The sequence below is a fragment of the Virgisporangium ochraceum genome (genome assembly GCF_016863655.1).
Lineage (GTDB): Bacteria > Actinomycetota > Actinomycetes > Mycobacteriales > Micromonosporaceae > Virgisporangium > Virgisporangium ochraceum.
The window spans coordinates 1-57,432 of record NZ_BOPH01000112.1 but is presented as its reverse complement, the minus strand read 5'-3'; the positions used below and the strand labels follow the sequence as shown (position 1 = coordinate 57,432).

52 protein-coding genes, 1 tRNA gene and 2 pseudogenes (1 of these 55 only partly in view) are annotated in these 57,432 nt (G+C 71.1%); 26 read left to right on the top strand and 29 right to left on the bottom strand.

What is annotated here, in order from left to right; all coding sequences use genetic code 11:
- Positions 1-141: the 5' portion of a hypothetical protein gene (locus tag Voc01_RS40705; protein WP_203933051.1), read on the bottom strand. The gene continues 3 nt to the left of window position 1, outside the view; 141 of the gene's 144 nt are visible here — the first part of the coding sequence; the start codon lies at positions 139-141; the stop codon falls past the left edge of the window.
- A complete protein-coding gene (locus Voc01_RS40700; protein WP_203933050.1) occupies positions 138-281 on the bottom strand; it encodes a helix-turn-helix domain-containing protein in 144 nt (47 codons plus the stop codon). The genes Voc01_RS40705 and Voc01_RS40700 overlap by 4 nt, the downstream gene beginning before the upstream one ends.
- 107 nt (positions 282-388) lie before the next feature.
- On the opposite strand from Voc01_RS40700, the gene Voc01_RS40695 reads away from it, so the two are divergent.
- Entirely contained in the window at positions 389-691 is a 303-nt protein-coding gene (locus Voc01_RS40695) for an antibiotic biosynthesis monooxygenase (RefSeq protein WP_203933049.1), read from the top strand.
- A gap of 4 nt (positions 692-695) precedes the next feature.
- Here Voc01_RS40695 and mshC read toward each other — a convergent pair whose 3' ends face one another.
- The 4 genes from mshC to Voc01_RS40675 all read right to left on the bottom strand — a co-directional run bounded on the left by mshC (position 696) and on the right by Voc01_RS40675 (position 4,183).
- Complete coding sequence (gene mshC, locus Voc01_RS40690; RefSeq protein WP_203933048.1) at positions 696-1,919, bottom strand: cysteine--1-D-myo-inosityl 2-amino-2-deoxy-alpha-D-glucopyranoside ligase; 1,224 nt, start codon at positions 1,917-1,919, stop codon at positions 696-698.
- A gap of 142 nt (positions 1,920-2,061) precedes the next feature.
- Positions 2,062-2,853 (bottom strand): SCO1664 family protein, encoded by a 792-nt coding sequence (locus tag Voc01_RS40685; protein WP_203933047.1) that lies wholly within the window; start codon positions 2,851-2,853, stop codon positions 2,062-2,064.
- Positions 2,854-2,856: 3 nt separating this feature from the next.
- Positions 2,857-3,417, bottom strand: a complete 561-nt coding sequence (locus Voc01_RS40680) for a DUF3090 family protein (RefSeq protein WP_203933046.1) — start codon at positions 3,415-3,417, stop codon at positions 2,857-2,859.
- A gap of 58 nt (positions 3,418-3,475) precedes the next feature.
- Positions 3,476-4,183, bottom strand: coding sequence for an MSMEG_4193 family putative phosphomutase (locus Voc01_RS40675; protein ID WP_203933045.1), 708 nt, complete (start codon positions 4,181-4,183; stop codon positions 3,476-3,478).
- Between the two features lie 68 nt (positions 4,184-4,251).
- Here Voc01_RS40675 and Voc01_RS40670 point away from each other — a divergent pair, with 68 nt between their 5' ends.
- Positions 4,252-5,088: an undecaprenyl-diphosphate phosphatase gene (locus tag Voc01_RS40670; RefSeq protein ID WP_203933044.1), complete on the top strand. Its 837-nt coding sequence runs from the start codon at positions 4,252-4,254 to the stop codon at positions 5,086-5,088.
- Here the strand turns inward: Voc01_RS40670 and Voc01_RS40665 are convergent, their stop codons facing one another.
- Positions 5,089-6,138, bottom strand: a complete 1,050-nt coding sequence (locus tag Voc01_RS40665; RefSeq protein ID WP_203933043.1) for an LLM class F420-dependent oxidoreductase — start codon at positions 6,136-6,138, stop codon at positions 5,089-5,091.
- A 91-nt stretch (positions 6,139-6,229) separates the two neighbouring features.
- Between Voc01_RS40665 and Voc01_RS40660 the strand changes: the two genes are divergently transcribed.
- The 3 genes from Voc01_RS40660 to Voc01_RS40650 all read left to right on the top strand — a co-directional run bounded on the left by Voc01_RS40660 (position 6,230) and on the right by Voc01_RS40650 (position 7,755).
- Complete coding sequence (locus Voc01_RS40660; protein WP_203933042.1) at positions 6,230-7,198, top strand: aldo/keto reductase; 969 nt, start codon at positions 6,230-6,232, stop codon at positions 7,196-7,198.
- A gap of 44 nt (positions 7,199-7,242) precedes the next feature.
- Positions 7,243-7,443 (top strand): DUF5703 family protein, encoded by a 201-nt coding sequence (locus tag Voc01_RS40655; protein WP_203933041.1) that lies wholly within the window; start codon positions 7,243-7,245, stop codon positions 7,441-7,443.
- A 66-nt stretch (positions 7,444-7,509) separates the two neighbouring features.
- Positions 7,510-7,755 carry a hypothetical protein gene (locus tag Voc01_RS40650; protein WP_203933040.1) on the top strand — a complete coding sequence of 82 codons (246 nt, stop codon included), beginning with the start codon at positions 7,510-7,512 and terminating at the stop codon, positions 7,753-7,755.
- Here Voc01_RS40650 and Voc01_RS40645 read toward each other — a convergent pair.
- The 3 genes from Voc01_RS40645 to Voc01_RS40635 form a co-directional block, all read right to left on the bottom strand.
- On the bottom strand, positions 7,752-8,912 hold the full coding sequence (locus Voc01_RS40645) for an exo-alpha-sialidase (RefSeq protein WP_203933102.1): 1,161 nt from the start codon (positions 8,910-8,912) through the stop codon (positions 7,752-7,754). The two genes, Voc01_RS40650 and Voc01_RS40645, sit on opposite strands and share 4 nt — an antisense overlap.
- Positions 8,913-9,079: 167 nt before the next feature.
- Positions 9,080-9,814 carry a hypothetical protein gene (locus tag Voc01_RS40640; RefSeq protein ID WP_239160852.1) on the bottom strand — a complete coding sequence of 245 codons (735 nt, stop codon included), beginning with the start codon at positions 9,812-9,814 and terminating at the stop codon, positions 9,080-9,082.
- Positions 9,815-9,847: 33 nt separating this feature from the next.
- A complete protein-coding gene (locus Voc01_RS40635) occupies positions 9,848-11,149 on the bottom strand; it encodes a M20/M25/M40 family metallo-hydrolase (RefSeq protein WP_203933039.1) in 1,302 nt (433 codons plus the stop codon).
- Positions 11,150-11,460: 311 nt separating this feature from the next.
- Here Voc01_RS40635 and Voc01_RS40630 point away from each other — a divergent pair, with 311 nt between their 5' ends.
- Positions 11,461-11,604, top strand: a complete 144-nt coding sequence (locus tag Voc01_RS40630) for a GPGG-motif small membrane protein (protein WP_203933038.1) — start codon at positions 11,461-11,463, stop codon at positions 11,602-11,604.
- 188 nt (positions 11,605-11,792) lie between these two features.
- Positions 11,793-11,876, top strand: a tRNA-Leu gene (locus Voc01_RS40625).
- A gap of 36 nt (positions 11,877-11,912) precedes the next feature.
- Here the strand turns inward: Voc01_RS40625 and Voc01_RS53605 are convergent.
- The 3 genes and pseudogenes from Voc01_RS53605 to Voc01_RS40615 all read right to left on the bottom strand — a co-directional run bounded on the left by Voc01_RS53605 (position 11,913) and on the right by Voc01_RS40615 (position 14,797).
- Complete coding sequence (locus Voc01_RS53605) at positions 11,913-12,500, bottom strand: recombinase zinc ribbon domain-containing protein (RefSeq protein WP_239160851.1); 588 nt, start codon at positions 12,498-12,500, stop codon at positions 11,913-11,915.
- Positions 12,501-12,544: 44 nt separating this feature from the next.
- Positions 12,545-13,258, bottom strand: a pseudogene (locus Voc01_RS53600) (recombinase family protein); the annotation flags it as partial.
- A 1,026-nt stretch (positions 13,259-14,284) separates the two neighbouring features.
- Entirely contained in the window at positions 14,285-14,797 is a 513-nt protein-coding gene (locus Voc01_RS40615; RefSeq protein WP_203933037.1) for a hypothetical protein, read from the bottom strand.
- A gap of 196 nt (positions 14,798-14,993) precedes the next feature.
- On the opposite strand from Voc01_RS40615, the gene Voc01_RS40610 reads away from it, so the two are divergent.
- The 3 genes from Voc01_RS40610 to Voc01_RS40600 all read left to right on the top strand — a co-directional run bounded on the left by Voc01_RS40610 (position 14,994) and on the right by Voc01_RS40600 (position 17,188).
- On the top strand, positions 14,994-16,010 hold the full coding sequence (locus Voc01_RS40610; protein WP_203933036.1) for a hypothetical protein: 1,017 nt from the start codon (positions 14,994-14,996) through the stop codon (positions 16,008-16,010).
- Between the two features lie 156 nt (positions 16,011-16,166).
- Positions 16,167-16,496 (top strand): hypothetical protein, encoded by a 330-nt coding sequence (locus Voc01_RS40605; protein WP_203933035.1) that lies wholly within the window; start codon positions 16,167-16,169, stop codon positions 16,494-16,496.
- A complete protein-coding gene (locus tag Voc01_RS40600) occupies positions 16,493-17,188 on the top strand; it encodes a hypothetical protein (protein WP_203933034.1) in 696 nt (231 codons plus the stop codon). The genes Voc01_RS40605 and Voc01_RS40600 overlap by 4 nt, the downstream gene beginning before the upstream one ends.
- Positions 17,189-17,849: 661 nt before the next feature.
- On the opposite strand, the gene Voc01_RS53595 is transcribed toward Voc01_RS40600, so the two are convergent.
- The 10 genes from Voc01_RS53595 to Voc01_RS40550 form a co-directional block, all read right to left on the bottom strand.
- Positions 17,850-18,950 carry an integrase core domain-containing protein gene (locus tag Voc01_RS53595; protein ID WP_239160850.1) on the bottom strand — a complete coding sequence of 367 codons (1,101 nt, stop codon included), beginning with the start codon at positions 18,948-18,950 and terminating at the stop codon, positions 17,850-17,852.
- A gap of 207 nt (positions 18,951-19,157) precedes the next feature.
- Positions 19,158-20,033, bottom strand: a complete 876-nt coding sequence (locus Voc01_RS40590) for an amidohydrolase family protein (protein ID WP_239160849.1) — start codon at positions 20,031-20,033, stop codon at positions 19,158-19,160.
- Positions 20,030-21,328, bottom strand: a complete 1,299-nt coding sequence (locus tag Voc01_RS40585) for an enolase C-terminal domain-like protein (RefSeq protein ID WP_203933032.1) — start codon at positions 21,326-21,328, stop codon at positions 20,030-20,032. Before Voc01_RS40585 ends, Voc01_RS40590 begins: the two co-directional genes overlap by 4 nt.
- A 76-nt stretch (positions 21,329-21,404) precedes the next feature.
- The gene (locus tag Voc01_RS40580; RefSeq protein ID WP_203933031.1) at positions 21,405-22,448 is read right to left on the bottom strand and encodes an ABC transporter permease; all 1,044 of its coding nucleotides are present in this window, start codon (positions 22,446-22,448) and stop codon (positions 21,405-21,407) included.
- On the bottom strand, positions 22,441-23,982 hold the full coding sequence (locus Voc01_RS40575) for a sugar ABC transporter ATP-binding protein (protein ID WP_203933030.1): 1,542 nt from the start codon (positions 23,980-23,982) through the stop codon (positions 22,441-22,443). Before Voc01_RS40575 ends, Voc01_RS40580 begins: the two co-directional genes overlap by 8 nt.
- Positions 23,979-25,043: a sugar ABC transporter substrate-binding protein gene (locus Voc01_RS40570; RefSeq protein WP_203933029.1), complete on the bottom strand. Its 1,065-nt coding sequence runs from the start codon at positions 25,041-25,043 to the stop codon at positions 23,979-23,981. The genes Voc01_RS40575 and Voc01_RS40570 overlap by 4 nt, the downstream gene beginning before the upstream one ends.
- Positions 25,044-25,340: 297 nt before the next feature.
- Positions 25,341-27,098: an RICIN domain-containing protein gene (locus Voc01_RS40565; RefSeq protein WP_203933028.1), complete on the bottom strand. Its 1,758-nt coding sequence runs from the start codon at positions 27,096-27,098 to the stop codon at positions 25,341-25,343.
- Between the two features lie 36 nt (positions 27,099-27,134).
- The gene (locus Voc01_RS40560; protein ID WP_239160848.1) at positions 27,135-28,448 is read right to left on the bottom strand and encodes an extracellular catalytic domain type 1 short-chain-length polyhydroxyalkanoate depolymerase; all 1,314 of its coding nucleotides are present in this window, start codon (positions 28,446-28,448) and stop codon (positions 27,135-27,137) included.
- A 521-nt stretch (positions 28,449-28,969) separates the two neighbouring features.
- Entirely contained in the window at positions 28,970-29,407 is a 438-nt protein-coding gene (locus Voc01_RS40555) for a DoxX family protein (protein WP_203933026.1), read from the bottom strand.
- 72 nt (positions 29,408-29,479) lie between these two features.
- Complete coding sequence (locus Voc01_RS40550; protein WP_239160847.1) at positions 29,480-30,136, bottom strand: response regulator transcription factor; 657 nt, start codon at positions 30,134-30,136, stop codon at positions 29,480-29,482.
- Positions 30,137-30,460: 324 nt separating this feature from the next.
- On the opposite strand from Voc01_RS40550, the gene Voc01_RS40545 reads away from it, so the two are divergent.
- From Voc01_RS40545 to Voc01_RS40500, 10 genes are all read left to right on the top strand, one after another.
- A complete protein-coding gene (locus Voc01_RS40545) occupies positions 30,461-31,297 on the top strand; it encodes a glycosyltransferase family 2 protein (protein ID WP_239160846.1) in 837 nt (278 codons plus the stop codon).
- Between the two features lie 41 nt (positions 31,298-31,338).
- Positions 31,339-34,455 carry a beta strand repeat-containing protein gene (locus tag Voc01_RS40540; RefSeq protein WP_203933025.1) on the top strand — a complete coding sequence of 1,039 codons (3,117 nt, stop codon included), beginning with the start codon at positions 31,339-31,341 and terminating at the stop codon, positions 34,453-34,455.
- A 162-nt stretch (positions 34,456-34,617) separates the two neighbouring features.
- The gene (locus Voc01_RS40535; protein WP_203933024.1) at positions 34,618-35,610 is read left to right on the top strand and encodes a glycosyltransferase family 2 protein; all 993 of its coding nucleotides are present in this window, start codon (positions 34,618-34,620) and stop codon (positions 35,608-35,610) included.
- Positions 35,607-36,674, top strand: a complete 1,068-nt coding sequence (locus Voc01_RS40530; protein WP_203933023.1) for a glycosyltransferase family 4 protein — start codon at positions 35,607-35,609, stop codon at positions 36,672-36,674. The genes Voc01_RS40535 and Voc01_RS40530 overlap by 4 nt, the downstream gene beginning before the upstream one ends.
- Positions 36,671-37,879 carry a glycosyltransferase family 4 protein gene (locus tag Voc01_RS40525; protein WP_203933022.1) on the top strand — a complete coding sequence of 403 codons (1,209 nt, stop codon included), beginning with the start codon at positions 36,671-36,673 and terminating at the stop codon, positions 37,877-37,879. The genes Voc01_RS40530 and Voc01_RS40525 overlap by 4 nt, the downstream gene beginning before the upstream one ends.
- Complete coding sequence (locus tag Voc01_RS40520) at positions 37,876-39,666, top strand: hypothetical protein (protein ID WP_203933021.1); 1,791 nt, start codon at positions 37,876-37,878, stop codon at positions 39,664-39,666. Before Voc01_RS40525 ends, Voc01_RS40520 begins: the two co-directional genes overlap by 4 nt.
- A complete protein-coding gene (locus Voc01_RS40515; protein ID WP_203933020.1) occupies positions 39,663-40,622 on the top strand; it encodes a hypothetical protein in 960 nt (319 codons plus the stop codon). The genes Voc01_RS40520 and Voc01_RS40515 overlap by 4 nt, the downstream gene beginning before the upstream one ends.
- A gap of 4 nt (positions 40,623-40,626) precedes the next feature.
- Positions 40,627-41,784 (top strand): alkaline phosphatase family protein, encoded by a 1,158-nt coding sequence (locus tag Voc01_RS40510; protein WP_203933019.1) that lies wholly within the window; start codon positions 40,627-40,629, stop codon positions 41,782-41,784.
- Complete coding sequence (locus tag Voc01_RS40505) at positions 41,781-43,046, top strand: polysaccharide biosynthesis protein (protein WP_203933018.1); 1,266 nt, start codon at positions 41,781-41,783, stop codon at positions 43,044-43,046. The genes Voc01_RS40510 and Voc01_RS40505 overlap by 4 nt, the downstream gene beginning before the upstream one ends.
- Before the next feature lie 30 nt (positions 43,047-43,076).
- The gene (locus Voc01_RS40500) at positions 43,077-43,820 is read left to right on the top strand and encodes a DUF8471 domain-containing protein (RefSeq protein WP_203933017.1); all 744 of its coding nucleotides are present in this window, start codon (positions 43,077-43,079) and stop codon (positions 43,818-43,820) included.
- Between the two features lie 1,108 nt (positions 43,821-44,928).
- On the opposite strand, the gene Voc01_RS40495 is transcribed toward Voc01_RS40500, so the two are convergent.
- Positions 44,929-45,738, bottom strand: coding sequence for an alpha/beta fold hydrolase (locus Voc01_RS40495; protein ID WP_239160845.1), 810 nt, complete (start codon positions 45,736-45,738; stop codon positions 44,929-44,931).
- A gap of 70 nt (positions 45,739-45,808) precedes the next feature.
- On the opposite strand from Voc01_RS40495, the gene Voc01_RS40490 reads away from it, so the two are divergent.
- Positions 45,809-46,846, top strand: a complete 1,038-nt coding sequence (locus Voc01_RS40490) for a sigma-70 family RNA polymerase sigma factor (RefSeq protein ID WP_203933016.1) — start codon at positions 45,809-45,811, stop codon at positions 46,844-46,846.
- 16 nt (positions 46,847-46,862) lie between these two features.
- Here the strand turns inward: Voc01_RS40490 and Voc01_RS40485 are convergent, their stop codons facing one another.
- Positions 46,863-47,138: a hypothetical protein gene (locus Voc01_RS40485; protein WP_203933015.1), complete on the bottom strand. Its 276-nt coding sequence runs from the start codon at positions 47,136-47,138 to the stop codon at positions 46,863-46,865.
- Positions 47,139-47,220: 82 nt separating this feature from the next.
- Entirely contained in the window at positions 47,221-47,619 is a 399-nt protein-coding gene (locus Voc01_RS40480) for a VOC family protein (RefSeq protein ID WP_203933014.1), read from the bottom strand.
- An 87-nt stretch (positions 47,620-47,706) separates the two neighbouring features.
- On the opposite strand from Voc01_RS40480, the gene Voc01_RS54850 reads away from it, so the two are divergent.
- Positions 47,707-48,564 (top strand): MarR family winged helix-turn-helix transcriptional regulator, encoded by an 858-nt coding sequence (locus tag Voc01_RS54850; RefSeq protein ID WP_203933013.1) that lies wholly within the window; start codon positions 47,707-47,709, stop codon positions 48,562-48,564.
- A 271-nt stretch (positions 48,565-48,835) separates the two neighbouring features.
- On the opposite strand, the gene Voc01_RS40470 is transcribed toward Voc01_RS54850, so the two are convergent.
- Positions 48,836-50,473, bottom strand: a complete 1,638-nt coding sequence (locus Voc01_RS40470; RefSeq protein WP_203933012.1) for an ABC-F family ATP-binding cassette domain-containing protein — start codon at positions 50,471-50,473, stop codon at positions 48,836-48,838.
- Between the two features lie 383 nt (positions 50,474-50,856).
- Between Voc01_RS40470 and Voc01_RS40465 the strand changes: the two genes are divergently transcribed.
- Positions 50,857-51,318, top strand: coding sequence for a hypothetical protein (locus Voc01_RS40465; protein ID WP_203933011.1), 462 nt, complete (start codon positions 50,857-50,859; stop codon positions 51,316-51,318).
- A gap of 45 nt (positions 51,319-51,363) precedes the next feature.
- Here Voc01_RS40465 and Voc01_RS40460 read toward each other — a convergent pair whose 3' ends face one another.
- Together Voc01_RS40460 and groL are read right to left on the bottom strand one after the other, a co-directional pair.
- Entirely contained in the window at positions 51,364-52,770 is a 1,407-nt protein-coding gene (locus Voc01_RS40460) for a hypothetical protein (protein WP_203933010.1), read from the bottom strand.
- A gap of 254 nt (positions 52,771-53,024) precedes the next feature.
- A complete protein-coding gene (gene groL, locus Voc01_RS40455; protein WP_203933009.1) occupies positions 53,025-54,596 on the bottom strand; it encodes a chaperonin GroEL in 1,572 nt (523 codons plus the stop codon).
- A 397-nt stretch (positions 54,597-54,993) separates the two neighbouring features.
- Here groL and Voc01_RS40450 point away from each other — a divergent pair, with 397 nt between their 5' ends.
- The 3 genes and pseudogenes from Voc01_RS40450 to Voc01_RS40440 all read left to right on the top strand — a co-directional run.
- Positions 54,994-55,998: a glycosyltransferase family 4 protein gene (locus tag Voc01_RS40450; RefSeq protein ID WP_203933008.1), complete on the top strand. Its 1,005-nt coding sequence runs from the start codon at positions 54,994-54,996 to the stop codon at positions 55,996-55,998.
- 102 nt (positions 55,999-56,100) lie between these two features.
- Positions 56,101-57,213 (top strand): glycosyltransferase, encoded by a 1,113-nt coding sequence (locus Voc01_RS40445; RefSeq protein WP_203933007.1) that lies wholly within the window; start codon positions 56,101-56,103, stop codon positions 57,211-57,213.
- Positions 57,210-57,432, top strand: a pseudogene (locus tag Voc01_RS40440) (glycosyltransferase); the annotation flags it as partial. The gene Voc01_RS40445 and the pseudogene Voc01_RS40440, both read left to right, overlap by 4 nt.

The window sequence follows — 57,432 nt, the reverse complement described above, 5'->3', positions numbered from 1 at the left end:
GGCTCCGACGGACCCGGCCGCCCTGGCCGCCCCGACGAGTGCGGACACCAGAGCGCCGAGCGCCGGATCCGTGCGGCCGCCGGAGCGGCGGTGGGCGACCAGGATGTCCCGGCTGCCCACGTCGAGGCCGGTGCACGTCACGGCGTGCGGGTCGGTGAGGGCGAGCCTCGGGACGATCGCGGCACCGCGGCCGGCGCGGACACGTGCAGCGCGCGGGCGGCACCGGCGAGGCTGCCCGACAGCGCGACCATGCGGAGCACGTGCAGCCGGGGGGCGTCCATCAGCGCTCCATCAGTAAACGCAGCTTTCGGCGACCGTCACGAACGTGAACTGTACTTAACGTCGGCCGGCGGCGAGGCTGGAGCCCGTCTCGACGAAAGGGGACCGAATGATCGCGCGAAGCTGGCGCGCCACCGCCACCACCGCGGGCGCCGAACGGTACGACCTGCACTTCCGGACCGCCGTACTCCCCGAACTGCGGGCCGTGCCCGGGTTCCTGACCGCCTACCTGATGCGCCGCGCGAGGGGCGCCACGGTCGACCTCCACGTGCTGACGCTGTGGGAGTCGATGGCCGCCGTCACCGCGTTCGCCGGCGGCCCGCCCGACACCGCCGTCGTCGAGGACGCGGCGCGGGCGGCCCTCCTGACCTTCGACGAGCGGGTCCGCCACTACGACACCGTCGCGGCCTGAGGCCCTAGAGGCGCACTCCCAGCAGCGCGTCGACCGCTGCCACGACCTCGCCGACCGGGGCGTCTCCGGTGCCGGACAGCGTCGCCTCCGCCCACCCGTCGACCACGGCGAGGGCGCCCGGCGTGTCGAGGTCGTCGGACAGTCGCTCCCGCAGCGCGGCCACCACGGGACCGGGGTCGGGGCCGGCGCCGCGGGCGGCGGCCTCGCGCCAGCGGGCCAGCCGCTGCTGACCGGTCTTGAGCACGTCGTCGGTCCACTGGCGGTCGGTGCGGTAGTGCTCGGCGACCAGCGCCAGCCGCAGCGCCATCGGGTCGACGCCGTCGGCGCGCAGCCGGGAGACGAACACCAGGTTGCCGCGGCTCTTGGACATCTTCTCGCCGGCCAGCCCGATCATGCCGGCGTGCGCGTAGTGCTCGGCGAACGGCGCGGTGCCGGTGAGCACCTCGGCGTGCGCGGCGGAGCACTCGTGGTGCGGGAAGATCAGGTCGTTGCCGCCGCCCTGCACGCCGATCCGGTCGCCGAGCAGCCGCAGCGCGATCACCGCGCACTCGACGTGCCAGCCGGGCCGGCCCGGGCCGAGCGGCCCACCCTCCCACGCCGGTTCGCCGTCGCGGGCACCGCGCCAGAGCAGCGGGTCCAGCGGGTCGCGCTTGCCCGCGCGTCCCGGATCACCCCCGCGCTCGGCGGCGAGCGCCAGCATGGTCTCCCGGTCGTAGTGGGACTCGCTGCCGAAGCCCGCCGCGGCCGAGATCGGGAAGTACACGTCGCCGGTGCCGTCGTCGAGGCGGTAGGCGGCGCCCTTCTCCATCAGGTCGACCACCGCGGCGGCGATCCGCGGGATCGACTCCACCGCGCCGACGTAGTACGCCGGCGGGATGATCCGCAGCGCCTCCATGTCCTCGCGGAACAGCGCCGTCTCACGCATCGCGAGGACCACCCAGTCCTCGCCGTCGCGCTCGGCGCGCTCGAGCAGCGGGTCGTCGATGTCGGTGACGTTCTGGACGTACCGCACGTCGTGGCCGTTGTCGCGCCAGACCCGGTTGACCAGATCGAACGTGATCATCGTCGCGGCGTGGCCGAGGTGGGTGGCGTCGTACGGGGTGATGCCGCACACGTACATCGTGGGCGTGCCGGTCGCCGCCACCGCGGCGCGCGCGGTGTCGTACAGCCGCAAGGGGACGCCCCGACCGGGCAGTTCGGGTACGTCGTGCGAGGTCCAGGGGTCCATGCCCGCAACCTTAACCGCCGATCATCGCGTGAAGCGCATGTCCATCCAGTGGGCCCAGCCACCGTCGGTGCGCCGCTCCCAGCGGGCCGACATCGTCGCGCCGGCCGGGTCGAGGTCGACCGCCTGGAACGGCTCGCGGCCCTCAGATAGGCGGCCACGGCAGCGCCGGCCAGTCCTCCGGCGGCGTCGGGAACACCTTCGTGCGCAGCAGCGTGTCGACGCGCCGGCACAGCGCCCGCAGCTCGCGGATCGTCAGGTGCTCGGCGAGCGTCTCGCCGAGGTCGGCGTCGAGCGCGGAGCGCAGCTTGCGCAGCACGTCGAGCGCGTCGTCGGGCACCGGCGACTCCGACCAGCCCCACAGCACCGTGCGCAGCTTGTTCTCCACGTGGAAGCTGACCCCGTGGTCGACCCCGTGGACCTCGCCGTCGACGGTGGACAGGATGTGGCTGCCCTTGCGGTCGGCGTTGTTGATCACGGCGTCGAAGACGGCCATGCGGGCCAGCTGCGGCTCGTCGGCGTGGGCGAGCACGAACGGGCGCCCGTCCTCGTCGCGGGCGGCGGCGACCCGGTGCCAGCCGGTCGGGATGCGCCGGCCGGGCACGAAGTCGACCAGCGGCTCCTCCCGCTGGCGGTCCTCGTCGATCCACAGCTGGCACATGCCGGGACCCAGCGGCCCGTCGCGCAGCACCGTCGGCGGCACGATCCCCCAGCCGGTGAGCTCCGACACCAGGAAGGCGGCGTACTCCCGGCCGGCGAGCGTGCCGTCGGGGAAGTCCCACAGCGGGCGTTCGCCGCGCACCGGCTTGTAGACGCACCGGGCGGTCACGTCGTCGAGGGTGATCTCGGCGCGCAGGGTCGTGTTGGACGCGTCGACGAGCCGGCCCTCGATCTCCAGGCTGCCCCGCGTGAGCAGATCGGTGTGCTCAGAAGCCACGAGCTACCGGTGGTACCCGTTGTGCCGGGGGCACAGGTGCCCCTTCGGGTCGAGCGGCTGGCCGCAGAGCGGGCACGGTGGGCGTCCCGACGCCAGGACCCGCTTGGCGCGCTCGATGAACGCCCGGGTCTCCTGCGGGGTCAGCCGCACCCGCAGGCGGTCGCGGTCGTCGTCGGCGTCGTCCTCGTCGTCGTCGGTCTCTTCCTCGGCCTCGATCTCGCCCTCGCCGGCCGCGATCGCCTCGATGACGACGGTGGCCGTGTCGACGTCGAAGGCCAGCCCGAGGGTGCCGACCCGGAACTCCTCGTCGAGCGGGGTGTCGAGGGGCTCGTTGTCGGCGGCCAGCTCCATCGTGGGCAGGTCGATGCCGAACCGCCGGTTGGCCTCGGCGAGCAGCTCGTCGAGCTTCTCGGCGAGCAGCTGCACCTGGACCTTCTCCAGGGCGACGCTGACCAGCCGACCGCCGCCGCGGGCCTGCAGGAAGAACGCGCGCTCACCGGGCGGCCCGACGGTACCGGCCACGAACCGCTCCGGCGGTTCGAACGCGTACACCTGGTGGGCCATACCCACGACGATATCCGTATCGGTACGCCCACGCCGACTGGGTCGCGTCACAGCCGTGTCAGATCTTTCCTCCGGTGTCACCGCCACCAACCGCGGCGTCGCTGTCGCTGGTCGCGGCCGTGCGGCGCTTGCGGGTCTTCTTCGGGGGGATCAGGGACGTGAGGTCGGCGCCCGAGTCGTTGAGCCGCACCACGAACGGGCGGGTGGCGGTGTACCGGATCGCGGTGATGGACGCCGGGTCGGCCATGAGGCGCTGGAACTGGTCGAGATGCAGCCCCAGCGCGTCGGCGACGATGGCCTTGATCACATCTCCGTGGCTGCACGCCACCCACAGCGCGTCGGGGCCGCGTTCGGCGTTGACGGTGGCGTCCCACTCGCGTACGGCGGCCACGGCGCGGGCGGCCATCGCGGCCATCGACTCGCCACCGGGGAACGTGACCGCGCTCGGATGCGCCTGCACCACCTTCCACAACGGGTCCTTCGCGAGCTTGGCCAGCTCCTTCCCGGTCCAATCGCCGTAGCCACACTCCGTGAAGCGCTCGTCGACCGCGGGGGTGACCGCGGGAAGCGCCTCGGCGAGGGTCTGGCGGCACCGGATCAGCGGGCTGGAGACGACCGCGGCGAGCGGGATGCCGGCGAGCCGCTCGCCGGCTCTGCGGGCCTGTGCACGGCCGACGTCGTCCAGCTCGGTGGGTTGGTGGCCGGCGAGGATGCCGGCTGCGTTGCTGGTCGTGCGGCCGTGGCGGAGAAGGAGGACGGTTGCCACGGCCGCAAGATTACTAGTGGTTGCTCTCGCCTATGCTCTCCAGCGGCCATGAACAGCAGGGGGCGTGTGTGAACATCTTCGAAGCGGTACTGCTCGGTGCGGTCGAGGGCGTCACCGAGTTCCTGCCGATCTCCAGCACCGGTCACCTGACCATCCTGGAGAAGCTGCTCGGCTACCGCATCGACGACCCCGACATCACCGCGTTCACGGTCATCATCCAGTCCGGCGCGGTGGCCGCGACGATCCTGTTCCTGCGCAAGGACATCGCGCGGATCGTGCCGGCGTTCTTCAAGGGCCTGTTCGACGCCGAGGTCCGCAAAGGGCTGGACTTCCGGTTCGCGGTGGCGGTGCTGCTCGGGTCGCTGCCGATCGTCGTCGCGGCGCTGCTGTTCAAGGACCAGGTCGAGACGACGCTGCGCAGCCTGTGGTTCGTCGCCGGCGCGCTGATCCTGTGGAGCGGGGTGATGGCCTTCGCCGACCACGCCGCCACCCAGCAACGCAGCGAGAAGGACGTCACCTGGAAGGACACGCTGATCATCGGCGTGGTGCAGTGCATGGCGCTGATCCCGGGCATCTCCCGCTCGGGTGCCACGATGTCGGCCGGCCTGCTGCGCGACCTCGACCGGGTCACGGTCACCAAGCTGTCGTTCTTCCTGTCGATCCCGGCGCTCACCGGTGCCTCGGCGTTGCAGGGCGTGGAGGAGTTCGACAACATCTCCAGCGGGGTCGGCTGGACCAACACCATCGTGGCGACGGTGGTGAGCTTCGTGGTGGCCTACCTGTCGGTGAACTGGCTGCTGCGCTACATCGCCCGCCACTCGTACACCATCTTCATCGTGTACCGGGTGGCGCTGGGCCTCCTCCTGGTCGTCCTCCTCGCGACGAACGTCATCGAGCCCAAGTAGCTACGCGGTGCCGGACTTCTCGTAGGCCTCCGCGGCCAGCCGCAGCTGGTTCACGCTCTCCTCAAGGGTGTTCGCGTGGATGGCCAGCGACAGCGTGGTGACGCCCGACGCGGCGAACTCGCGCATCCGGTCGGCCACGCGGTCGACCGGCCCCAGCAGCGACGTGCGGTCGATGAACTCCAGCGGCACCGCGGCGGCCGCGTCGCGCTGGCGCCTGGACAGGTACAGGTCCTGGACCTCGCGGGCGGCGTCGCCGTAGCCCATGCGGGTGGCCAGCGCGTTGTAGAAGTTCTTCTCGCGGCTGCCCATGCCGCCCACGTACAGGGCCGCGTACGGGCGGACCGGCTCGGCGGCCTTCTCCAGGTCATCGCCGATCACCAGCGGGACGCTCGGCACGACGTCGAACGGCTCGTCGGCGCGGCCGCCGCGCTCGCGGCCGGCGCGGATCGACGCGAGCTGCTCGTCGGCGAACTCCGGTGCCCAGAACACGGCGAGCAGGCCGTCGGTGAGCTCGCCGGCGAGCTCGAGGTTCTTCGGGCCGATCGCGGCCAGGTAGGTGGGGATGCGCTCGCGGTGCGGGTGCAGCATCAGCTTCAGCGGCTTGCCGGGACCGTCGGGCACGGGCAGCGTGTGGTGCTCGCCGGCGTACTCGACCGTCTCCCGGCCGAGCGCCTTCGCGATGACCTCGAGGTACTCGCGGGTGCGGGCGAGGGGCTTGGCGAACGGGACGCCGTACCAGCCCTCCGACACCTGCGGGCCCGACACGCCGAGGCCGAGCCGGAACCGGCCGCCGGTGAGCAGGTCGAGGGTGGCTGCGGTCATCGCGGTCATGGTGGGCGTGCGGGCGGGGATCTGGAAGATCGCCGAGCCGACGTCGATGCGCTCGGTCTGCGCGCCGATCCAGGCCAGCAGCGTGGCGGCGTCGGACCCGTAGGCCTCGGCGACCCAGACGGCCGACAGGCCGAGGCGGTCGGCCTCCCGCGCCAGGGCGAGCCGGTCGGCCGGGGTGTTGCGGTTGGACAGGTATCCGAGGCTGAGCGCGAGGCGCACGGCGACCCCCCTGATTCATCAACGTCTGAAGGTCGACTCACCTTATGTGTGGTACGTGGTCCGGAGCGTGGGTGGCCCTATCCTGTGGCACATGCAACAGCGACCGCTCGGCCGAAGCGGGCTGGCGGTCTCCCGGCTCGCGCTGGGCACGATGACCTGGGGCCGCGACACCGACACCGACGACGCGGCCGAGCAGCTCAAGACGTTCGCCGACGCTGGTGGCACCTTGATCGACACGGCCGACGTCTATGCCGACGGTGACGCCGAGGCGGTGCTCGGCAGCCTGTTGCACCGGCTGCTCCCCCGCGACGAGGTCGTGATCGCCACCAAGGCCGGGCTGCGGCCGGGGCACCGGCGCCGCCGTGACGCGTCGCGCGGGCATCTGCTGCGCGCGCTGGACGCGTCGCTGGCCCGGCTCGACACCGACCACGTCGATTTGTGGCAGGTGCACGGTTTTGACCCGGACACGCCGCTTGAGGAAACTTTGTCCGCTCTGGACTTCGCCGTCACGTCCGGGCGGGCCCGGTACGTCGGCGTGTCGAACTACTCCGGCTGGCAGACCGCCCGCGCCGCCACGATGCAGGCGTGCGCCGGCCGGACCCCGCTGATCTCCAGCCAGGTGGAGTACTCGCTCGTCGAGCGCGAGATCGAGCGGGAGGTGGTGCCCGCGTGCGCCGATCTCGGGTTGGGCGTGCTTGCCTGGTCGCCGCTCGGGCGTGGCGTGCTGACCGGCAAGTACCGCTACGGCGTCCCGGCCGACTCGCGCGCCGCGTCGGCGCACTTCGAACGGTTCACCGCGCCCTACCTCGACGCGCGTTGCGGCGGGATCGTCGAGGCGGTCTCCACGGCCGCCGACGGCCTGTCCGCGGCCCCGCTCGCGGTCGCGCTGGCCTGGGTGCGTGACCGGCCCGGCGTCAGCTCGGTGATCCTCGGCGCCCGCACGGCCGCGCAGCTCGTCGGGTCGCTCGCGTCGGAGCGGCTGGACCTGCCGGAGGAGATCCGCGTCGCGCTCGACGACGTGTCGCTGCCCTACGGCGGCTACCCGGAGCGTGACCTGTAGTTCCGCCTCTGGTGCAAAGGCTCGGGGCGCGGCAATATCGGAAAATGGATTACGAGTACGCGCCGCTGCGGTTACCCGCGAATGTCGACCGGATGACCGCCACGGCGCAGCTGACCATCCAGGCCGAGTACGCGGGATGGGAGCTGGCCCGGGTCCAGCTCTACCGCGACGGCACCCGCCAGGTGATGCTCCGGCGCCGCGTCGCGCCCGGGCATCAGCAGCCGCCTCCCGGCCCGTCCATCTGAAGTTTTCCGGGTTGACCGCGCCACTCCTATTTACAACGGGTGAGCGCGAGAATATCTTGCGTAACCATGACGTGGCGCCAACCCCTGCTCGACGCCTACGCCTCCGAGCACGCCAGAACCCTGGCGTATGTGATCGCCTCCCGCGACGACACCGTGCTCGCGGAGGTCGTCGCCCAGCGGCACGCCCGCCGCATCGAGCCCCACCTGCTGCTGGCCGAACTGACCGACGCCCAGGTCAGCGACCTGCGCCGGCAGTACGCGGGGCGCGCCGTGATCGCTCCCGACGCGCCCATGAGCCCTTTCTGCTCCTAGAGATAGTCGTCGTCCAGGGTCTCCAGCAGCCACAGGCTGCCGCCGCTGGGTGAGGTGCCGTTACCCTCCGACGACGCCCACTTCTTGGCGTTGTACCCCGCGGTGACGAACGTGCCGGGCGTGGTCTCCACGCTCGAGGGGTTGGCCTGGTCGCCGAAGCCGGAGTTGTAGATCGGCACCACCTTCTGTCCCGCCGACGGCTGCCGCCACGGCAGCTGGGCCGGGTTGCTGATCAGCGTGCCGTACGTGGGCCGGTAGGTCACACCCCGGTCGCCGAAGGTGAACAGCAGCCGGTCGTCGGCGGTCTTCAGCAGGTGGTGCGAGCTGGCCTGCACGTTCCAGTCGGCGCGGGTGAACGTCGGCGTCGCCGCGTTCACGTTCCAGGTGACGACCCGGGCGGGCGCGCCGAGGCGGTCGCTGCTGTTCGTGCGCAGCCAGCGTTCGTGCCGCACGACGGCGACGATCGTGTCGTCGAACTGCGCGAGGCTGGGTTCGAACCACATCTCGTCGCGGCCGTCGGCGGCCTGCGAGGTGGTCTGCAGCGTGTGGAACGTGCTCACCGGCAGCACGTACGACGCGGTCCCCTGGTAGGTGGCCTTCGCGACGTAGGAGTTGCCGCTGCCGGTGTACACCGGGATCAGCACCTGGTCGGACCCCTCGACCGCGAGGATCCCGCCGTGTTCGGCCAGCGTGCCGGAGATTCCCGGCACCGACAGCTTCTGCGGGGTGGCGAAGTAGCTCCAGCCGGGCCGCCACACCGCGTAGTAGACGCCGTCGTTGGGCACGAACCAGGTCAGCAGCACGCTGCCGTCGTGCATCTTCCCGAGCTTCGGGTCGCGCATGTCCCGGCCCGCCATGGGCGTCATGTCGGCGAGGGCGTCGTGGCGTTCGGGCCAGGTGCGTCCGTTGTCGCGGTTGTCGAACGCGACCTGGACCTTCCCGACGGCGTTCTGGTGTTCGGCCGCGCGGTGCCAGACGGCCATGATGCGGCCGTCGTCGAGCGTGAGCAGGTCGGGGAAGCGCGCCTCGTACGGCGACGGCTCCTGCACGACCCGTCCGATCCGCGTGACGGCCGCGTTCGCGGGCGCCGCGGTGGCGACGACAGTTGCGGTGAGTGCCATCGCCACGAGGGCATGGCGCAGCGTGATCCGACCCATCCCAGCACCCCGATTTCCACAGATCCGTCTCGATGGGGATCGATGTCCAGGAAGTGTGGCATACATGGAACGACTTTCCATATAGTCCACGGGGGTCAATGGGAAAGGCCGCCGGTGGCGCCGGCGGCCTTGAAAGCTTCTATGGGACGCGCGTGAGCGCGCGACTGTCAGCGGGTCGCGTTCGACGCGGCCTCGTCCTCTTCCTCTTCCTCTTCGTCTTCTTCTTCGTCGTCCTCGTCGTCTTCGTCGTCTTCCTCGTCCTCGTCGTCGAAGCCGATGCTCGCGTGCTCGTCGAGCCGGTCGACGAGGCGGTCGCCGGTCTCCAGCGCGAACGGGCCGGTGCCGTCGGTCTCGTCGAAGGCCTCCGGGTCGAGCGGCTGACCGACCTCGGCAACCACGACGACCCCGTCGAGCGACTCGAGCTCGGGAATGTCGAGCGCGCCCAGCGACACGTCGGAGGCCTGCATGAGCTCCAGGACGGCCTCGCCGACGGTCTCCACCGCCGCGACCGGCTCCTCGTTGCCCTGCTGGCTGGTGCGCCGCGCGCTCTCCGCGGCCCGCAGCAGCGCGGCGACGCTCGGCACCCGGTAGTCGCGCCGCTGGCGCACCGAGATGACGTGCTCGTACTCGTCCTCGCCGGCGCCGGCGCCCACCCCGAAGCCGAACTGCTTGTCGGCCTCGTTCGGGTCGATCGGCTGGACGTCCCACGGCGTGACCTCGCCGAACGCATCGAGCAGCTGCTCGTCGTACTCGAACGAGGCGTTGTTGAGCTCGACGTAGGCCCGCCAGACCTCGTCGTCGTCGGCGCGGCCGTCGGCGGCGCGCACCGCGGCCAGGTGATCCCGGGCAGCCGTGATCATGCGCTCCAGTGCGGCATCCAGTTCGGCGTGCCGGTCGGTCATATCTGAGCTTCCTCTCGCTCTCGCTTGGTCTGTTCAGCTCGCCGTCAGGAAGCGGTCGAGTACGCGCACGCCGAACTGTAGTCCGCTGACGGGTACGCGCTCGTCAATGCCGTGAAACAGCGCGCTGAAATTGAGATCGGCGGGCAGCCGCAGCGGGGAGAACCCGAAGCAGCGGATGCCCAGCCGGCTGAACGACTTGGCGTCGGTGCCACCCGACAACATGTACGGCACCGCGTGCGCTCCGGGGTCCTCCGCGCGCAACGCGGCTTTCATCGCCTCCACCAGCGGACCGTCGAACGTGGTCTCCACAGCCGGGTGCAGGTGGCCGGTCTCGATCTCGATGTCCGGGCCGATGACGGCCCGCAGCTGCTCCCGGAAGATGTCGGCCTGGCCGGGAAGCGTGCGACAGTCGACCACCGCGGTCGCCGTACTCGGGATCACGTTGTCCTTGTAGCCCGCGTCGAGGCGGGTCGGGTTCGCGGTGTTGCGGATCGTGGCTCCGATGATCGCGGCCAGCGATCCCAGCTTGTTGATCGCCGTCTCCGGGTCGTCCGGGTCGATCTCGATGCCGAGGGCCTCGCCCACCTCGTCCAGGAAGGCCCGGACCGTCGGCGTCAGCACGACGGGGAACCGATGGCGGCCGAGCCGCCCGACGGCCTCGCTGAGGGCGGTGATCGCGTTGTCGTCGTGGATCATCGACCCGTGCCCGGGGCGGCCTTTCGCCTTGAGCTTGAGCCAGTCGATGCCCTTCTCGGCGGTCTCGATGAGGTAGAGACGCCGGTCGTTGCCGACGTCGTAGGAGAACCCGCCGACCTCGCCGATCGCCTCGGTGCAGCCCTCGAACAGCTCCGGCTCGGTGTCGACCAGCCAGCCCGCGCCGTAGTCGCCGCCCGCCTCCTCGTCGGCGAGGAACGCGAGCACGATGTCGCGCGGGGGCCGCCGGCCCTCCCGGGCCCACTGCCGGACGACCGCGATCATCATCGCGTCGAAGTCCTTCATGTCGATCGCGCCCCGGCCCCAGAGGAAGCCGTCCTTCTCCTCCCCCGCGAACGGGTGCACCGACCATTCACCGGGGTCGGCCGGCACCACGTCCAGGTGACCGTGGACGAGCAGGGCGGGCCGGCTGCTGTCGGTCCCCTCGATCCGGGCCACGAGACTGGTCCGCCCCGGCGCCGCCTCCCTGATCTGCGACTCGATGCCGACCTCGTCGAGCTGCGCCGCCACATACTCGGCCGCCACCCGCTCACCGACCGTGGTTTTCGGGTCACCGGTGTTGGTGGTGTCGATACGCAGCAGGTCGCGACAGATGCGAACGACCTCGTCGGTGCCGGTCATGCCCTCACTCTATGGGTGAGGCTGTCGCCCCGTTCGCAGGGCCGACCCGTGTCTTGATCCTGCGCCCTGGCCTCCACACCCTGTGCCCTGCGCCGCGGCCCTGCGCCCTGGTCGCTGTGTCCTTGCCCTGTGTCCTGGCCTCTGCGCCCTCGCCCTGGCCCTGCGCCCCTGGCCTCTCCGCCCTGCCCTGCGCCCTGGCGTATACGCCCGTGCCCTGCGCCGACCTGCGCCGATCTGGAACCGCTCCCAAATATCGTGTGGCGACCGGCACCTCCCGTTTATCAAATAAATCGCATGGGTACCTCCGCACCATGACCTTTCTGCTGTGGATCCTCGCAGTTGTCCTCGTGGTCGCCGGCATCGTCTCGATCGTCCGCGGCCAGCTCCTCTGGGGCATCGTGCTCATCGTCGTCGGGCTGCTGGTGGGGCCCGGCGGGGTCAGCATCTTCACGTAGCCACGCAGGCGCCGCCCAATCCCCCTCTTGACGGCGTCTCTCAGAGACAGTGGCCCCGACCCGCCGGTCGGGGCCGCTGCGCATCCGGGTCCCTTCGCGCCCCTCCCCGCGGAGGGGGTAACCCCTGTGCGAGGAGTGCGGGGGGCGATGTACAGTAATCGCGCGGCGTGACCCGGACGGTCACGCAGGTCCGAGTGGCGGAATGGCAGACGCGCTAGCTTGAGGTGCTAGTGCCCGTATAGGGTGTGGGGGTTCAAGTCCCCCCTCGGACACATCATTTCCCCACCGAACGCGATCGTCGTTCGGATTCAGCGGCCGGGTCTCCCCGAACCTGCAGCGAACGGCATGGGAAATCCGAGGTCGCTCACCAACGCCAGGTCGATTCTGATCGTGGCGGACTCGGCCGCCCACGCGTCGTGGTCACAGACGATGACCATCTCGTTGGCCCGTAGGACCGCCGCCACCTCAGCCGCCTCGGTCAGCTCCGGAAGCAGCCTGCGCAGGCGCCGGTCACCCAGGACCCGGGCGAGCAGGTGGTCCTCCCGCACGTACACCCGCTTCGCCCCACTCGTCGACGGCGGCTGCCCGCTGGTCCGGCCGTGCCGGCACCGGTAGCAGGCGCGATCATGCAGCCAGTGCGAATCCAACGCGCGGCCGCAGATCCCGCACACCACCACCCCAGCCAACAGATACGTCCGCCGCGCACCGTCGGCCGGCATCGGCGCGGTGTGCACGGCTTGGACGCGGACGAACTGTGCCTCGGTGACCAACGGCGGATGCACCACCTCACGCGAGATCGCCCACTGCGCCGACGTGGCCCGCGACCGCACCTCCAACCCGGGATCGGCACCTCCGGCCGGTCCGGCGAGCCCCGGTTGGACGGTTGCCGGTTCCACACATGCCGACCGGTGTAGCGCGGATTCGACAGAATCGCCGCCACCGTGGTGATCATCCAAGCCTCGCCGCTGCGATGCTGGTTGCGGTCGGGGTCCGCCCTCGACGGACATGGCACCCGACGCTCGTTCAACTCCCGCGCGGTACCGGTCACACTGCGCCCGGCCAACCGCTGCTCGAAGATCCACCGGACGTGCGGTGCGGTCACGGGGTCAGGGTCCAACCGGTGCAGCCGCCTCCCCCGTCCGGCATGGACCCGGTTCGGATGCGGACCTGCGTCGACCAGCCGGTAGCCGTACGGCGGACGGCCACCCAGATGCCGGCCCTGCACCTCAGCCTGAACCCGCATCGCCGCCATCGTCCGAAACCGCGCCCGCGACACCTCCCGCTGCGACCGAACCCCGAGCAGATCAAGCACCGCGAGCTGACGCGGGCTGTCGAAGTCGACCGGCCCGTACGTTTCCGGCAGCCACAACTGGACGCCGTGCCGACGCAGCGTGGGCGCCAGCTGGGCACGCTGTTGACCGGCGAACGCCCGCTCGTACTCCCCCACCACCACCGCATCGAACCGGCGATCGTCGGCGGCCATCTCGACCAGCAACCGCGACGCCTGCGGCCGATCCGACCATGCCACCCGCCGCGGCACCCCCGCGTCGAAGAACTCCACCACGATCCGACCGTGCCCGGCCACCAGCTCCCGCGCTGCCTCCCGCTGCCAACTCCACGACGACAACCGATCCTGATGATCAACCGTCGACATCCGACCATAGAACGCAAACCGCAACCCACCCGGCTCGCTGACGAACCGGTGCGGCGTGACCCTCCCGCGCCTGGCTGCCCAGGCCACCAACGAGTTGCTGCCAGGACGGTGGTGGAGCAGCTGCGTCATGGTGACCTCCGAAGTCTGACCTTCGCCGGTCACCTACCCCCTGGCGAAGGAGCGAGCCAGTCGGCGGACATGTTCACCACTTCGTGTCACGGAATTGGACGCAGTGCGACCTCAGATCGTGGCCGCATTCCTCATACGTACGCCGGCGATATCTGGGCCCTCATACCGTTCGGCGATGACGCCCTTCACGTCACCGTCGTAAGTTGCACACCTGCCTCTCGTCACCGCGCAGCCGAGGACGTGTTCCCGGTTGCCGCAGTGGTTGTCCCGGGTCGTCTGATCCGTGGTGCCGTTTTCGGATCGTCGTAGCCGATCGCGAGCACGTGGTGTCGGTCGATCGGGTTCTTCTTGGCGCCAGGATGCCGACGCGTCAGGCCGCCTGCTCGTCGGGGCGGCGGGGTGAGGGTGCGCCACTGCCGCTTCGTCCGGCTCTGCAGCACGTGGGCACCGCCCAGCCCGAGGATGTCCAGTCCGACCCGACCGCCAGCCGCAATGCGGTGCAAAGCGGCGCACCGACAGCGTTGAAGGGCGCCGGTAGCTCGCCGCACTGCGGCTTGACGTGCGGCACCTGGGCAGTCGGGGAACGTGCGCACGGTGAGGTCCGGCGTGAGCGAACGGAGACAAGTACCTGGCGCCATCGCGCACCGCCAGTCCGGCGTGAACCGGGCCCGACTTCCTCGATCGAGCTTTGCGCGGGCCGATTTGCGTGTTTGTTCAACTGCGAACCGCGACAGCCACGACTTCGTACTCCACTACATAAAGTGCATCTTCAATAAACGGGGAGTAGCGCAGTGGTGCTGGGCCGGAACACCAATGATCAATCCGGGTGAGATCCCGCAGATCCCTGGAGACATGGACGCGTTGGCCGCCCACGCCGAGGCGCGGACAGCCGTCGGATCAGGGTTCGCCAGCACCGGGCAGGCGATCGATACCACGTGGCAGGGGCTGGCTGCGGTCTATCAGGCGCCGGAGGCTGAGCAGCTGTTCGCCGCGACCGGTCCGGTCCGGACGGTGTCGGCGTCGGTCGGTGAGGACATGCGGGCCGTGGGTGCCGCACTTGCCGTCTACGCCGCCGAGGTGAATGAGATCAAAGCCCGGCTCGCCGCCCTGAAGACCGACGCCGAGCAGTTCGTCGCCTCGGTCGACGGCGACCAGGACTGGCGTGACAACGACAAGACCGTCGACCGGCACAACGGTCTGATCTCGGCGGTCAACACGCAGGTGGCCGCGTTCTTCGAGGCGCAACGCCGGTGCGCGAACACCATCAGCGCGTTGTACTACGGCCGGCAGTACCGGGCCGACGACGGCGACGGCAAGGCCGAGGACGGCGAGTACGGCTTCACCGCCGACCTGCTCAACACTGCGGCCGGGGAGAAGGGACTGCTGCCCTGGGGCAGCACCGCCGACCACGACCGCGGAGTTGTCGGCGATGTCGGTGCGTTCTTCGCCGGGGTCGGGGAAGGCTTCATGAACATGGTCAAGGACCTCGGCGCGTTGATCGGCCGCGACCCGGCCACCCGGGGAATGGAGCTGGGGTGCCGCCGGGGCCGCGTGGAAAGGTCTGGGCGAGTTCGCCTACGCCGGAGCGATCTACACCAGCGCCTCGATGTTCCTACCCGACCTGATCTCAGACGACCCCGACGCCCAACGGACCAAGGCCGGCAACCTGCTCCTCAACGCCGGCAAGACCATGATCGCCTACGACACCTGGGGCCACGACAAATCCCGCGCCGCCGGGCAGACCACATTCAACGTCGTCTCCAGCATCGTCGGCACCAAAGGAGCCAGCGCCGGCCTACTCGGCACCGGCGCAGCCGTCGGCGCCGTCCACGGCAGCGCCACCGCCACCCGCATCGGCGCCGGACTCATCCGCGCCGCAGGCTGGATCGACAACCTACCCACCGCCGGCCAGATCGCCACCAACGTCGCCCACAAACTCCACCTCGACATCCCCCACCTCGGCCCCATCCCGGCCATCGCCGGCGACGCACCCGTCAACAGCCGCGGCATCGACCTCGACCCGCCGAACACCCGCGGCACCGACCCGATGCACATGAACAGCGGACCTGCCCCATCCGGCCGTGGTCTGCCGGACGGCACCGCGGGTGGCCTCCCCGGCGACCGCACGCCGGGGGTCAACGCCCCAGACGGCAATGCCCTCGACGGCCCGACACCCGGCGACGGCGCTCCGAGCGGCCCACCAACCAGCGACCACTCACCCACCGGCCGGACACCCGACGACAGAACCCAGACCGGCAACACGCCCGACAACGGAACTCGCGACCTGTCACCGGCCGAACGTCAGCAGTTCCTCGACACGGCCGAGCGACTCGGCCCACACGCCGAAGCACGAGCCCGCACACTCCTCGGCCGCCACGACCTCCCCGATGGGATGGCCAATCAGGCCATCCGCGACTTTGTCGACCTGCACAACTCCGGACGCATCGCCGGCACCCCCACCCACCAGATCGACATCTTCCGCAACATCCTCGGCACCCTCGACGGCAGCGCCGACAACGCCGCCGGCATGGCCGCCGAACTCCGCGCCGCCAACGAAGTCCTCCACCGCCCCGACCTCGCCCCCGGCAGCCGCATCGGATTCAACGTCCGTGAGGGCGAATAGGTCGACCTGGGCAACGGCACCGTCGTCGACACCGGCCGCGTCCCCCAAACGGACCTGATCTACCAGACCACTGACGGCCGCGTCCACCTGGAAGAGGTCAAGACGACTGCGAGCGCCGCCGTCAACAAACTCGACCGCGCGAACCAGTTCCAACGCATGCTCGACTGGCGCGACGCCGCCCCCGGACGAGACATCGCCATCCGGATCGACACCGACCAGCGCTGGACCGATCTGTTCAGAACCGGCCGCAGCTCATCACGGCCGGTCATACTACGGCTTGCCGATGAGAACGTGCCTGTCGTGCTGAGTGGACATACCTTGACCCCGGACCAGATGAGACGTTTACACCAGGCCACCGACGCGGCGTCGAACGATCCAGCGCACCCGATCGCAAACATGGCGCCCGCCGACTGGTTCGCCCAGCATCTACCGAGCCTCGACGCAGCACGAGAATTCCTCGCACCTTACGGAGTTGACTTTCTGTGACCGACCCCCTCGTCTCACCCGACCTGCTGGCCGCACTCCCGTATCCCTGGCGGCTCACCGGCCTACTCGAACGCGGCGACGCAACCCGCGCACTCCCACCAACCCCACACGAGCGGACGGTGGCAGTATCCGCCCTCGAAACGTCCCTGGCGCACGCCATGGAGGTACGCGCCCGGTACGGCCACGACCCGGACTGGGGACTGCCGCCGCAGTTCTTCGACGACTACTACTTCCCGCTGCTCAACACACTCCACCGATCGATGCCCACGCTGGCCGACGTGTCCCGGCCTTCAATCCGCGACTGGGCACACAACAACGTCAATCCGAAGACGATGTTCCGGGCCGAGTGGACCACACCACCAGACGACTTCATCGACAGCGTCGGCCGCATGTGGGTCTCCTCGACCATCATCGGAGCCTGCGAGCATCTCATCAGATGGCTACGCCAGGTTGCCCGTGACCACCTCACCGATGACCAGCGAACACGCGTGGTCGACCTGCTAAAGGAAGCCACCCCACGGCTGCAGTGGCGCCTCGCGGTCGTGACCATCCCCGCCATCCTGGACCTCGGCGGCCCGCAACAACGGGCGTACTTCGATCAACTGGCCAACGACCCCAACGTCCATGAGAACACCCGGGAAGAAGCAGCGAGCGTCCGGCGGCTCATCGACCGCCAGAACCCGCCATCCTGAACGCCTCATAACTGCACACCGGCGCTTGCAGCATCTGGCATTCGATTCGGGTCAACTCCGGGAGTGTGGAAGGCCGAAGCACGAGACCGAGTGGGTTGTGATCACTTCGGAGGCCACAAGCTCGGTCTGAGCGGCGAGACGCTGCGCAGCCACGCCGAGGCCGAGGAGGCAGCTGTGACGAACACCAAGCCTCACGCCACAACGAGATCCGCCGACAACACCGATCTTGGTTGGCGAATGGTTCGTGTTTGGCCTCGGACACACACCAAAACCCCACGATCATCCGCGTCTGGCTCGGCCAGGACGCGGATTTTCTGGTTTCCGGGGTCGTAGGTCATGGTCAGCCGCAGCTGTCGGTACAGGTCGGCCTTGTGTGTCGGGTCGGCGTCCCGGATGGCTGCTCGGACCGCGTCGAAGCTGCTGACCAGCCGTTCGATGTCCGCTCGGGTGAGCTCGACCGCTGCGGTCGGGTCTTCAGGGTGAAGGGTGCCACTTCATCGCTTCGGCCCGGCAATGAAGTTCACCGGAACCGGCCTCGCGTTTCGCGGCTCATCTGGCAGCGGCCGAGGCCGTCTGTCGATGCGCAACGGGGCGCCGGCGCCGACCGTTTCGCGGCCAGCTCGGCTGTGGCGGACCGGGTAGCGGCGGTGGTTCGTTGGTCTCAGGCGGCGCGGCGGTACTCATGGATCAGGCCGCCGAGGACATCGACACGTTCCACAGCCGCCAGTGCGGTCCCCGGTCCGACGGCGGTCAACGCACCAGCCGCAGCGGGTGGTTGCAGGTCGAGGGCACGGTGTGGTCGGGCGGTGTTGTAGTGCCGCAGGTATTCGGTCAAGACCTGGTGCAGCTGCCGCTCATTCCAGACCAGCGTCCAGTCCAGACAGTCGCTGCGTACCGTGCGCACCCACCGTTCGGCGAAGGCGTTCGCCTGCGGTGTGCGCGGCGGAGTCCGTACCACCTCCACACCCGCCGATGCGAACACGGCGTCGAACGCGGCGGTGAACTTGGTATCGCGGTAGCGGATAAGGTACCGGAAGCGGTGAACGCGTTCGTCAAGGTCCATCACCAGGTTGCGGGCCTGCTGCGTGACCCAGGCCCCGGTGGGGTGAGCGGTGATACCCGCCAGATGGACCCGCCGCCGCTCGACCTCGACGACGAACAGCACGTACAGCCGGGTCAGGCCGATGGTCTCGATGGTGAAGAAGTCGCAGGCAAGCAGCCCGCCGGCCTGAGCGCGCAGGAACTGGGTCCAGGTCGGACCGCCCCGGCGGGGCGCCGGGCCGATCCGGTGCCGGCGCAGGATCCGCCGTGCCGACGACGCGGACACCCGCACGCCGAGGCTGCGGCACTCCCCCACGATCCTCATATAGCCCCACCGCGGGTTCTCCCGAGCCAGCCGCAACACCAGATCAACGACGTGCTGATCCAGGCCGCGGACGCCGCGACCGGTGTACGGGTAGGTCCAACGGCGGACCACCAGCTCCCGGTGCCACCGCAGCAACGTCGACGGGGTCACCAGAAAGACCGGCCACCGCTCGCGCGGCAGCAGCTTCGCCATGGTGGCCAGCAGCATCCGATCCGCCGGCGTATTCCGAGGCCGGCCCACCTGCCGACGCAACACCGCCAGCTGATGACGCAACACCGCGATCTCGACCTCGTTGGCATCCGGCGTCGGACCGCACCCGAGCACGCCGAGAACCCGCCGGACGATCATCAACGCCACCGTACGGACCACCACGACGCCCAGCCTGCCAGCCAGCATCGGCGCAGGTCAGAGCCGTCACCCTGGAGTGGCACCCCTCAGGCCACCTGCGTGTGGTGTGGGCTGCCCTACTGAGGGCTCATCCCAGATTGTGTTTTTGAGTAGGCGGCGGTAGCAGAGCAGGATGCGGCCGAGGTCGGCGAAGGCTTGAGCCACCCCGATGACGACCGCGTCCCCGAGTGCCCGTCCGACAGGCCCGCGACGGCGTCACGCGGCCGCGCCTTCCGGGCCGATCCGGTCGGCCAGCCGGTACACGCGCGTCGCGGTGCCGGCGAGGATCTCGTGCCGGTCCGGTCCGGGCAACGGCGGCAACGCCTCGTCCAGTGCCCGCAGTACGCCGCGGTAGTCGGCGGCGAGCAGACACACCGGCCAGTCCGAGCCGAACATCAGCCGGGAGGCGCCGAACTCGGCGACCGCGACGGCGACGAACGGGCGCAGGTCGGCCGCGGTCCAGCCCGGCCCGGCCTCGGTGACCAGTCCGGACAGCTTGCACGTGACGTTGGCCTGTGCGGCCAGGTCGGCGAACGGTCCGCGCCAGCTCCGCAGCCCGGCCTCCCCCGCGTCGATGCGCGGCTTGCCACAGTGGTCGAGCACCAGGCTCAGCTCCGGGAGGGCCCGGGCCGCCCGGGCCGCGGACGGCAACTGGTCGGCCCGGATCACGAGGTCGAACACCAGACCCGCGGCGGCGATCGTGGCCAGGCCGCGCCGGACGTCGGGCCGGTCGAGGTGGTCGGGGTCGGGATCGCCCTGCACCTGCGACCGCACGCCGACCAGCCGGTCACCGCCGCGCAGGGACCGGTACCCGGCCAGCGTCGCGGCGAGGTCGGGATCGGCGGGGTCGGCCCAGGCCACCACGCCCGCGATGGCCGGGGTGTCGGCGGCGTGGCCGAGGAACTCCGCGGCCTCGTCCGGATGGCACCGGCCTCCCTCGACCAGCACGGTGGCGGTGACCCCGGCCGCGGCCGTTTCGGCGACGAGGTCGGCGGGCGTGAACGGCCGGCGGATCGCCTCCAGACCGGGCGCGTCGAGCCACGTGTACCCGCGTTCCGGCCGCCACAGATGGTGGTGGGCGTCGACGATCACGCCGCCGCCCATTCCGGGCCGTCCGGGTACCGGTACGCGGCCAGCGTCGCCGGGAAGATCTCGGCGCTCATCCCCGGCGCGGTCGGCGCCAGGTAGTGCCCGTCGCGGATGCGGACCGGATCGGCGAAGTGCTCGTGCAGGTGGTCGACGTACTCGATGTACCGGTCCTCGACGGTGCCGCTGACCGCGACGAAGTCGAACATGGCCAGGTGCTGGACCATCTCGCACAGCCCGACGCCACCCGCGTGCGGGCACACCGGCACGCCGAACTTGGCCGCCAGCAGCAGGATCGCGAGGTTCTCGTTGACCCCGCCGACCCGGCAGGCGTCGATCTGCACCACGTCGACCGCGTCGGCCTGCAGCAGTTGCTTGAACATCACGGCGTTGTGGACGTGCTCGCCCGTCGCCACCTTCATCGGCGCGAGCGCCCGGCGCACGGCGGCGTGACCGAGCACGTCGTCGGGCGAGGTCGGCTCCTCGATCCAGTACGGGTCGAACGCGCTGAGTTCGCGCATCCAGCTGATCGCCTCGGGCACGCCCCAGATCTGGTTGGCGTCGACAGCGATATGGATCTCCGGCCCGACCGCCTCGCGGGCCAGCCGCACGCGGCGGACGTCGTCGGCGAGGTTCCCGCCAACTTTGATCTTGATCAGCCGGTATCCGTCCGAGACGGCTTCGCGGCACAGCCGCACCAGCTTCTCGTCGTCGTAGCCGTACCAGCCCGGAGTCGTGGTGTAGGCGGGGAATCCGCCGGCCCGCAGCCGCCGCTCCCGGTCGGCCCGGCCGGGCCCGGCCGCGCGCAGCAGGGCGAGCGCCTCCTGTTCGGTGAGCGCGTCGCGCAGGTACCGGAAGTCGATCTGGGCTACCAGTTGCTCCGGCGACAGATCCGACAGCAGCTTCCACAACGGTTGCCCGGCGCGCCGGGCGGCCAGGTCCCACACGGCGTTGACGAGACCGCCGGCCGCCATGTGGACCACGCCCTTGGCCGGGCCCAACCACCGGATCTGGCTGTCGCCGACGAGCCGCTGCACCAGCGCGCCCGGGTCGGCGACGAGGTCGTCGACCGCCAGCCCCACCACCATCGCGCCCAACGACCGCAACGCGGCCACCTCGATCTCAGTGCCCCGACCGACGGTGAACACCAGGCCGTGCCCCTCCGCGCCGTCGGTGGTGCGGAGCACGACGTAGGCCGCGGAGTAGTCCGGAAACGGGTTCATCGCGTCGGAGCCGTCGCGGTGGCGGGAGGTCGGGAACCGGACGTCGACGGTCTCCACAGCATGAATGCGCTCCGTCATGCCGGGTCCCCGCTCCGTGGTGACCCGCCCGGACCGGCAGGACTCTGCTTGATGATGTCCCCGCATGAGTGCTCGGTCATGTCTGCGCCTTTCCGCCCGTTACGCGGGACACCACGAGAGCCACCAGGATGACGGCGCCGTTGAGGAAGTTGGTCCATTGCGCGGGCACGCCGGCAAGGGTCAGGACATTTATGATCATAAAAAGTAGGAGGACGCCGGTGAACGCGCCGAACACGGTGCCCTTGCCCCCGTTGAGGCTGACCCCGCCGATGACCGCCGCGGCGAACACCTGGAAGATGGCGCCGTCGCCCTGTGCCGCCGGCACCGCGGCCAGCCGCCCGCTGATGAGCAGCCCCGCCAGCGCCGCGAGCGTGCCGGCCACGATCAGCGCGAGCCACAGGATGCGGTCGGTGCGGATGCCCGCCGCGCGCGCCGCGTCGACGTTGCCGCCGATCGCGTACAGGGCCCGGCCGGGACGGGTGAAGCCCAGCACCACGATCCCGGCCGCGAACAGCAGCAACGAGATCCACACCGAAGCCGGGACACCCACCCACTGGGCCGACCCGAGGTAGGTCATCGACGGCGGCAGGGCGAAGAAGGTCTTGCCGCCCGAGATGCCGGTCAGCAGGCCCCGCAGCACGATCAGCATGCCCAGGGTCACGATGAACCCATTGAGTTTGAAGCGCACGATGAGCAGGCCGTTGAACGCCCCGACGGCCGCACCGACGAGCAGCACGATCGGCACCGCCAGGCCGGCGGGCAGTGCGTTGAGGCCCAGCCCGTGGGTGATGGCCGGGTCTACGATCAGCCAGGCCGCTATCCCCGGCGCCAACCCGAAGATCGACTCGAGCGACAGGTCCATCTTCCCGGTGATCAGCACGATGGTCTCGGCGAGAACCACGATCGAGATCTCCGACATGCTCTGCAGCACGTTGATCATGTTGTCGGCGGTGAGGAACACCGGGCTGACGATGAACCCGACGATCGCCACCGCGATGATCGCCGGCACCAGCGCGAGGTCGCGCAGGCGGGCGATGGCCGGCAGCCGGCGTTGTGGTGTCGACGGTGACTGTGGTGACGAGGTCGGCGGCGCGTCGCCGGTGGACAGCGTGTCAGACATGGTCGAGATCGACCCCTTCCATGGCGGCGACCAGTTCGTTGTCGCTCCACCCGTCGGGTTTCTCGGCGACGACCCGCCCCCGGAACATCACCAGGATGCGGTCACAGATTCGGAGGTCGTCGAGTTCGTCGGACACCACGAGCACGGTGGTGCCGCGCCGGCGGACGTCGTGCACGACGCCCAGCAGCGTCTGCTTGGAACGCACGTCGACCCCGGCGGTAGGGGTCAGCAGGACCAGCAGTTTCGGGTCGTTGGCGAGCGCCCGGGCCATGACGACCTTCTGCTGGTTGCCTCCTGACAGGTCGACGACCGGGACCTCCGGGCCCGGTGCCTTGATCGCCAGGTCGGTGATGGCGTGCCGGGCGACGGCATCCCGGCGGCGCGGCGAGAGCAGGCCCCGGCGACGGATGCGGCCCGGCACCGTCATCGTGACGTTCTCCGCGATCGACAGCAGCGGCACCAGTCCCTCCCGGTTGCGGTCCTGGGGAACCAGCCCGACGCCGGCGGCGAGGGCGTCGGGGACGCTGCCGGGACGCAGCACCCGTCCGTCGACCCGCACGCGGCCGGAGACCGGCCGGGCCAGGCCCGCGATCGCCTCGCCGATCTCGGTCTTGCCGCTGCTGCCGCCGCCGGCGAGGCCGACGACCTCCCCGGCCTTGGCGACCATCGACAGCTCGGCGCCGCCCCGCGTCACCAGCGCCTCGACGATCAACCGGACCGGTGCGCCGGCGGGCAGTTGCCGGTCGGCGGCTTCGGGCAGGTGGACGTCTTCGCCCGTCATCGCCGCGACCACCTCCTGGTGCCCGAGGTCGGCGACCGGCGCGGTGACGATGTGCCGGGCGTCGCGGAAGACCGTCACCCGGTCGCAGATCTCGTAGATCTCCTGCAGGTGGTGGCTGATGTACAGGAACGTGACGCCCTGCGCCCGCAGCCCGCGGATCCGCTCGAACAACCGGGCGATCCCGGCCGCGTCGAGCTGGGCGGTCGGCTCGTCGAGGATGATGAACCGGGCCCCGAACGACAGCGCCCGGGCGATCTCGACGAACTGCCGCTGTTCGACCGTGAGGTCCGACGCCGGGCTGCGCGCGTCGACGTCGACCGACCACTCGGCGAGCAGCCGTTCGGCGTCCCGGCGCAGGCTGTTCCACCGGATGAGCCGGCCCGGTCCGCGGGCGTGCCGGTTGAGGAAGAGGTTCTCCCCCACCGTCAGTTCGGGGATGATCGTCGACTTCTGGTAGACGCAGGCCACCCGCTGGCGCCAGGCGTCGCGGTCCGACAGCGGTGGCGCGGGCCGGCCGTCGAACTCGACGGTGCCGGCGTCGGCCGCCTGCAGGCCGGTGAGGATGCTCACCAGTGTCGACTTCCCCGCCCCGTTGCGGCCCACCAGCGCGTGCGTTTCGCCCGGCCGGATGAGGATGCCGGCGCCGGCGAGGGCCACCGTCGAACCGAACCGTTTGGTGATGTCGACCGCCTCGACGACGGGCCGGCCGGAACCGGCCGGCCCGTCCGCCGGGTCCGTGCCCGTGGGGCTCATACGTTGTTGCCCCACAACGACTTGTCGTCGAACTTCGTGGTCGGCTGCCCGCCGATGGCCGCGCCGTCCAGTGTCACCAGCGGCGCCGCGAGCTGGTCTTCGAGCACACCGTCGCGGACCTGGATGATGGTGCTGCCGTGGTCGGTCGGCCCGGGCTGGAACGTCTTACCGTCGATGGCCGCCTTGGCGTAGAGGAGGCCGTACTTGGCGTAGAGGTCGGCCGGCTGGCTCACCGTGGCGTCGATCAGGCCACCCTGGATGTTCTTGAGCTCCTCGGGGATCCCGTCGTTGGAGACGACGAAGACGTGCTTCGGGTCGGTCGGTGGAACCTGGAGCCCGCGCTGCTTGAGGATCTGCAGCGTGCCGGACAGGGCGAACGACGACTGCATGTAGATGCCCTTGATGTCGGGGTCCGACGTGAACCGGGTCTGCAGCTTGGTGGCGGCCACGTCGCCCTTCCAGTCGGTGGCCTCACCGAACACCTGGATACCGGGGAAGTCCTTCTTCATGCACTCGTTGAACGCCTCGGTCCGGTCGCGGCCGTTGACCGACGCGAGGTCACCCTGCAGCATGACGACCTTGCCCTTGCCGCCGAGTTTGGTGCCGAGGAACTGGCACGCCTTGGTTCCGTAGGCGCGGTTGTCGGCCCGCACGACCATGAACACCTTGCCCGTGTCCGGTCGGGTGTCGATGGTGACCACCGGGATCTTCCGGTCGGCCAGTTGGTCGAGCGTGGGTGCGATCGCGGCGGTGTCCTGCGGGGCCATCACCACGCCCTTGACCCCTTGGCTCATGAACGCCTGGGTGTTGGAGATGAGGTTGGCGATGTCGTTCTGTGAGTTGCTGGTCTTCAGCTCGATGCCCAGTTCCTTGGCCGACGGCGGGACGTACTTGATGTAGGAGTTCCAGAAGTCGGTGTCCGACCGGGGGTAGTCGACCCCGACCACCGGGGTCGAGGCGCCACCGGCGCCGGAGTCCGAGTCCCGGTTGCAGCCGGCGGTCGAGACGGCGGCGCTCAGGACCGCCGTGAGACACAGTCCGAGTAAGGCTTTGCGGTTCACCGGGTCTCCTTTTCGTGGCGGCGCGCACGGTCGATCGACGCGGCGCCGGGCGGTGTCGACGGGATGGGGCGGCGGAGCCCGAGGGCGGCGCAAACATCATATGTTTCCTCGCCCTTTATAGGGCACTCCGGAGCGCCTGTCCAGGGGCCGGTCGCCGGAAGACCATGGACATCACGATCGCTAAGCCTACGGTCAAAGGCATCCAGGGGATCAGGAAAGGCAGCGGTCCACAGTGGACGCCCAACCGGCACGCCGATTACTCCCGCGCGATCCGGCCGGTCATCTGATGACTGTGCGTCAGGTCCGCAGGCTCCACCGCTGGTTGGGCTGCCCGTTGCACGACCACAGGACGATCTTCGTGCCGTTGGCGGTGGAGGCGCCGGTGGCGTCCAGGCACAGCCCCGACTGCTGGCCCCTGATGGTGCCGTCGGCGTTGACGTTCCACTGCTGGTTGGGCTGGCCGTTGCAGTCCCAGATGATGGCCTGGGTGCCGTTCGTGGTTCCGGCGCCGCTGGCGTCGAGGCACCTGGTGCCGCCGTGGACAGTCAGCTGCCGGCCCGCCGTGTACGTCCACCGCTGCCCGGTGGCGGTCCCACAGTCCCACAGCTGGACCTGGGTGCCGTTGGTGGTGGTCGAGTTCGGCACGTCGACGCACCGCGCGGACTGACTGCCCACGATCTGCTGCGCGGTGGGCGCCGGCGCGTCCGACGGCGACGTCACCGTGATCGTGAACGCGTCGTCGACGGTCGAGTGCGGCACGTTCACCGTCACGGCGTTGTTCGCCAGAGCGACCACCGAGTCCTGCACCGTGACCGGGCCGGTCACCGCGCCACCGCCATTGTGCGGGATCCGGTGGACCACGACCCGCACCTGGTTGTCGCGCACGACCCCGGTCGTGGCGTCGAGGCGCCGCAGGCCGACCGCGATGTTGCCGGTCGTGGTACCCCCACCTACGAGCACCTTCGCCACCCCGCTGTCGCGCGTCGCGAAGGCGTCGTAGTGGGAGCTGGGCGTGACCGCGACGATCTGGCCGGTCTGCCCGCCGTAGAAGTTGTAGGCCCACCACTCCCCCTTCGGCCGGTACTGGCCGGAGCTGTCGTGGACGAGCAGGTTGCCCAGATCGTTGTGGAGGTTCGACCCGCCGGCCCAGTTGGCGCGCAGACCGTCGGCGCCGGCGCGCTCCAGCCGGGCGATGTACCAGGCGCCGTCGGCCGGGTTCTGCTCGTTGGAGGCGCCGTACTCGTTGATCTGATACGGCCGCGGATGCGCGATGCCCCGCGCGTCCAGCGTCGCGTTGGCCAGGGCGACGTTCGCGACGGGATCGCCCGGAAGGCTGTGCCAGCTGACGATATCCGGCACGACGTTGTTGGCCTTGACGAAGTCGAGGTACTGGACCCACCAGCCACCTGTCGAGGGAACACACGCACAGCTCGGCCCGACGATCAGCTGGTCCGGGAACTCGGCCCGCAGGCGCTGGTAGGTGCGCCGCCACAACTCGAAGTACTGCGCCTGCGGGCGGTTCCAGAACAGCGTGATGTTCGGCTCGTTCCAGATGTCCCACTGCACAGGCGCTCCTGTCGCCCGCACGTCGGCGACGAGGCGGGTCAGGAAGGCGTCGTAGTCGCTCCAGTTGCCGTTGTCGCCGGGAAACCGCGAGATGGGGTATCCGTCGGCGCCCCACAGGTCGTGCACCAGCAGCACGAACTGCCCGCCCAGGGACCGGGTGCGCTGGAGCTGGGCCCGGGTCGCGTTCCACCGGCGGTCATAGCGGCCCGACACCCATCCGCCCGGGCTGTCGAGTTGGGCGCCGCCGGCCCGCATGTACCGGAACCGCACATCGGTGAAGTAGCGGTCGGGCGGACTCGCCCCGTTCTCCGTCATGCCGTAGATCCAGCCGGACGCCCGGTAGGTCGGCACGCCGGTCGTCACGGAGAAGTCGACGCTGATCGACTCGTCGGCCGCCGACGCCGGCCGGCTCCCGACGGCGACGAGCATTGCGGACAGGACGACGGCCACGGTGGCCAGAACCGTGCGGCCCCGCAGGGTCGTGGGCATCGTCGACGCTCCTCCGGTCGTAGTAGGGCCACGCGGTCAGGCCGTGGCGAGCCGCCACTGCTGGTTGGTGCCGCCGTGGCAGGCCCACAGCTGGATCCTGGTGCCGTTGGCCGTGCCGGCGGCCGCCGCGTCGACGCACAGGCCGGACTGGACGCCGGTCAGGGCCCCGGTGCTGCCGACGGTCCACTGCTGGTTGGTCTGTCCGCTGCAGTCCCAGATGATCACCGCGGTACCGTTGGCGGTGCCGCGTCCGCTGGCGTCCAGGCACTTGGTGCCGAAGATCCGCAACTCCCGGTTCGCCGTGTAGGTCCAGGCCTGGTTGGTGCCGCTGTGGCAGTCGTACAACCGCACCTGAGCGCCGTTGGCTCCGGTCCCCGGGACGTCGAGGCACCGCCCGGACGCGACCCCCGTGACCGTGCCACCCGACGGGTTCGTCGGTGTGCCACCGTCGAGGCCCAGGAAGGTGATGGCGTAGGCCAGCATCCCGTTCTGCGGCAGCGTGTGCCCGGTGCCAGCGATGCTGATCGCCTCGACCGCGGAGCCGTAGCGGGTCCGGGTCCAGCCCGACCGTGGACTGTCCGATGAGGACGGCGTCTGGCCCAGGCCGGCCAGGTTCGTCCACTGCTTGATCTGTTCGCCGAAGTTGTTGTAGTGCAGCGTGGTGTCGGTAGTGCCGTGCCATACCTGCATGCGCGGGTAGCGGCCGGTGTAGCCCGGATTCATCGCGCGGGCCAAGTCGCCCCACTGCTGCGCCGTCCGGATGACCGAGCCCCCGGAACACTGGCCGTTCCACAGCGAGCCGTCGGTGGTGGCGAAGCAGCCGGCCGGCACACCCGAGTACGCCGAGGCGGCGCTGAAGACGTCCGGGTACTGGGCGGCCAGGACGTTCGTCATCATGGCGCCCGAGGAGAACCCGCTGACCACGATCCGCGCCGGGTCGACGTCGTAGCGGGCCCGGGCCCAGCTGACCATCGACATGATGCCGGTCGAGTCGCCGCCGCCGTCGCGCCGCAGTGCCGGCGGCGTCGACACGTCGAAGCAGTGCCCGCTGCGCGTGGCCTCCGGCAGGACGATCACATAGCCGTACCGGTCCGCGGCGGTGACGAAGTCGCGCCCGTTGCCGTTGAAAATTCCCGCGGCCGAACCCGAGCAGTAGTGGACCAGCAGGAGCAGGGCCGGCCGCGCAGCCAACCGGTCGGGCGCGTAAACGTACATCCCGAGGTTGGTGGGGTTGGCACCGAAACCGGAGACCTGTGTCAGCGTCGCGGCCGACGCCGACTGGGGCGTCACCACGGCCAGGCCGAACGACGTCAGCACGGCCGCGGCCGCCGCGGCCAGGATTCGCTTCACGCAGAGCTCCCGGGAATGGGGGTGGTACGGGCGCGCACGGCGTCCGAGGGACACATGGGGAGGTCTGCGGAACATAATTCGTATGACGTTTTCCTGTCAATAGATGCACGCCGATGAGCTGAATCGGCCGCGTCATGACCGGGTCATCCACCGGCAGCTCCCCCACACCCGGCGGGGTGGGATTCCCGATGAGTCAGAGGACGTCGTTGTTCACCGACTGACCCGCCTCCGGGGGCACGTCGCGCCACACCTCGACGACGCTCGTCCGGTCACACCGGGTCGGCCGGCACCATCGCCCGTCACATCGATCAATCCTCCTGCAGGCCGGGCATCGTGCCACGGACCAGGTACAGGTCCGTACCGCGGATCGCGCTGGTGGTGATCTTCACAATCGCGTCCGTGGGTGCCCATCGATGTCCTTCCCGGGCGCTGCACGACCGGGGCCGTCGGCGGCCGACCGCGGCGGTGCGGAACCGCCGCGGCCGGGTACCGTCTCGTGCTGGGCCGCCGGCCGAGACCCGCTATGCCCCGGCCGGCGCCGGTGACCGGTGTACGCCGGTGCGCCGGGCCTCGATCAGGGCGTCAACCGACCACGGGCCGGCGCCGAGAACCGCGATCGTGAGCAGCGCCCAGGCGTACAGGGCCGCGGTCACGCCGCCGTTGTTGAGGGGCAGCAGGCCTTCCGGCTGGTGAACAACGAAGTACGCGTAGGCCATCGATCCCGACGACAGCAGCGCTGCGGGCCGGGTCAGGAGGCCGGTCAGGACCAGCGCGCCGCCGACGAGCTGGATGAGGGCCGCCCACCAGTTGGGCCAGGTGCCGAACTCGATGGCGTGCCCGCTTCCGCGGTGCCCGCCGAAGACACCCAGGACACCGGCTGCGCCATGACACAGGAATAGGAGCCCGACCACGATCCGGAACAGTGACCACACCGGGCCGGAGAACCGTTCGAACGACATTGCGCCTCCTCGGTTGGGTACGTACGGTTCCGATGAGGCTAGGGACGCAATCTCAGAGAACTGTCAGACCGGTCACGACAACGTGCCGAGGCGGTATCCGATGCCGTACACCGTGCGCACCGCGTCACGGCCGAGCTTTCGACGCAGGTAATAGACGTATGTATCCACAGTGGACTCTGTGTGTTCCCGCTGAAAGATGGTGCGGCACAATTCCGATCGCGTGTGTACGGACATCGGCCGGGCCGCCAGGACACGCAGCAGATCGAACTCGCGGGCCGAAAGTGCGACCCGCCGGCCGTCGGACAGGGCGACGTCGCGCAGGTTCAGATCGAGGTGCGCCGCGCCGATGGGCAATGTCTCACCGGTCTCGGAGGTATGCCGGCACAGCGCCCGCAACCGGGCCAGCAACTCGTTCAGGTCGAACGGCTTCACCATGTAGTCGTCGGCGCCGGCGTCGAGACCCTGGATCCTTTCGTGCACGGATCCGAGCGCGGTGAGCATCATCGCCCGCGCCCGCACCTCCCGCCCGCGCAGCCGCCGTAACAGGTCCAGGCCGTCGATAGCCGGGATCCTTCGGTCGATGACCACGACGTCGTAGCGCCGCGTGAGGCCGAGATGCAGCCCGCGCTGACCGTCGCTGGCCACCTCGACTGTGTAGCCTTCGTCGCTCAAGGCGGCCGCGAGCAAGTCGGACAGTTCGTGGTCGTCCTCTACAAGGAGCAGTCGCACGTCGCCAGAATCACACGGCGGTCGCCGTCAGATATCGATTGTGACGAATCTTAACCTTGTTCAGGGAGCTGATCCCACATGGTGGTTCCGGGCCGGGCCGGGCCAGGCGACAATGGCGCGTTTGACGCGCGACGACCGACTGGCCGGCGCGGGTAACCGTCCAAACACCGGACAACGCGGTTGCCGTTCAGGTTCCACAGTGTTAGCAGCGGCCCACCCGGGCCGCCGGGATGCGTAGATCCGCCGGGCGTTCATGGTCGCCCTCGGTCCGGCGGGGAGTCAGTGGCGAAACCGAGCCCGATCCACTGACTTCGGAGAAGGCCCGTGCTCGCACCCGTCGTGGTTCCCCCCTGCCCGCGTACGCCCGCCGCGCCGATCGGCTCCACCGCGTCCGCGCTCCCCCGGGTGAGCGTGGTCATTCCCACGCTCAACGAGGCTCGCAACCTGCCCCACGTGTTCGCACTGCTGCCGGCGGACATCTACGAGGTGGTCGTGGTCGACGGCAACTCGACCGACGACACGATCGCGGTGGCGCGGCGGTTGCGGCCCGACGTGCGGATCGTGCGGCAGACGCGCCGGGGTAAGGGCAACGCGCTCGCGTGCGGCTTCGCCGCCTGCCGCGGCGACATCATCGTCATGCTCGACGCCGACGGGTCGACCGACCCCCGCGAGATCCCGGCCTTCGTCGCCGCGCTGCGGGCCGGCGCCGACTACGCCAAGGGTTCCCGGTTCGTCGCCGGCGGCGGTAGCACAGACATCACGGGTATCCGGCGCACCGGCAACCATGCGCTCAACCTGATCGCGAACGTGCTCAACGGGACGCGGTTCACCGACCTCTGCTACGGCTACAACGCGTTCTGGCGGCACTGCCTGCCGACGCTGAACCTGGACGCGGGGCACGAGGACGCCGCCGGGGCGATGTGCTGGGGTGACGGGTTCGAGATCGAGACGATCATCAACGTCCGCGTCGCCCGGGCCGGGCTCACGGTCGCCGAGGTGCCGAGCTTCGAACATGACCGGATCCACGGCGAAAGCAACCTGAACGCCGTCCGGGACGGCCTGCGGGTGCTGCGGACGCTCGCCCGCGAGCGGCTGCGCCGGCCGTCCGCGCACCGCCCGACGCACCAGCACGCCCACGCCGTGGCCGCGGCGTCCCTCTGATGCCACGACCGACCCTCAGCGAACCGAGAGGAACCTCTTCAGTGCAGAAACGGTCCACCTTCTGGCGGGCGCTGGTCGCGGCCGCAGCCGGAGCCCTCGCGGCCGGCGCGGTCGCGACGCCGGCTCTCGCCGCCTCCACCGTGACCCCGGCGAGTGGCGGCACCACCATGACCGCCACCAACGCCGGTCCGACGGCCACCTACACGAACCTCGGCGCGATCGTCGTCGACGAGGCCGCCGCGCAGGAGATCTCCCTCGGGCGGTTCGCCGTCATGGCGCCGGCCGGCTTCGAGTTCCGTACCGGCGCGACCGTGAGCGTCGCCCTCTCCGGCCCGGGCACCGCGGCGCGGCCGCAGATCTCGGCCTCGTCGTCGTGCACCAACGCGACGCGGGCAACGCTCAACGTCACCCCGACGGCCACCGCGCTGACGTTCTTCGTCTGCGACCGGTCGTCCACCGCCAGTGTCGTCACCATCGGGGCCAACTCCGGCACGACGGGCCGGCTCGGCGTGCGTCCGACCGCCAGCACACCGGTCGCCAGCGGCACCATGTACCTCGACGGCTCCACCGGCGCGGTCACCGTCTCCGGTGTCACGCGCGGCGTCGGCGGCACCAACTTCGGAACGCTGACCGAGGCGCCGGCGGCCGCGTCGCAGCTGTCGGTGGGCGTGCCCGCGACCGTCACCGCGGGTGCCGGCCAGTCGGTCACGGTCACGGCCCGCGACCAGTACGGGAACGTGGCCACCGGCTACCGCGGCACGGTGACGTTCTCGTCGTCGGACCCGGCGGTCGTGAAGCCGGCGGACTACACGTTCACCGCCGTCGACAACGGCACGCACACCTTCACCGGCGTGGTGTTCAAGACCGCCGGCGCCCGGAACCTGATCGCCTCCGACAGGGCCACGTCGTCGATCGCCGGCAGCGGCTCGACGACCGTCGTCGCCGGTGCCGCGACGGCCATGGCCCTGACCGGTATCACGAGCCCGGCCGCCGCCGGGTCGGCCGGCACCGCGACGGTGACCCTGCGCGACGCGTACGGCAACGTCGCCACCGGCTACCGCGGCGCCGTCACGTTCACCTCGACGGACCCCGCGGCGGCCCTGCCGCCGGTGTACACCTTTACCGCGGCCGACGGCGGCACGCACACCTTCACCGGTGGCGTCACCCTGCGGACCGCGGGGAACCACACCGTGAGCGTCTCCGACGGGTCGCTGGCGAGCAGCCAGGGCCCGATCTCCGTGCAGCCGGGCGCACTCGCGAGCCTCGCGGTCTCGCCGGGAACGTCCACGATGGACGCCGGCGCGAGCCGCTCGTTCACCGCGCAGGGCCGCGACGCGAGCGGGAACAACCTCGGTGACCGCACCGCGGCAAGCACGTTCACCATCGCGCCCGACGGGTCGTGCGCCGGCAGCACCTGTACGGCGACCGTCGCCGGTCCGCACACCGTCACCGCGACCTCCGGCACGGCAACGGGTACCGCGACCCTCCAGGTGAACCCGGCCGCCCCGGTGGTGACCGTGGCGCTGTCCGACCCGACGATCGTCGCCGACGGCACCGCCACGTCGACCGTCAATGTGACCGTGGCCGACCGGTTCGGCAACGCCCGCACCGGCGACACCGTCGCCCTCACCAGTGACGGTGGCGCGACGTTCGGCGCGGTCACCAACCACGGCGACGGGACGTACTCGGCGGTGCTCACGGCGTCCACGATGGCCGGGACCCAGACGATCGCCGCAACCACCGGTGGCGCCACCGGAAGCGCCGTGCTGACCCAGACCGCCGGGCCGGCGGCGACCGTGACGCTGGTGCTGTCGGCGCCGAGCGTGACCGCGGACGGCACCTCGACCGTGAACGCCACGGTGACCGTCACCGACAGGCACGGCAACCCGAAGACCGGTGAGCCGGTCGCCCTGTCGACCGACGGAGACGTCGACATTTCGCCGGTGACCGACCAGGGCTTCGGCATCTACGTCGCGACCGTCACCGCGTCGACCACCGCCGGCGCCGAGGTGATCACCGCGACCGACGGCGCGCTGACCGCTACCTCGACGCTCACCGAGCTGGCGCCGCTCGCCGCCACGTCGACCGCTCCGGCCACCCTGGGCCAGGGCGCCAACGGTGGGGCGTTCGGCCAGAGCGTCACTGTGACGGGCAAGGGTTTCACGCCCGGCGCACAGGTGGACCTCGGGCCCGGCGTCACCGTGAAGTTCACGACGTTCGTGTCGGCCACCACGCTGACCGCGCACGTCGTCGTCGCCGGCAACGCCGCGGTCGGTTCGCGTCCGCTGACGGTGACCCTGCTCGACGGTCGCACGGTGACCTGTGCCGCCTGCTTCACGGTGGCGCCGGGTCCGCAGGTGTCCGCCGTTACGCCGAACGCGATCGGCCCGGGCGCGGTGCGCACGGTGACGGTCGAGGGTTCCGGCTTCACGTCGGGCATGAAGGTGACCGTTCCGGCGAGCGGCGTCGCGGTCACCTCGGTGACCGTCGTCGACGCCGGCAACCTCACCCTCACGCTGTCGACGGCGGGTGCCGCGGCGCCGGGTCCGCGCGACCTGATCCTGACCAACCCCGGTGACGCCGGCAGCGTCCAATGTGGAGGGTGCTTCGTGGTGACGGCCGCGCCCGTGATCGAGTCGGTCACGCCCGGCGTGCTCGGCGGCGGAGCGCTCACCACCGTCACGGTGAGCGGGTCGAACTTCAGCGAGGGCGCCCGGCTGTCGTTCGCGGGCACCGGTGTCGCGGTCATGAGCCAGAGCCGGGTGGACGCGAACACGATCACCGCGACGCTGTCCGTCGCCGGTGCGGCCGTCGCCGGTGACCGGGTGGTCAGCGTGGTCAACGCCGACGGTGGCAAGGGCTCGAACTCGACCGTGTTCGCGGTGAGCGGCGCGCCGACGGTCACCGGCATCACGCCGAACGTGGTGGCCCGGGGCGGCACCGCGCGGGTCACCATCACCGGCACGAACTTCGTACCCGGTGCGGCCGTCAGCCTGAGCACCGGCGTGACCGTCACGGATGTCACGGTGGTCGACTCCACCACCATCACCGCGACGGTGGGTGCCGCCGCGACGACGGGTACGGGCAACCGGACGGTGCTGGTGACGAACCCGGACAGCGGCAAGGCGAGCTGCGTGGGCTGCTTCCGGGTGTCGTAGCCGCGGGTTCCGGACAAACGACGCTCGATCCGGTGTGGTTCCCAGCCAGGAAACCGCACCGGATCGAGCGTCGTTTATGGCAACACGGAGCGCCGCCCGTGGCCGGTAGCGTGGTCGCTGCACGGGGTTGGAACGCAGCGCGGGGGTGTTGTCGTGGCCGGTGTGGCCGGAGTGTCCGTCGTGGTGTGCACGCACACCGACCGCCGGCTGCCTCTCCTCGTCGACTGCGTGCGGAGCGTGCGTGCCAACGCTCCGCACGAGGTGATCGTGGTGGTCGACACGAACGAGCCGCTGCGCGAACGGCTCGACGGGCTCCTGCCCACCGGCGTCCCCGTTCTCGCCAGCGACGGCCGGGGGGTGTCGGCCGCCCGCAACACCGGGACGGCGGCCGCCACCGGCGACGTGCTCGCGTTCATCGACGACGACGCGGTCGCCGAACCCGACTGGTTGGAGCACCTCACCGCGCCGTTCGCCGACGCGGACGTCGTCGCCACCGGCGGACGCATCGTCCCGATGTGGGAGCACCCCGGCGCGAAGCGGCTGCCGGCCGAGTTGTACTGGGTGGTCGGCTGCACCTACGCCGGCCATCCGACCGTCGCCCAACCGATCACGCGGCCGATCGCGTGCAACATGGCCGTCCGCCGCGACGCGCTCGTCGACGCCGGCGGGTTCCCGGTCGAGTTCGGTCCGAGCGGGCCGAAGCCCAAGAACCACTCGAACGAGGAGATCGCGCTCGCGGTGACGCTGCGGCGCCGCCACGGACGCGACAGCATCCGGTACACCCCCGGCGCGGTCGTGAACCACTTCGTGCCGGCCGACCGCACCACCTGGCGGTACCTGTGGCACCGGTGCGTCGCCGAGGGCGTCTCCAAAGCCGATGTCCGCCTGCGCTACGGGCCCGCCGCGCTGGGCTTCGACCAGAGCTACGCGCGGCGTACGCTGCTGCCCGCGATCGCCCGGTACGCCGCCCGTGGTGTGCTGCGCCGCGACCACCTCGCCGCCGCGAGAGCGGTCGCCGCCGCCGGTGGCCTGCTCGTGACCGCCGCGGGGTTCGGCGGCCGGTTGCTCACCGCCGGCGGTCGCCGGCTCGTCGCGGACCGGCGCCGGGCCGCCCGGCCCGACGTCCATCGTGGACGGACGGGGCAGCGGGTATGAGGCTCCTGCTCGTCACGCGGGGATTTCCGCCACGGGTCGGTGGGGTGGAGACGCTGTGCCGGCAACTCGCCGAGGGCTTCACGGCCCGCGGCCACGACGTTCTCGTGGTGACCTACGGCGGCGAGGCAGAGCGGCCGTCGCCCGCCGGGCCGGGGTTCCGGGTGCTGACGCTGCCGAGCCGGGGCACGACGTTCGAGTGGTCCCGCCGGATCGTCCCCGTGCTGCGCGGCCTGCGGCCCGACGTGTGCCACGTCCACAACCTGCACTCGACCGTCGCACCGGCCGTGTGGCTGGCGCGACGCCGCCCGTACGTGCTCACCGCCCACTACCACGGGCGCGGGCACACCCTCGCGGCCCGGCTCGTCCACCCCGCGTACCGGCGCGTCGCGGCGCGCGTGGTGCGCGACGCCGCAGCGGTGACGGCGGTGTCGCAGGCCGAGGCGCGGCTGGTCCACCGGCACTTCGGCGTGCTGCCCGAGGTGATCCCGAACGGCGTCGACACGCCGGCGCAACCTGCCCGGTCCACTGTGGACGCTCCGCCGACGATCGTCGTGGTGTCCCGCCTGGTGCCCTACAAGCGGGTGGACGCGGTGGTACGCGCGCTCGCCGACCTACCCGGCTTCCGGCTGCACGTGGTGGGCGACGGCCCGCAGCGGGCCGATCTGCGCACCCTCGCCGACCGTCTCGGCGTCGCCGGCCGGATGCGGCTGACCACCGAACGGCTCACCGACGACGCGGTACGCGCGATCCTCCGGGACGCCGCGGTGCACGTCAACCTGTCTGCCGCGGAGGCGTTCTCGTACACGGTTCTCGAGGCGCTGGCCGCCGGCACACCGGTCGTGACGAGCGGCGACACGGCCCTCGCCGAGTGGGGCACCCGGTTCCCGGCGGTCGTCCGCACCGCCGATCCGGCCCGTCCGGCCGACGTCGCCGGTGCCGTGCGGTCGCTCGCCGGTCGCCGGGCCGAGGTCGACCTCGGCGAGTACGCGTTGCCGGTGGTGCTCGACCGCTACGAGACCGTCTACGAGCGGGTCGCCCGGATCCCGCACCGGGCGGCGCGATGAGGGTTCTCCTCGTCGCCGACTTCTACCCGCCCGCGCCCGGCGGGCTGGAGGGCCACGTCCGGCGGCTCGCCCACGAGCTGCGCCGGACCGGGCACGACGTCGCGGTGGTGGCCGGCGGCGGACCGGGCCGACCGTCCATCGTGGACGATCACGGCGTCGCGGTGTACCGGGCGCCGAGCGGCGTCGGCCTTCCCGGCGCGTATCAGAAGGCCGGGCGGGCGTTCCATCCGCCCTGGCCGCAGGCGGCGTTCCGGCGGGCGCTGGCCGCCGCGTTCTCGCGGTTCGACCCCCAGGTCGTCCACGCGCACGGGTGGTGCGCGTTCTCCGCCGCCGCCGAGGCGCGCCGCCACGGTACGCCCGTCGTGGTGACACTGCACGACCACGGCCTGCGGTGCCCGAAGAAGACCCTGCTGCGCGGCGACCGGGAGTGCGCACACGGGCGGGGCCCGCGCTGCGCCACCTGCCCGGGTGACGAGCAGGGAACGCTCAAGCGGTGCGTCCTCGCCGCCGCGCTGGGTGCCACGACGCCGGCGTTGGTCGCCCGCGCCGACCGGTTCCTCGCGGTCTCCGACCACGTCGCCCGGCGGGCCCGCGAGGTGTGCCGCGGGCGGGTGGACGTGGTCCCGAACTTCCTCGACCCACCGGCCGGAAGCCCCGGCGGACCCGTCGGCACCGACGTGCTGTACGTCGGCCCGGCCGACCGGCACAAAGGGCTGAGCGTCCTGCTGGAGGCCTGGAGGATCGTTGCGTCCGGGCACCTGGTCGTGGTCGGCGCCGACCGGCCGGCCGGGGTCGTCCCGCCGCGGGTCACCTTCGCCGGCCGGCTCGGCGGTGACCCGTTGTGGGCCAGGTACCGCTCCGCCGCGCTCGTCGTGGTTCCGTCGATCTGGCCGGAGCCGTGCCCGACCGTCGTCCTGGAGGCGTTCGCGTTCGGCCGCCCGGTGATCGGGTCGAACGTCGGCGGGATCCCGGACCTGGTCGACGGGTCGAGCGGTGTGCTGGTTCCGCCGGGCGACCCGCACGCGCTGGCGGCCGCGATCGCCGACCTGGCATCCGACCGGCCGGGGCTGGCGGCGATGGGCCGGGCCGCCCACGAGCGCGCGGCCCGGTTCACCACGGAGGCGGTGGTCGCCCGCATCGTGCGCGTGTACGACGAGGTCGTCGACACCACCACTAGCGGGGCCGATCGGACGGTGCGGGCGTGACGGCCGGCCGGGGGCGCACCGCGCTGCTGCTGCTCGTCTCCAGCGGTTTCCCGTTGTCGGGTCTCGGGTTCGTCGCCACCTACCGGGCCGCCTTCGGCGGCACGGACGTCGACGGCACCACGCCGGGCGTCCACGAGATGTTCTGGTTGTCGGTGGGGCTCGCGCTCGCGACCACCGCGGCCACGTTCGTCCTCGCCACGAACCGGCGCCGCGCCGGCGCCGTGCTGGTGGTGGTGTTCGCGACCCTCATGTCGCTGCCGAAGCTGCTGCGTTCGCCGTCCTTCTTCAACTTCTTCGACGAGCAGGCCCACGTGCGTGCGGTGCGGGCGCTGCTCGACGGCGACCGGCTGTTCGGCGAGAACCCGCTCAACCGCGTGGTCGCCGACTATCCGGGGCTGCACGCCGTGTCGGCGACGCTCGCCTCGGTGACCGGCGGACCGGTGTTCGTCACCGGGAACCTCGTGATCCTGGTGGCCCGCGTCGCGGGTTGCCTGGCGGTGTTCCTGCTGGCCGAACGGCTCGTGCGGGCCCCGGGTGCGGCGCTCGCCGCGGTCGTGGTGTTCGCGTCGAACCCCGCGTTCGCGTTCTTCGACGCCCAGTTCGCCTACGAGTCGCTGGCGTCACCGCTCGTCGCCGTCACCGTTCTGCTCGCCGTCCGGCTGGGCGACGAGGAGGGCCGGGCCCGGTGGGTCACCGCCGGAGCCGCCGCCGCCACCACCACGCTGGTGGTCCTCACCCACCACGGTTCCTCCTACGTGCTGGCCGGGTTGCTGGTGGTGCTCGTGCTGGGCCGGCTGGTCACCCGCCGGCCGCCCGGTGCGCCGCTGCTCGTCCTCGCCGGGTTCGGCGTCGCCGCGGTGCTCGGTTGGCTGTTCGCGGCGGCCGGGTACACCCTCACCTACATCGGCCCGTACGTGGTGTCGAACCTCACCTCGGTGCCCGACTTCCTGGGTGGACGGACGGGCCCCCGCGCGCTGTTCGGCGGCTTCCTGCCGGTGCCGGCCTACGAGCGGGTGGCGGGCTTCATGGCCGTCCTGATCCTGTTCGGGCTGTTCTGCTGGGGAACCGTCACGCTCCGGGCGCACCGGCGGCGGCCGGACCTGTGGCTGCTGGTCGCGCTCGGCACGGTCTACTTCCTGTCGTTGCCGCTGGTCGCGCTGCGCGGTGACCAGGTCGTCAAACGGTTGTGGGAGTTCGCGTTCATCGGCCTGGCGCCGATCTGTGCCGCCGCGCTGGTTCTGGTGGTCCGCCTGCGTCCGCGCCGTGGGCTGCCGATCACCGCGGCGCTGGTGTTCGTCGTGTTCGTCGGCGGCGGTGTGGCGCGATCGGGTGAGCACATCCGGTTCCCCGGCCCGTACATCCCGTCGGCCGACCCGCGCTCGATGACGCCCGACGTGGTCGCCGCCGCCCGGTGGATGCTGCGCGCCTACGGCCCGGACCACCGCATCACCGGCGACCGCACGCTCGGCGTCACCTTCGGCGCCATCGGGATGCAGACACCGGTGACCTACGAGGAGGACGGCTACCCGGTCTGGCTGATCTTCATCCCCGACCAGGTGACGCGACAGGTGCTCACCGAGGTCCAACGGGCCGGCATCGAGTGGATCGCCGTGGACCTGCGCACCGCGAACCGGTTCCCGCTGACCGGGTTCTACTTCAACGACGCCGAGCCGGGTGCCTACGTCGACACCAACCTCACCCGGGCCGCGCTGTCGAAGTTCGACCAGGGCCCGTTCGAACGCCGCTACGACAACGGAAACATCGTGCTCTACCGGGTCGTGCGGTGAATCCGGCTGTCAAGGAGCGGGTCGACGCATTCATCGTCGATCTGTACCGGGCACCCGTCGCCCGACACGTCCTCGGCGTGGTCGTGAGCGGTTCGGCGGCGCGTGGCGAGGAGATCTGGAACGGCGATCGGCTGGTCAGCGACATCGACCTGATGGTCCTCACGAGACGGACCGATCCGCGGCTGATCGCCGCGGTCGGCGCCGTCGTGGACCGGCACCGCCACACCGGCGTCGACGGGGGCGCGGTACCGGTCGGCCCGCTACGGCGCCACCTGACGTTCTCGTTCTACGAGGCACGCGCCACCGGCGTGGTGATGGCCGGGTCGGTCGACCTGGACCGGTTGGTGCCACCGATCGCAGCGGCCGACCTTCCACCGTGGGAAGGGGTCCGGGTGCTGGGCAACCGGCTGCTGGAGCACGTGAAGCACTCGGTGGGAGCCATCACCGCCGAGCGGGTGGTCGCGAAGTCGTACGAGGCGCTCGCCGAGGCCCACCTGGCGGTGGAGAAGCGGTACCGACCGAGCTACAGCGAACGCCTTGCGGAGATCGAACGTGACCCGCCGGCCGCCGCCGGGCCCGAGGTGACGGAGGCGATGTGCGCGGTGCTGCGGCAGCGGCTGGGCCACGCGGGTCCGCCGCCGGTCGACGTCGCCGTCGCCCGGGGGCACCTGGTCGACGGACTGGGCCAGTTGATCGCGCACTGCACCGGCGTCCGGGACGGACCAGCCGCCGGGCTGGCGCGCCTGGCCCGGCGGGAGACGCACTGGAAGCACCGCCTCTACTGGGCCGCCCGCCTGGCCACGCAGCGGCGGTTCCGGGAGATCGACCTGCGGGTGGACCCCGTGCTGCGGGTGTGGCGACTGGCCCTCGACGGGCCGGCGTCCACAGTGGACGCCGATCGGCTCCTCCGGGACTGGCGCGCCTGCCCGCAGATCCTCGTGAGTAGAAAGGTGTGACGGCGTGAAACTCGTGCTGTACTTCGCCGACGCGTTCGCCTGGCGCTACCTCCAGGAGACCGAGTTCATGCCGGGCTACTGGCCGGAACGCCGGCCCCTCACCACGGTTCTCGGCTACAGCTCCACCATCCTGCCGTGCCTGGTCACCGGGCAGCCACCGCAGCGGACCGGCATCTGGACGGAGTACTACCGCCACGACCGGCCGCAGTCGGCGCTCGCGAGGGCCGTCGTCGGCACGCCGCTGCTGACCCCGGTGAACCTGGCGCGGCTGGTGCTGTTCCGGTTCGCCCGCAAGGCGGGCCTGCCGGCCGCCCACAAGCTGCGCATCCCGTTGCAGTTCGCGCACCACTTCGCCCGCCACGACATGGACTACCGCCGGTTCCCGCCGGCGGACCTGCCGGTGCCCAACCTCGGCGACGCAGCACTCGACCACGGGCTGCGGTTCTTCTTCCGTTACCTGGACCACGGCTACGACCTCGGCCGGCAGGTGCGCGACCTCGACCGGGTCCTCGACACCTACGACGTCGCCTTCTACTACGATCCGAGCGTCGACGGTCACGGTCACCGGTACGGAGCCGACGTGCGTCGCCTCAAGCCGGACCTCGACCGGATCGCCGCGTTCACCACCGAGGTGTGGGACCGCATCGGCGCGCGCACCGACGCGCACATGCTGCTGTTCTCCGACCACGGGATGACCGACGTAGAGCGCGGTTTCGACCTGTTCGCCGAGCTGCGACCGTGGCGGATCGGCCGCGACTACCTGGCGTTCGTCGACAGCACGTTCGCCCGGTTCTGGTACGCCGACGAACGGGTCCGCGCCGGCATCCGCGACGCCCTTCGGCACGCACCCGCCTCGTTCCTGACCCGCGCGGACGAGGAGCGGTACGGGATCGCGTTCGACGACGACCGGTACGGCACCGACATCCTCGTCGCCGACGAGGCCGTGGTGTTCCATCCGAGCTACATCTCGCCGACGTTCTTCCGTACCAGGGACTATCCGGACCGGGCGACGCACGGGTACCGGCCGGAGGCCCCCAGCGCGAGCGGGATCTTCCTCCGGCACGGTGTCGGCGCGGATCCGGGACGGACCGACCCGATGCCGGCCACCGGCGTCTACGGGGTCGCCACCGGCACCATGGACTCGGCCGCCGTCCGCCGGTGACGTCCCGGATCGCCGCCGGCCGCCGGTGGGTCGCCCGGCACTACGCCGACCCGCTCTACCGGCAGTCGTACCTGATGCTGGTGAGCACCGGGGTGTCGGCCGGCACGGGGTTGCTGTTCTGGGTGGTGGCCGCGCGCCGGGCCGACCCGGCCGTGCTCGGCACCGCCGCCGGCCTGTTCGCGGCGAACTCGTTCCTCAGCTACCTCACCGGTTTCGGGCTGCCGTACGCGATGCTCCGCTTCGGCGCGACCCACGTCCGCGCCGTCAACCCGGCGCTGGCGTTCTCGGTGGCGACGTCGTTCGCTGCGGCCCTGGCGTTCACCGCGCTCGCGCCGGTCGTGTCGCCGGAACTCGCCCCGCACCTGCAAAGGTTCTGGCCCGACGTGGTCCTGTTCGCGGTGGCCGGCGCCGGCGCCGGCGCCGGCGTGCTCGTCGACAACGTGCTCACCGCGCTGCGGCGCGCCGGAACCGCGCTCGCGCGCAACGCGGCGGCCGGCGGGCTCAGGCTCGCACCGCTGCTGTGGCTTCCGGCCGACGACCCCGGCGCGCTCTACCTGGCCGCGACGCTTCCGGTGGCGGCGACGGTCGTGGTGACGCTCGCGGCGCTCCCGCGGCTCGTCCCGGGGTACCGGGTCACGGGGTGGGCCGACCGCCGCGATCCGCAGGTGACGCAGGTCGCCGCGTTCGCGGCCCGCGGCTGGCCCGGTGCGTTGCTCAGCGGGGCACCGCAGTTCGCGCTGCCGCTGGTGGCGGTCTCGGTATTGGGACCGCGCGAGAACGCGTTCTTCTACGTAGCGTGGAGCATCGCCCAGATCGCCTATCTGGTGCCCGCTGTGGTCTCGAACATCTCGCTGAGCCAGGGAACGTCGGACTCGGCCGGCACGCTCGTCGCCCGGAGCCGGCGCTTCTCGGCGCTCCTGCTGGCGCCGGTGCTGGTGGTGTGTGTGGTGGTGCCCGGCCTGGTCCTCATGTGGTACGGCGCCGACTATGAGGACGGAGCCGCCACGTCCCTGCGGATCCTGATGGTCGGCGTGATGCCGTGGACCGTGGTGATCCTGTCCCAGTCCCGCCTGCGCACCGAGCACCGCTTCACCCAGTTGACGGTGCTCACCTCGGTGTTCTGCGGGCTGGCGTTGGCGCTGCCGGTGACCGTCGGACTGGTGACCCGGAGCGGTACCGGGATGTCCGCCGGTTGGGCGGTGGCCGTGGGCGTCACCGCCGGCCTGGCAGTGGTTCAGACCGCCCGTGCCAAACGGCTGTGACCAGGGGGCCCGGGCGGTAGTTTGGGTCACGTGGCGCGGTGGGTGCGGCGGGGCCGGCTGGTCGGCCCGGTCGCCCTCGCGTGGGCGTGTGCCGTCGTCGTCGCCGTCGCGCCCGGTCCGGCGCGGTTCGCCGCGGGTCTGCTGCTCGCCCTGGTCCTACCCGGCTGGTTGGCGATCGCGGCGCTGTACGGTCGCCACCGGCCCGACCCGGTACTCGCCGCCACGCTCGTCGGCCCGCTGTCGTTCGTGCTGACAGCCGCCGCCGGGTTGACGGTGGCCGGGTTCGGTTGGGGCTTCCGGCCCGACGTGGTGGGTACGCTGCTCGCCGTCGGGTGTGTGGTGATGTGCGCGATCGCGATGCTGCGCCGGCGCCACGCACGGACCGGCCCCGCCGTCGGTGCCGCCACGCCGCAACCCACCCGCGGCGGCGTGCCGGGTGTGGCGCGGGTGTGGTGGGCGGCCGTTCCGGTGCTGGGCCTGACAGTGCTGCTCCTCACGCAGGTGGTCACCGCGACCCGTCACCGCACCGCGGACTCCTACTACACCGAGTTCGGCCTGGACGCCTCCGGTGCCGTGGTGGTGCACAGCGCGGAGTCGACCCCGACGCGGTTCCGCCTCGAGACATACGTCGACGGCGCGCTGCGCCGCAGCGCCGGTTTCGAGCTGCGTCCCGGTGAGCGGCGCGTGTTCCCCACGGTGGAGGGCGGCACCCGGGTCGAGATTCGCCTGTACCGCGCCGACCATCCCGAGCCGTACCGCCGCCTGATCCGGTGACGTCCCGAGTCGACGGACGCTGTCGGTGGACGGCGACAGGCCGTCATCCCGTCCACCGCTACCGTGCGGCGCCCGGCCGGTGCGCGCCGCGGCCCGCTGCCCCTGCCCCCAACTCCGCAACCCGGTCTCAGGCCGACCTGTTCCTCGCGAGCGGACAATCCCAGGAACCGTCGAGGAGTACGCCGACGGCCAATCCCGCCAACGGCGGGAGACGCCGATGGATGAAACCTCCGACACAACTCGGTCACCTGTGCATGAGCGGACGCCAAGATCGCGAGCCGTGGACACCGCCACAACCGTTTGACGACAGCACCTACAGCTTCCCCAACCGCCGGTCACCATGCGGACCTTCTCGGGTACGTCGACTCGTGCCGCGGCCCGCGTACGCCCGACCCCTGACGGCTTCGCCGAGGACATGGCCGCTCGGCCACTTCCCAGCGCACATCGACATCACGGGAAGCTATTTGCGGTGATCGTTTCTCACCGCCGCGAGCCTCACGGTGCAACCCATGCCGGCGACCGCGGGTACTCGGGCTGAGTTGGGCCATCGGTACTCGATGCGCGCAACCGTCCACCGGCGGCGCCGGACGAGTACCTGTACGTCGCAAACGGCCCCGACTACATCCGACTCGACGAGCACAGCCTGCGCGCCGCCCGCGGTGACCGGCTCGCCTACGCGGTCGGCGAGCCCCTCGGGATCATGCGACTCTGGCAACGCTCCACGACCACGGACGGAAGTTGCCAGGCGACACCGAGCAAATTTTGCGAGTCGAGAACCTGCGCCCGTAGCGCCGGATCGACCGCGATCCCGGACCCGCGTCCGTGAGCAGATGCGGGTAGAGGATCTCCTCCTCCGCGTCGGCGTGGGTGTCGAGATCCAGTGCCAGCGGCGGCCGGATCGCCTCCAACTCCTGCGGCGACTTCGCGTCGTCCAGCCTGGCGAACCCGACGCGGAACCGGTGGCGATCCTCGACCGACGCGGCCGGTCCGCCTCCATGATCACGATCCGCGGAAGAAACCTCGAGTCCAGCCGCACGTTCCTTCCGCGGATCGCGATCGTGAAGCGCACCCGGGCTGCACCCGGGGACGGGGCTTGTCAAGCGGACTCTCAGAAGTCGATCTTGCGGAGCCGGGACTCGAAGGCCGCGGGGTCGGTGGCGAAACCAACATGGCCGCCGGGAAACATCATCGGTTCGGTGCCCAGCAGGTCGGCCAGGATCCGGGACGAACGATCGCACAGCTCGCCGGCCGAGTCCTCTCCCAGTCCGACCAGCACCTGAGTGGAGACGGCCGTCAGCCGCGCGATGTCGGGCCGGAAGCCGACCGTTGCGCGGTACATGTTCCGGTACTGGAACGCCTCGTCGGCGAGCTCCCGCGGGGTGGCGTCCGCGCTGGTCATCATGTCGACGATCTCGTCCGGCAGCTGCAGGTTCGCGATGGCCATGAACGTGCGGAAGGTCGCCACGCGGTCGCCGGTCTCGAAGATGGCCAGCATCTCCTCCGTGGCGGCCATCAGTTCGTCCCGGTCGGGCAGGATCTCCAGGAGCGGAGGCTCGTGCGCGATCACGACGGCCACGCTGTCCGGGTGGTCCTCGGCGAGCGCCAGGACGCTCACGGCGCCACCGCTGGAGCCGAGCGCCAGGGCCGCCGGGCCACGGCCGACGTGGTCGATGAGGCGGGCCAGGTCGGCGGCGCGCTGTCGCGGGGTCGACGGCGCGTCGCGGTCACCGACCGAGCTGCGCCTGATGCCGCGCGGGTCGGTGGTCAGCACGGTGTGGTCCACGGCGAGCAGCTCGGCCAGCCCGGCGAACGGGTCCGCGTCCATCGGCGCGCCGGCCAGCACCACCAGCGGGCCGTCGCCACGCAGTTCGTGGTAGAGACCGGCGTCGTCGACGTGGAGCACCTCGGTTCGGGTCATGGGACGTTCCTCCTGGTAGTCGTCGTTCGTCGGAAGTGGAGACGGCCACCGTCGGGCAGAATCGTCGCTCGTGAGCAAAGTTTCTTCCCCCAGCTCGGACGACGAAGACCTCGACCTCGCCCGGGAGGGAGACGACGAGGCGTTCGCCCGTCTGGTGGAACCGCTGCGCCGCGAGCTGCACGCGCACTGTTACCGGATGCTGGGGTCGTCACACGACGCCGACGACGTGTTGCAGGAGACGCTGCTGCGGGCATGGCGAGGGCTGTCCGGGTTCGAGGGCCGCAGCTCGCTTCGGACGTGGCTCTACACGGTGGCGACCCGGGCCTGCCTGGACGCGGCCGGGTCGCGGTCGCGGCGGGCGTTGCCGGTCGATCTCGGACCGGCCAGCACCCGACCGGTGATCGCAGACGTGCCGGCAACGGAGACGGCCTGGCTGGAGCCGTACGCCGATCTCGGCCTCGGTACCGCGGCCGCTGCGCCGGACGCACGGTACGAACAACGGGAGGCGGTCGAGCTCGCGTTCGTGGCAATGCTGCAGCACCTACCGGGCAACCAGCGGGCGGCGCTGGTGCTGTTCGAGGTCCTCGGCTTCTCCGCCGCGGAGATCGCCACCATGATGGACACGTCGGTGACTTCGGTGAACTCCGCCCTGGCCCGGGCGCGCACTGTGGTCTCGCGGCGGGTGCCACCGGTCAGCCAGCAGCAGACGTTGCGGCAGGTCGGAGACGAACGGTTGCGAAAGACGGTGACGGCGTACGCGCGGGCCCTCGAGTCCGGTGACGCCGACCTGCTGGTCTCCCTGCTGACCGAGGACGTGACCTGGTCGATGCCGCCCCTGCCGCACTGGTACACAGGACTGGCGGTGGTCACCGAGTTCGCCGTGACCGTCCCGTTGCACAACTGCGGCGAATGGCGGCACTCGGGGATGATCAGCGCGAACGGCCAGCCCGCCGTCGCCAGCTACCTGTGGAACGCGACGGCCGAAGAGTTCCGGCCGTGGTCGATCGACGTCTTCACGATGTGCGGACCGCGGATCCGCGCAGTGACCTCGTTCCTCGACCCGTCGTACTTCGCCGGCTTCGGGCTGCCGCCGGCGCTGCCGACCTGACGGTGGGCACCGTCGGCTACCGTCCGAGCAGCCCCGGATCGACCACGAGCCGGTCGATGTCCACCGTCGAGCCGTCCTCGGTCCAGGCGATCGCGCCGACCACCCGATCATCCTGGAACGCACCGAGCCATCGCAGAGGCCCGGCACGCAGCTCGTCGAGGGTCTCATGGAGCGGCGGGATGCGGTCGTCCCCGATCGCCGCGGCCTCCACCGCGTAGGCCGCGTGCTGCAGCGACAGCAGCGCCGACGCGAGCGGCTCGTCGCTGCCGGGCGTCAACTCTGAGATCTCCATCGCGCAGATCCTGCCAGCGCGGCCGCGTCTGGCGTTTCGTGCTACTCGGTGCTGCAGAGTGGTGCAGTGCTCCCGCCGTCAATCAGGTCTCATCCCGCGATGGCCACCCGCCGTACGGCACGGTGATGATCTCGAGGTTGTGACCGTCGTCGTCCGCCCAGTACAGCCCGCGTCCGCCGTCGTTGGTGTTGATCCTTCCCGGCTGCCGATGCAGCGGATCCGCCCAGTACGGCAAGCCGTGGTCCTTGATGCGGGCGAGGATCTCGTCGAACTCCGCGTCCGACACGAGGAACGCGTAGTGCTGGGGATGGATGGTGCGGTCGTCCTGGATGAAGTCGAGCGAGATGTTGTTGGACAGCTCGATGACCAGGAACGGCCCATATGGGACCGGTGCCGCGAGACCCAGCAACTCCGCCAGTCGTTGGGCGGAGCGTTCCCGGTCACGCACATGGACGATGGTGTGATTGAACTGGACAGGCATGACGTCGAGGCTACGCCGAGCTGGCACACCATCCGGGCCTGCTGGAACAGGTAGTCCGCAGTGACTCGGGGTCCGCCCTCGACGGACATGGCACCCGACGCTCGTTCAACTCCCGCGCGGTACCGGCCACGCTCTGCCCGGCCAACCGCTGCTCGAAGATCCACCGGACGTGCGGTGCGGTCACGGGGTCAGGGTCCAACCGGTGCAGCCGCCTCCCCCGTCCGGCATGGACCCGGTTCGGATGCGGACCTGCGTCGACCAGCCGGTAGCCGTACGGCGGACGGCCACCCAGATGCCGGCCCTGCACCTCAGCCTGAACCCGCATCGCCGCCATCGTCCGAAACCGCGCCCGCGACACCTCCCGCTGCGACCGAACCCCGAGCAGATCAAGCACCGCGAGCTGACGCGGGCTGTCGAAGTCGACCGGCCCGTACGTTTCCGGCAGCCACAACTGGACGCCGTGCCGACGCAGCGTGGGCGCCAGCTGGGCACGCTGTTGACCGGCGAACGCCCGCTCGTACTCCCGGCTACGACGACGTCGGGGCCGCTCACGCCTCCGTCCTGGCCAACGTCGACGTCGACGGGACCCGCCTGGCCACGCTGCGCGAGCGCGGCGGGCGCACCAAGCAGGCCACCGCCGAACTCGCCGGTCTTCTCGTCGACCGCGGCTACCTCACCCTGGGCCCCGACCCGACCGACCGACGCGCGAAGCTCTACGTCCCGACCGCCGACGGACGCCGCCTGCTCGGTGCCTGCCGGATCGTCGTTGATGCCTACGAGAAGTGGCTCGACGGCGTCCTGGGCCGCGACGGCGTCGCCGCCCTCCGGCGCTCCTTGGACGAGATCGCCCGGCGCGGCCCGGAACAACCCACGATCGGCGCGGCCTGGCGCCGGGGCGGTCGGCCCCGAACCGGATCCCGGGCGCGGCTGTCCGGGACCCGGTGAAATGGTTCAGGCGTCCGGGATCTCGGCGGCGGTCCGAGCTCGTCCAAGCGACGGCCCGGCTGGGGTTGGTGGCGACGTCACGAGCGGCCGCGCTAAGGCACCGTCGGGGCGACCAAGGCATCGAAGCCGCATCGTCATCGGAGCGCAAATCGCGCCACACATATGCGGGCCGGTGTTGGCGCGCGCCGGCCCCACGGGTAGAGATGAGCGATCCCCGGCGAAGTTGGAGGCCGCTGCGACGCAGCCTCGCGGCCTGCTGTGCTGTCGCGGTTCAGGCGGCCGTGATACGCCCGGCCTCGATGTCGATGCGACGGTTCGTGCGTACCGCCTTGAGCATCCGGCGGTCGTGGGTGACCAGCAGCAGGGTGCCCGGGTAGGTATCGAGGGCCGATTCGAGCTGCTCGATGGCGGGTAGGTCGAGGTGATTGGTCGGCTCGTCGAGGACCAGCAGGTTGACGCCGCGGGCCTGGAGCAGTGCGAGTGCGGCGCGTGTTCGTTCGCCCGGTGACAGCGTCGCCGCCGGCCGTAGGACATGCTCGCCGCGGAGCCCGAACTTCGCGAGTAGCGTGCGGGCCCGTTCGGGCGCCCAGTCACCGGCTGCGGCCCGGAAAGCGTCGAGCAGCGACTCGTCACCCAGCAACACGGCGCGGGCCTGGTCGACCTCACCGACGACGACGCCGGGCCCGAGGATTCCCGTACCGGACGTGACCGGTATCCGGCCCAGTATCGCGGCGAGCAGGGTGGTCTTTCCGGCGCCATTCGGACCGGTGATCGCGATCCGGTCGGCCCAGTCGACCTGCAAATCCACCGGTCCGAGAGTGAACCCGCCGCGCTTGACCACGACTGCGCGCAGGGCCGCGACGATCGCTCCGGCCCGGGGCGCGGCGGCGATCTCCATCCGTAACTGCCACTCCTTGCGTGGCTCCTCGACGACATCGAGCCGTTCGATGAGACGCTCGGTCTGCCGGGCCTTGGCCGCCTGCTTCTCGGTTGACTCTGCCCGCACCTTACGACCGATCTTGTCGTTGTCGGTGGCCTTGCGGCGCGCGTTGCGGACCCCCTTCTCCATCCAGTTGCGCTGGGTGCGGGCCCTCGCCTCGAGGTTCGACCTGGTTTCGGCGTACTGCTCGTACTCCGCGCGGGCGTGCCGGCGTCCGATCTCCCGTTCCTCCAGATAGGACTCGTAGCCGCCGCCGTAGTACCGGATCTGCTGCTGCGGGCGGTCCAGTTCCAGCACACCGGTGACGGTGCGGGTCAGGAACTCACGGTCGTGGCTCACCAGGACCGTGCCGGCCCGCAGGTCCGTGACGAACGACTCCAACCGGGCGAGGCCGTCGAGGTCGAGGTCGTTGGTCGGCTCGTCGAGCAGGAAGATGTCGTACCGCGACAGCAGCAGCGCTGCCAGACCCGCCCGGGCCGCCTGCCCCCCGGACAGCCCGGTCATCGGGTGGTCCAGCGCCACACCGAGTCCGAGGTCCGCGCCGACGGCACCCGCGCGCTCCTCAAGGTCCGCGCCGCCCAGATCGAGCCAGCGCTCCAGGGCGGTCGAGTACGCGTCGTCCGTGTCAGGCTCGCCTACGGCGAGTGCCGTGGCCGCCGCGTCCAGCGCGATCCGGGCGGCGGCCACCCCGGTTCGCCGGGCCAGGTAACCCGCGACGGTCTCGCCCGGGCGCCGCTCAGGCTCCTGCGGCAGGTAGCCGACCGTGGCTGTCGGCGGGCTGAGGGCGATCGTGCCACCCTCCGGATCATGCAGACCGGCGAGAATCCGCAACAGTGTGGACTTGCCCGCACCGTTGGCCCCGACCAACCCGATGACATCGCCCGGCGCGACCACGAGATCCAACCCGGCGAAAAGTTCCTCGTCGCCGTACCCTGCGGCCAGGCCCTTGACGATCATCGTGCCGGTCACGGTGACGATGGTATCCATCTCGGGTACCGCCCGGCCCGACCGGCTGGCGCGTCGGGATCACAGCACCGACCACGTACGACGCGGCGGCGTCGCGGTACAGCATCCACAGCGCGGCCGCGAAGCCCGCTCGTCGGGATGCACGGCACGCACCGCCGACACCGCCCGGACCAGCGCGGTGGTGAGATCACGCTGCAGGCCGCCCGGTCGGGGTTGGGCCCGTCGCTGCTCGAGGCGTACGACGACGGCAGCGGCCCGGCGGAACGGTCGGTCGCCTGGGCGAGGGGTGACCGGCACAGCCCGCTGGCCGCCTCGGGGCCGGTGCCGACGAGGTCACCTCCGACGCCACCGGCCGGATCTGGGTCGTCACGACGGTGAAGAACCTGGTGCACACTGCTGTCAGCTCCGACGGCGGAGCGTCGTGGCGGTCGCTGCCCGTCCTCGACGTGGGCTCTCCACCGCGACGGGTGGAGCTGGCCACCGCCGCCGACACCGAGCCGTGGCCGGCGATCGGCCACTCCGAGCCGTCACGCCTGTCCGCCTACCGCGGCGGCGCCGACCGGTGGCGCGCCGTCGTGGAGAACCGGCCTGTCGACCTCAGCTGGACCAGGGCGGTCAGCGCGGGCGGCGGGCCGGGCGCGGGTGCGGTGGCCCTCTACGACGACCGGGCGGGCGTCCTGTTCGACGACGGGTCCTGGCACGCGGCGGCACCGACCGACGTGCTGGCGATGTCACGCCTGTCGGACGCGACGCTGGTCGCCGACCCGCACTCCCTGCAGGGGATGTGGCTGGGCACCCGGGCCGGCAACGACTTCGGCCGGACCTACGTCACCGTCGAAACCGTGTGACGCCGATGCACCGTGACCGATCAGCACCGAGGTGCGAGACGTCGCTCAGGGTCGGAGCTGGACGACCAGGTCGAACGAGAGGCCCGGCGGGTCGGTCGGGGGTGCCGGCACGGTGGCCAGCAGGGCGGCGAGATCCGCGGTGCCCGGCGGTGGCGGGCCGCCGGTCCACTCCCGGGGTTCCGCCCGGACCGGCTGTCCCGGCACCAGGTGGAACGCGACGGTCAGCGCGGTAGCCGCAGTCGGCGCCCGTTGGAGGAACCCGTCGACCACCCGCAGCGCGGTGCTCACGAAGGCGCCCAGGTCGGCGGCGTCGATCCCGTCGGCGGCCCGGTGCCCGCCGTGCAGCACCAGCTCGATCGGCCCGACCCGCACCAGCGGCGGCTGGGCGGCGGATGCCGGCCGGATCGGGTCCGTGCGGTATGAGACCGACTCGCTGTCCGCGTCGAAGACCACGCCGTCGCCGATCGGGGCGCCGCGGGCACGCGGGACGAACAGCAGCGTTCGCAGCTCGTCGCCGTCGAGCGGCAGCTCCGCCGGCCGGCCGGCGGCCACCGCCGCGACCAGTTGGGCGTAGGTCCGCCCCGTGAGCCACACGGCGAACCCGTCCTCGAGCTGTCGGGCGCTGGACCGGTCGGGAACCTGCCCGATGAGCAGGAAGTTACCGCCGACGCCGCCGCCCGTCGCCGTCGGCGCGTTGATCGCGCGCGGGCCCGGCTGGCCCGGTTCCCAGACCAGCGTCCGGTCCACCGCGGCCGGCCCCGGCTGGTAGGCACAGACCTCCGGCGCCTCGCTCAACACCCGCGTCAGCAGGGCCAGCTGCCCGACGCCGACCGACACCACCAGCCGGGTGCCCGCCTGGACGACGTGGAGGTCCGGCAACCGACAGGCGGTCAGCCCGGCCAGCGCCGTGCCGGCGGCGTACGCCGCCCGGTCCAGGACCGGCGGGCGGCCGGGCTCGAACCACCACGGGAACGGGTGGTACCGGGCCCGGTCGCCGAGCAGGGCCAGCACCCGCGCCGAGCCGTACCGCACCGCCACCGCGGTCTCGTCGGCCACCAGCGGAACGGCCAGCAACGCGTTCCCGGCCATCCCGGCGAGCGCGGGGAACGCGGCAGGCGGCGGCGTGCAGGCCACCCCGCTGAGCCGCGGATCGGCGTCCGCGCCCCACTGGGCGAACTGGAGAACGTCGCCGGGACCGTACGGCTGGCCGGCCGCCGCGCTGCGGTACACCGCCACGGCGTGGCCGGCCGGGAAGGTAGGCGGCGGGTCGTCCGGCCGCGTCGGCAGCACCGCGAATACCAGCTCCTGCTGCCGGTGCCGGGTCATCCCCTCGGTGGTGTAGCAGTACACCGTCGTCGACCGCCCGCCACCGTCGAACCGGCCCCGGTACAGGGTCAGGGCCAGTTCGTCGGGAATCAACGGTGTCCTGGACACCGGTCGCAACTCGTCCATGATCGTTCCCCCGTCGCGTCAGCGGACCGATCTTGACCGATCAACGCGCCTGGCGCCAACCGGCGCGGGACGCCAGGGTCGGGCTCGACGAGATCCACGACACTGACCCCGGGCCTCCACCGCACCGGTGGCGCCCACCGGTGCGGAGCCGCGCGGGCAGGTCCTGCTGCGCGTCGCCAAGCGTCTTGCCGTCGGGACAGCCGATCCAGATCATGAAGGATCCGGCGACGTCCGGCGTTGAGGGGCGCCGACCGTCACCCGTTGTCGGCCACCAGCACCTCGGTGGTGAGGAACAACCCGGCGATCGACGCGGCGTTCTGCAGGGCCGACCGGGTGACCTTGGCCGGCTCGACGATGCCCGCCTCGAACATGTCGACGTACTCGCCGGAGGTGGCGTCGAGGCCGTGACCCTCGGGCAACGAGCCGACCCGGTCGACCACGACACCGCCCTCCAGCCCGGCATTGATCGCGATCTGACGCAGCGGTGCGGCGAGTGCGACCCGCACGATGGTGGCGCCGGTGGCTTCGTCACCGGAAAGATCGAGCTTGCCGAACGCCGTGTTCGCGGCGTTGACCAGGGCCACTCCCCCGCCCGGCAGGAGGCCCTCCTCGACGGCGGCCCGGGCGTTGCGGACGGCGTCCTCGATCCGGTGTTTGCGTTCCTTGAGCTCGACCTCGGTGGCAGCTCCCGCTTTGATCACCGCGACCCCGCCGGCGAGCTTGGCCAACCGTTCCTGGAGCTTCTCGCGGTCGTAATCGGAGTCGCTGCCGTCGATCTCGGCGCGGATCTGGGCGGCCCGTCCGGAGATCAGCGCGACGTCACCGGCGCCGTCGACAATGGTCGTCTCGTCCCTCGTGACGACGACCGTGCGGGCCTGGCCGAGCTGGTCGAGCTCGACCGTGTCGAGGGCGACTCCGAGCGTCTCGCTGATGACCTGGCCACCGGTCAGGACGGCGAGGTCGGCCAGCATGGCCGTACGGCGGTCCCCGAACCCGGGCGCCTTGACCGCGACGACCTTGACGGTGCCGCGCAGCATGTTGACGACCAACGTCGTCAGGGCCTCACCGTCGACGTCGTCCGCGACGACGACCAGTGGCCGCCCCGCCTGCCGGACCTTCTCCAGGATCGGCAGCAGGTCGTGCAACGCGGAGATCCGGTTGCCGACGATGAGCAGGTACGGATCGTCTAGCACGGCCTCCATCCGCTCGGCGTCGGTGACGAAGTACGGCGAGATGTAGCCCTTGTCGAAGCGCATGCCCTCGGTGAGCTCGAGTTCGAGACCCACGGTGGTGCCCTCCTCGACGGTGATGACGCCCTCCTTGCCGACCTTGTCCATCGCCTCGGCGATCATCTCGCCGATCGCCGGGTCGCCGGCGGAGATCGACGCGGTGGCGGCGATCTGCTCCCGGGTGTCAACCTCCCGCGCGTGGTTCGCCAGCGCCTCGGTGACGGCCACGACGGCCAGTTCGATCCCGCGTTTGAGCGCGAGAGGGCTGGCTCCGGCGGCGACGTTGCGTAGCCCTTCACGGACCAACGCCTGCGCGAGCACCGTCGCCGTCGTCGTGCCGTCGCCGGCGACGTCGTCGGTCTTCTTCGCGACCTCCTTGACCAGCTCGGCGCCCAACCTCTCGTACGGGTCGTCGAGCTCGATCGCCTTGGCGATGCTGACCCCGTCATTGGTGATCGTGGGAACGCCCCACTGCGCGTCGAGCACCACGTTGCGGCCCTTGGGGCCGAGCGTCACCTTCACAGTGTCGGCGAGGACGTTCATGCCCCGCTCCAGGCCACGACGAGCCTCTTCACCGAAAACGATCAACTTGGCCATCAGGATGGTCCTCATCTGTCGTGCCCACGTGCAGCACCTGCTCGGGCCGACCTGCGATGACCGCCACGGCGGTCCCCCTCCCGGGGGTTCCATCCCATTCGGTTGGCACTCACCGGGTGGGAGTGCTAACCACAGTGCAACACCCATCGTTCCGCAAAGCAAGCGGCGGGCGGTGGTCACGCTGACGCTGCGGGCGCGGTCCGACGGGCGTATGGTGGCGGCGCGGGCTACCGGCTTGCGGTGATACTTCGATCATCGTCGACCGTCGGGCAACCACCGATCGCGGCTCGTCCAACCTCGTCACCGCCGCCGCCAGGTCGGCCCGGCGGGGACCGGGAGAGGACATCATGACGACTCTGGAACGCATCGCCGCTGGACGACGAGAACGCCCGCCGTTGTGCGGATAGCCCTGCTGGGGCCGGTGGCGTGGCGGACACCACCACATGCCTACGGCCCCTGGGAACGGATCGCGGGCCTCCTGGCCGACGGGCTGGTGGCGCGTGGTCTCGACGTGACACTGTTCGCGACTCTCGACTCGACGACGACGGCGAGCCTCGACGGCGTATGCCCGCACGGTTACGCCGAAGACCCCACGATGGACGGCCGGGTGTGGGAGGCGCTCCACGTCTCCCACGTCCTGGCCCGGTCGGCGGAGTTCGATCTCGTCCACAACCACCTCGACTGGCTACCGCTCGCGTTCGCCGCCCACTGGCGCGCGCCGTTGCTCACCACCGTCCACGGTTTCTCCGGGGCCGGCATCGTCCCCGCGTACACGAGGGCCACCGGCTCGTCGTTCGTGTCCATCTCGGATTCGGACCGCCGTTCCGGAATCGACTACGTCGCGACGGTGCACCACGGCGTCGACGCCGACGAGCTGCCCTTCGGCAACGGAGCGGGTCACCTCGTCGTCCTGGGCCGGATCCACCCGGACAAGGGCATCCACACGGCCATCGAGACGGCCCTGCGGGCCGGCCTGCCGTTGACCATCTGCGGCATCGTGCAGGACGAGCGGTACTTCGCCGAGCGGGTGGCGCCGCACATCGACGGCGAGCGGGTCGTCTTCCTCGGACCGGTCGGGCCGAAGCAGCGGGCCGAGGTTCTCGGCACCGCGACCGCCCTGCTGCATCTGATCGACTTCGACGAGCCGTTCGGCCTGTCGGTGGTGGAGTCGATGATCTGCGGCACGCCAGTCATCGCTTTCGGCCGCGGGTCCATGCCGGACATCGTCGACGACGGTGTCACCGGGCTGCTGGTCGAGACCGTGGAGCAGGCCGTCACCGCCGTCGGACGGGTCGCGGAGATCGACCGTGCCGCTTGCCGGGCCCGGGCCGCGGCCCGATTCGACGTCGGCCGCATGGTCGACGACTACGTCGACCTCTACACCACGCTCATCGACGCCTGACCCGCACGCCATTCCACCCGCCATACACGCTGGCCCGTGGACGTTCATACCGCGTGAGGTCGCCGGCGTACCCGTCGGAGGCCGACAGCCGGAAGGTCCCACATGACGATCAGATACGGCATGCTCAGCACCCATCCACCCACCCGGTGCGGTCTGGCGACGTTCAACTCCGCCCTCGCCGCCGAACTGGTCGCCGGCCCGGACGCCGGCGGCATCGTCCGCGTCACCGGCCCCGGTGACGACGAGCGTCCCACGCCGGGGGTGATACACACCTGGTCGGGTGGCGCCGCAGGTGGCTGGCAAGGGGGCGCCGACGCGCTCAACTCCTTCGACGTGGCCGTCATCCAGCACGAGTACGGCATCTACCCGGGAGCCGACGGTGCCGATGTGCTGCGCCTGCTCGACCGGCTGACGGTGCCCGCCATCGTCGTGCTGCACACCGTGCTCGCCCACCCGAGCCTCGGTCAGAAGGACGTGCTGGAACGGGTCGTCGCGGCCGCCGGCGCCGTCGTGACGATGACCTCGTCGGGACGCGACCGGCTGCTCGTCGGCTACGACGTCGACGCCGCCAAGGTGTCGGTGATCCCCCACGGCGTGCACGCCGGGGTCGATCGCGGGCCTGAGCGCGGGTCGCCGGCACACCTGTTGACGTGGGGTCTGCTCGGGCCGGGGAAGGGCATCGAGTGGTCGTTGCGGGCGCTCGCCCGGCTCCGTGACCTCGACCCGGCCCCGCACTACACCATCGCCGGACAGACCCATCCGAAGGTGATCGCCCGGGAGGGTGAGACGTATCGGGAACGCCTGCACCGTCTCGGTTCCCTGCTCGGCGTCGCCCACGCGGTGACCTACCGGGCCGACTACCTCGACGCCGCGGCACTGCGCCAACTCGTCGCCTCGGCGGACGTCGTCGTCCTGCCCTACGACTCCCGGGAGCAGGTCACGTCGGGGGTGCTGATCGAGGCCGTCGCCGCCGGGGTCCAGGTCGTCGCCACGGCTTTCCCACACGCCGTCGAACTGCTCGGCGACGGCGACGGCGTGGTCGTTCCGCATCAGGATTCGGCGGCGCTGGCCGAGGCGATCCGCCTCGTCCTCACCCGGCCCTCGGCCCGTCCGTCCACCCCGTCGGCCCTGCTGTGGCCGGCGGTCGCCCACCGCTACGAGACGCTCGCCCGGCGGCTCGTCCACGCTCGGTCGACGACCCTCGACGCACGGTGACCACGCAGACGGCCCGGCCGACGATCGCCCCGGCGGTCGGCGGGTCCCGCTTTCCCGCGCCGACCTTCGCCCACCTGAGCCGGTTGACCGACGACACCGGACTGTTCGAACACGCCCGGCACGCGATCGTGCGACGCGCGCACGGTTACTGCACCGACGACGTGGCCCGCGGTCTGGTCGTCACCTCCCGCGAACCGGACCCGCCGCCGCCGGTGATCC

What these genes read in the sequence shown, in the direction of transcription:
- Voc01_RS40575 (WP_203933030.1), bottom strand. Translation starts at nt 23,982, where the DNA reads ATGAGCCCCACGGGCACGGACCCGGCGGACGGGCCGGCCGGTTCCGGC.
- Voc01_RS53595 (WP_239160850.1), bottom strand. Translation starts at nt 18,950, where the DNA reads ATGCTGGCTGGCAGGCTGGGCGTCGTGGTGGTCCGTACGGTGGCGTTG.
- Voc01_RS40605 (WP_203933035.1), top strand. Translation starts at nt 16,167, where the DNA reads ATGCTCGACTGGCGCGACGCCGCCCCCGGACGAGACATCGCCATCCGG.
- Voc01_RS40555 (WP_203933026.1), bottom strand. Translation starts at nt 29,407, where the DNA reads ATGTCGTTCGAACGGTTCTCCGGCCCGGTGTGGTCACTGTTCCGGATC.
- Voc01_RS40680 (WP_203933046.1), bottom strand. Translation starts at nt 3,417, where the DNA reads ATGGCCCACCAGGTGTACGCGTTCGAACCGCCGGAGCGGTTCGTGGCC.
- Voc01_RS40630 (WP_203933038.1), top strand. Translation starts at nt 11,461, where the DNA reads ATGACCTTTCTGCTGTGGATCCTCGCAGTTGTCCTCGTGGTCGCCGGC.
- Voc01_RS40485 (WP_203933015.1), bottom strand. Translation starts at nt 47,138, where the DNA reads ATGGAGATCTCAGAGTTGACGCCCGGCAGCGACGAGCCGCTCGCGTCG.
- Voc01_RS40525 (WP_203933022.1), top strand. Translation starts at nt 36,671, where the DNA reads ATGAGGGTTCTCCTCGTCGCCGACTTCTACCCGCCCGCGCCCGGCGGG.
- Voc01_RS40495 (WP_239160845.1), bottom strand. Translation starts at nt 45,738, where the DNA reads ATGACCCGAACCGAGGTGCTCCACGTCGACGACGCCGGTCTCTACCAC.
- groL (WP_203933009.1), bottom strand. Translation starts at nt 54,596, where the DNA reads ATGGCCAAGTTGATCGTTTTCGGTGAAGAGGCTCGTCGTGGCCTGGAG.
- mshC (WP_203933048.1), bottom strand. Translation starts at nt 1,919, where the DNA reads ATGGACCCCTGGACCTCGCACGACGTACCCGAACTGCCCGGTCGGGGC.
- Voc01_RS40640 (WP_239160852.1), bottom strand. Translation starts at nt 9,814, where the DNA reads ATGACCGACCGGCACGCCGAACTGGATGCCGCACTGGAGCGCATGATC.
- Voc01_RS40635 (WP_203933039.1), bottom strand. Translation starts at nt 11,149, where the DNA reads ATGACCGGCACCGACGAGGTCGTTCGCATCTGTCGCGACCTGCTGCGT.
- Voc01_RS40460 (WP_203933010.1), bottom strand. Translation starts at nt 52,770, where the DNA reads ATGGACGAGTTGCGACCGGTGTCCAGGACACCGTTGATTCCCGACGAA.
- Voc01_RS40580 (WP_203933031.1), bottom strand. Translation starts at nt 22,448, where the DNA reads ATGTCTGACACGCTGTCCACCGGCGACGCGCCGCCGACCTCGTCACCA.
- Voc01_RS40655 (WP_203933041.1), top strand. Translation starts at nt 7,243, where the DNA reads ATGGATTACGAGTACGCGCCGCTGCGGTTACCCGCGAATGTCGACCGG.
- Voc01_RS40565 (WP_203933028.1), bottom strand. Translation starts at nt 27,098, where the DNA reads ATGCCCACGACCCTGCGGGGCCGCACGGTTCTGGCCACCGTGGCCGTC.
- Voc01_RS40610 (WP_203933036.1), top strand. Translation starts at nt 14,994, where the DNA reads ATGTTCCTACCCGACCTGATCTCAGACGACCCCGACGCCCAACGGACC.
- Voc01_RS40695 (WP_203933049.1), top strand. Translation starts at nt 389, where the DNA reads ATGATCGCGCGAAGCTGGCGCGCCACCGCCACCACCGCGGGCGCCGAA.
- Voc01_RS40480 (WP_203933014.1), bottom strand. Translation starts at nt 47,619, where the DNA reads ATGCCTGTCCAGTTCAATCACACCATCGTCCATGTGCGTGACCGGGAA.
- Voc01_RS40585 (WP_203933032.1), bottom strand. Translation starts at nt 21,328, where the DNA reads ATGACGGAGCGCATTCATGCTGTGGAGACCGTCGACGTCCGGTTCCCG.
- Voc01_RS40700 (WP_203933050.1), bottom strand. Translation starts at nt 281, where the DNA reads ATGGACGCCCCCCGGCTGCACGTGCTCCGCATGGTCGCGCTGTCGGGC.
- Voc01_RS40650 (WP_203933040.1), top strand. Translation starts at nt 7,510, where the DNA reads ATGACGTGGCGCCAACCCCTGCTCGACGCCTACGCCTCCGAGCACGCC.
- Voc01_RS40445 (WP_203933007.1), top strand. Translation starts at nt 56,101, where the DNA reads ATGACGATCAGATACGGCATGCTCAGCACCCATCCACCCACCCGGTGC.
- Voc01_RS40660 (WP_203933042.1), top strand. Translation starts at nt 6,230, where the DNA reads ATGCAACAGCGACCGCTCGGCCGAAGCGGGCTGGCGGTCTCCCGGCTC.
- Voc01_RS40530 (WP_203933023.1), top strand. Translation starts at nt 35,607, where the DNA reads ATGAGGCTCCTGCTCGTCACGCGGGGATTTCCGCCACGGGTCGGTGGG.
- Voc01_RS40645 (WP_203933102.1), bottom strand. Translation starts at nt 8,912, where the DNA reads ATGGGTCGGATCACGCTGCGCCATGCCCTCGTGGCGATGGCACTCACC.
- Voc01_RS54850 (WP_203933013.1), top strand. Translation starts at nt 47,707, where the DNA reads ATGGCACCCGACGCTCGTTCAACTCCCGCGCGGTACCGGCCACGCTCT.